This is a genomic window from Pseudodesulfovibrio cashew, assembly GCF_009762795.1.
GTDB lineage: Bacteria > Desulfobacterota > Desulfovibrionia > Desulfovibrionales > Desulfovibrionaceae > Pseudodesulfovibrio > Pseudodesulfovibrio cashew.
Genome location: NZ_CP046400.1, coordinates 1,566,691 through 1,623,675 on the forward strand (window position 1 = coordinate 1,566,691; position 56,985 = coordinate 1,623,675).

At 60.6% G+C, this 56,985-nt stretch carries 51 protein-coding genes (2 of these 51 cut by a window edge); 31 read left to right on the forward strand and 20 right to left on the reverse strand.

Annotated elements, in window-relative coordinates; translation table 11 throughout:
• Positions 1-1,307 carry the 3' portion of a TRAP transporter large permease gene (locus GM415_RS06990; protein WP_158947104.1) on the forward strand. Its footprint begins 16 nt before the window's first position, so the window shows 1,307 of its 1,323 coding nt (coding positions 17-1,323); the start codon falls outside the window, past its left edge; its stop codon occupies positions 1,305-1,307.
• A 72-nt stretch (positions 1,308-1,379) separates the two neighbouring features.
• Here GM415_RS06990 and GM415_RS06995 read toward each other — a convergent pair whose 3' ends face one another.
• Both GM415_RS06995 and GM415_RS07000 read right to left on the reverse strand, forming a co-directional pair.
• Entirely contained in the window at positions 1,380-1,943 is a 564-nt protein-coding gene (locus GM415_RS06995; protein ID WP_158947105.1) for an EF-hand domain-containing protein, read from the reverse strand.
• A 313-nt stretch (positions 1,944-2,256) separates the two neighbouring features.
• Entirely contained in the window at positions 2,257-3,384 is a 1,128-nt protein-coding gene (locus tag GM415_RS07000; protein ID WP_158947106.1) for a TRAP transporter substrate-binding protein, read from the reverse strand.
• Between the two features lie 279 nt (positions 3,385-3,663).
• Between GM415_RS07000 and GM415_RS07005 the strand changes: the two genes are divergently transcribed.
• Positions 3,664-4,077, forward strand: a complete 414-nt coding sequence (locus GM415_RS07005; protein WP_158950807.1) for a LexA family protein — start codon at positions 3,664-3,666, stop codon at positions 4,075-4,077.
• Positions 4,078-4,146: 69 nt separating this feature from the next.
• Positions 4,147-5,424, forward strand: coding sequence for a Y-family DNA polymerase (locus tag GM415_RS07010; protein WP_158947107.1), 1,278 nt, complete (start codon positions 4,147-4,149; stop codon positions 5,422-5,424).
• Positions 5,425-5,568: 144 nt separating this feature from the next.
• Here GM415_RS07010 and GM415_RS07015 read toward each other — a convergent pair whose 3' ends face one another.
• The gene (locus GM415_RS07015) at positions 5,569-6,324 is read right to left on the reverse strand and encodes an SDR family oxidoreductase (RefSeq protein WP_158947108.1); all 756 of its coding nucleotides are present in this window, start codon (positions 6,322-6,324) and stop codon (positions 5,569-5,571) included.
• Between the two features lie 427 nt (positions 6,325-6,751).
• On the opposite strand from GM415_RS07015, the gene GM415_RS07020 reads away from it, so the two are divergent.
• The 5 genes from GM415_RS07020 to GM415_RS07040 all read left to right on the forward strand — a co-directional run bounded on the left by GM415_RS07020 (position 6,752) and on the right by GM415_RS07040 (position 11,780).
• Positions 6,752-7,507, forward strand: coding sequence for an ABC transporter ATP-binding protein (locus GM415_RS07020; RefSeq protein ID WP_158947109.1), 756 nt, complete (start codon positions 6,752-6,754; stop codon positions 7,505-7,507).
• A 37-nt stretch (positions 7,508-7,544) separates the two neighbouring features.
• Positions 7,545-8,669 carry a branched-chain amino acid ABC transporter substrate-binding protein gene (locus GM415_RS07025; protein ID WP_158947110.1) on the forward strand — a complete coding sequence of 375 codons (1,125 nt, stop codon included), beginning with the start codon at positions 7,545-7,547 and terminating at the stop codon, positions 8,667-8,669.
• Between the two features lie 60 nt (positions 8,670-8,729).
• On the forward strand, positions 8,730-9,632 hold the full coding sequence (locus tag GM415_RS07030; RefSeq protein WP_158947111.1) for a branched-chain amino acid ABC transporter permease: 903 nt from the start codon (positions 8,730-8,732) through the stop codon (positions 9,630-9,632).
• A complete protein-coding gene (gene livM / locus GM415_RS07035; protein ID WP_158947112.1) occupies positions 9,613-10,836 on the forward strand; it encodes a high-affinity branched-chain amino acid ABC transporter permease LivM in 1,224 nt (407 codons plus the stop codon). Before GM415_RS07030 ends, livM begins: the two co-directional genes overlap by 20 nt.
• Before the next feature lie 221 nt (positions 10,837-11,057).
• Positions 11,058-11,780 (forward strand): ABC transporter ATP-binding protein, encoded by a 723-nt coding sequence (locus tag GM415_RS07040; protein WP_158947113.1) that lies wholly within the window; start codon positions 11,058-11,060, stop codon positions 11,778-11,780.
• Between the two features lie 71 nt (positions 11,781-11,851).
• On the opposite strand, the gene GM415_RS07045 is transcribed toward GM415_RS07040, so the two are convergent.
• The 8 genes from GM415_RS07045 to sat all read right to left on the reverse strand — a co-directional run bounded on the left by GM415_RS07045 (position 11,852) and on the right by sat (position 22,977).
• Complete coding sequence (locus GM415_RS07045) at positions 11,852-13,072, reverse strand: acyltransferase family protein (RefSeq protein ID WP_158947114.1); 1,221 nt, start codon at positions 13,070-13,072, stop codon at positions 11,852-11,854.
• A complete protein-coding gene (locus GM415_RS07050; protein WP_158947115.1) occupies positions 13,054-13,755 on the reverse strand; it encodes a TetR/AcrR family transcriptional regulator in 702 nt (233 codons plus the stop codon). Before GM415_RS07050 ends, GM415_RS07045 begins: the two co-directional genes overlap by 19 nt.
• Positions 13,756-14,055: 300 nt before the next feature.
• Positions 14,056-15,942: a SurA N-terminal domain-containing protein gene (locus GM415_RS07055; protein ID WP_158947116.1), complete on the reverse strand. Its 1,887-nt coding sequence runs from the start codon at positions 15,940-15,942 to the stop codon at positions 14,056-14,058.
• A 67-nt stretch (positions 15,943-16,009) separates the two neighbouring features.
• Positions 16,010-17,932 carry an aconitate hydratase gene (locus GM415_RS07060; RefSeq protein ID WP_158947117.1) on the reverse strand — a complete coding sequence of 641 codons (1,923 nt, stop codon included), beginning with the start codon at positions 17,930-17,932 and terminating at the stop codon, positions 16,010-16,012.
• A gap of 548 nt (positions 17,933-18,480) precedes the next feature.
• Positions 18,481-18,792 (reverse strand): hypothetical protein, encoded by a 312-nt coding sequence (locus tag GM415_RS07065; protein WP_158947118.1) that lies wholly within the window; start codon positions 18,790-18,792, stop codon positions 18,481-18,483.
• Positions 18,761-20,479 (reverse strand): chorismate mutase, encoded by a 1,719-nt coding sequence (locus GM415_RS07070; RefSeq protein WP_158947119.1) that lies wholly within the window; start codon positions 20,477-20,479, stop codon positions 18,761-18,763. The genes GM415_RS07065 and GM415_RS07070 overlap by 32 nt, the downstream gene beginning before the upstream one ends.
• A gap of 143 nt (positions 20,480-20,622) precedes the next feature.
• A complete protein-coding gene (locus GM415_RS07075; protein ID WP_158947120.1) occupies positions 20,623-21,474 on the reverse strand; it encodes a DMT family transporter in 852 nt (283 codons plus the stop codon).
• Positions 21,475-21,690: 216 nt separating this feature from the next.
• A complete protein-coding gene (sat, locus tag GM415_RS07080) occupies positions 21,691-22,977 on the reverse strand; it encodes a sulfate adenylyltransferase (RefSeq protein ID WP_158947121.1) in 1,287 nt (428 codons plus the stop codon).
• A 612-nt stretch (positions 22,978-23,589) separates the two neighbouring features.
• Here sat and aprB point away from each other — a divergent pair.
• The 7 genes from aprB (at position 23,590) to GM415_RS07115 (ending at position 33,153) form a co-directional block, all read left to right on the forward strand.
• Entirely contained in the window at positions 23,590-24,090 is a 501-nt protein-coding gene (gene aprB, locus GM415_RS07085) for an adenylyl-sulfate reductase subunit beta (RefSeq protein WP_158947122.1), read from the forward strand.
• A 68-nt stretch (positions 24,091-24,158) separates the two neighbouring features.
• On the forward strand, positions 24,159-26,156 hold the full coding sequence (gene aprA, locus GM415_RS07090) for an adenylyl-sulfate reductase subunit alpha (RefSeq protein ID WP_158947123.1): 1,998 nt from the start codon (positions 24,159-24,161) through the stop codon (positions 26,154-26,156).
• Positions 26,157-26,320: 164 nt separating this feature from the next.
• On the forward strand, positions 26,321-27,565 hold the full coding sequence (locus GM415_RS07095; protein ID WP_277872932.1) for a CoB--CoM heterodisulfide reductase iron-sulfur subunit A family protein: 1,245 nt from the start codon (positions 26,321-26,323) through the stop codon (positions 27,563-27,565).
• A 3-nt stretch (positions 27,566-27,568) separates the two neighbouring features.
• On the forward strand, positions 27,569-29,851 hold the full coding sequence (locus GM415_RS07100; RefSeq protein ID WP_158947125.1) for a hydrogenase iron-sulfur subunit: 2,283 nt from the start codon (positions 27,569-27,571) through the stop codon (positions 29,849-29,851).
• Between the two features lie 10 nt (positions 29,852-29,861).
• Positions 29,862-31,133 carry a quinone-interacting membrane-bound oxidoreductase complex subunit QmoC gene (gene qmoC / locus GM415_RS07105; protein WP_158947126.1) on the forward strand — a complete coding sequence of 424 codons (1,272 nt, stop codon included), beginning with the start codon at positions 29,862-29,864 and terminating at the stop codon, positions 31,131-31,133.
• Between the two features lie 52 nt (positions 31,134-31,185).
• A complete protein-coding gene (locus GM415_RS07110) occupies positions 31,186-31,842 on the forward strand; it encodes a hypothetical protein (protein WP_158947127.1) in 657 nt (218 codons plus the stop codon).
• Positions 31,843-32,460: 618 nt separating this feature from the next.
• The gene (locus tag GM415_RS07115; protein WP_158947128.1) at positions 32,461-33,153 is read left to right on the forward strand and encodes a queuosine precursor transporter; all 693 of its coding nucleotides are present in this window, start codon (positions 32,461-32,463) and stop codon (positions 33,151-33,153) included.
• Between the two features lie 273 nt (positions 33,154-33,426).
• Here GM415_RS07115 and GM415_RS07120 read toward each other — a convergent pair whose 3' ends face one another.
• From GM415_RS07120 to GM415_RS07145, 6 genes are all read right to left on the reverse strand, one after another.
• Positions 33,427-34,983, reverse strand: coding sequence for a methyl-accepting chemotaxis protein (locus GM415_RS07120; protein ID WP_158947129.1), 1,557 nt, complete (start codon positions 34,981-34,983; stop codon positions 33,427-33,429).
• Between the two features lie 76 nt (positions 34,984-35,059).
• Positions 35,060-35,761, reverse strand: coding sequence for an SPOR domain-containing protein (locus GM415_RS07125; protein ID WP_158947130.1), 702 nt, complete (start codon positions 35,759-35,761; stop codon positions 35,060-35,062).
• A gap of 9 nt (positions 35,762-35,770) precedes the next feature.
• Positions 35,771-37,414, reverse strand: coding sequence for an arginine--tRNA ligase (gene argS / locus GM415_RS07130; RefSeq protein WP_158947131.1), 1,644 nt, complete (start codon positions 37,412-37,414; stop codon positions 35,771-35,773).
• Positions 37,415-37,563: 149 nt separating this feature from the next.
• The gene (gene cmk / locus GM415_RS07135) at positions 37,564-38,226 is read right to left on the reverse strand and encodes a (d)CMP kinase (RefSeq protein ID WP_158947132.1); all 663 of its coding nucleotides are present in this window, start codon (positions 38,224-38,226) and stop codon (positions 37,564-37,566) included.
• Positions 38,219-39,337: a histidinol-phosphate transaminase gene (gene hisC / locus GM415_RS07140; RefSeq protein WP_422393765.1), complete on the reverse strand. Its 1,119-nt coding sequence runs from the start codon at positions 39,335-39,337 to the stop codon at positions 38,219-38,221. The genes cmk and hisC overlap by 8 nt, the downstream gene beginning before the upstream one ends.
• Before the next feature lie 237 nt (positions 39,338-39,574).
• Positions 39,575-40,015 carry a universal stress protein gene (locus GM415_RS07145; RefSeq protein ID WP_158947134.1) on the reverse strand — a complete coding sequence of 147 codons (441 nt, stop codon included), beginning with the start codon at positions 40,013-40,015 and terminating at the stop codon, positions 39,575-39,577.
• 307 nt (positions 40,016-40,322) lie between these two features.
• Between GM415_RS07145 and GM415_RS07150 the strand changes: the two genes are divergently transcribed.
• The 12 genes from GM415_RS07150 to GM415_RS07200 all read left to right on the forward strand — a co-directional run bounded on the left by GM415_RS07150 (position 40,323) and on the right by GM415_RS07200 (position 51,362).
• Complete coding sequence (locus tag GM415_RS07150) at positions 40,323-40,772, forward strand: flagellar assembly protein FliX (RefSeq protein WP_158947135.1); 450 nt, start codon at positions 40,323-40,325, stop codon at positions 40,770-40,772.
• Between the two features lie 220 nt (positions 40,773-40,992).
• Positions 40,993-41,715, forward strand: a complete 723-nt coding sequence (locus GM415_RS07155) for a glycosyltransferase (RefSeq protein WP_338419796.1) — start codon at positions 40,993-40,995, stop codon at positions 41,713-41,715.
• 208 nt (positions 41,716-41,923) lie between these two features.
• Positions 41,924-42,679 carry a GGDEF domain-containing protein gene (locus GM415_RS07160; RefSeq protein ID WP_158947136.1) on the forward strand — a complete coding sequence of 252 codons (756 nt, stop codon included), beginning with the start codon at positions 41,924-41,926 and terminating at the stop codon, positions 42,677-42,679.
• A 222-nt stretch (positions 42,680-42,901) separates the two neighbouring features.
• Positions 42,902-44,116, forward strand: coding sequence for a bifunctional 3,4-dihydroxy-2-butanone-4-phosphate synthase/GTP cyclohydrolase II (locus tag GM415_RS07165; protein ID WP_158947137.1), 1,215 nt, complete (start codon positions 42,902-42,904; stop codon positions 44,114-44,116).
• A 51-nt stretch (positions 44,117-44,167) separates the two neighbouring features.
• On the forward strand, positions 44,168-44,635 hold the full coding sequence (gene ribH / locus GM415_RS07170; RefSeq protein WP_158947138.1) for a 6,7-dimethyl-8-ribityllumazine synthase: 468 nt from the start codon (positions 44,168-44,170) through the stop codon (positions 44,633-44,635).
• Positions 44,636-44,638: 3 nt separating this feature from the next.
• A complete protein-coding gene (gene nusB, locus GM415_RS07175) occupies positions 44,639-45,085 on the forward strand; it encodes a transcription antitermination factor NusB (RefSeq protein WP_158947139.1) in 447 nt (148 codons plus the stop codon).
• A 28-nt stretch (positions 45,086-45,113) separates the two neighbouring features.
• Positions 45,114-47,615 carry a leucine--tRNA ligase gene (gene leuS / locus GM415_RS07180; protein WP_158947140.1) on the forward strand — a complete coding sequence of 834 codons (2,502 nt, stop codon included), beginning with the start codon at positions 45,114-45,116 and terminating at the stop codon, positions 47,613-47,615.
• A 410-nt stretch (positions 47,616-48,025) separates the two neighbouring features.
• Entirely contained in the window at positions 48,026-48,565 is a 540-nt protein-coding gene (locus GM415_RS07185; protein ID WP_158947141.1) for a 3'-5' exonuclease, read from the forward strand.
• Positions 48,566-49,327 (forward strand): precorrin-4 C(11)-methyltransferase, encoded by a 762-nt coding sequence (cobM, locus tag GM415_RS07190; RefSeq protein ID WP_158947142.1) that lies wholly within the window; start codon positions 48,566-48,568, stop codon positions 49,325-49,327.
• 8 nt (positions 49,328-49,335) lie between these two features.
• Positions 49,336-49,470 (forward strand): hypothetical protein, encoded by a 135-nt coding sequence (locus tag GM415_RS18185; RefSeq protein ID WP_277872933.1) that lies wholly within the window; start codon positions 49,336-49,338, stop codon positions 49,468-49,470.
• Between the two features lie 35 nt (positions 49,471-49,505).
• Positions 49,506-50,891, forward strand: coding sequence for a methyltransferase domain-containing protein (locus GM415_RS07195; protein ID WP_158947143.1), 1,386 nt, complete (start codon positions 49,506-49,508; stop codon positions 50,889-50,891).
• A gap of 75 nt (positions 50,892-50,966) precedes the next feature.
• Positions 50,967-51,362 (forward strand): secondary thiamine-phosphate synthase enzyme YjbQ, encoded by a 396-nt coding sequence (locus GM415_RS07200; protein WP_158947144.1) that lies wholly within the window; start codon positions 50,967-50,969, stop codon positions 51,360-51,362.
• Positions 51,363-51,366: 4 nt separating this feature from the next.
• Here the strand turns inward: GM415_RS07200 and GM415_RS07205 are convergent, their stop codons facing one another.
• Both GM415_RS07205 and GM415_RS07210 read right to left on the reverse strand, forming a co-directional pair.
• Complete coding sequence (locus GM415_RS07205; RefSeq protein WP_158947145.1) at positions 51,367-51,807, reverse strand: hypothetical protein; 441 nt, start codon at positions 51,805-51,807, stop codon at positions 51,367-51,369.
• Between the two features lie 326 nt (positions 51,808-52,133).
• Positions 52,134-52,943, reverse strand: a complete 810-nt coding sequence (locus GM415_RS07210; RefSeq protein ID WP_158947146.1) for a ZIP family metal transporter — start codon at positions 52,941-52,943, stop codon at positions 52,134-52,136.
• 215 nt (positions 52,944-53,158) lie between these two features.
• Between GM415_RS07210 and GM415_RS07215 the strand changes: the two genes are divergently transcribed.
• The 3 genes from GM415_RS07215 (at position 53,159) to GM415_RS07225 (ending at position 55,498) form a co-directional block, all read left to right on the forward strand.
• Complete coding sequence (locus tag GM415_RS07215; RefSeq protein ID WP_158947147.1) at positions 53,159-53,776, forward strand: LysE family translocator; 618 nt, start codon at positions 53,159-53,161, stop codon at positions 53,774-53,776.
• A gap of 312 nt (positions 53,777-54,088) precedes the next feature.
• On the forward strand, positions 54,089-54,883 hold the full coding sequence (locus tag GM415_RS07220) for a type 2 periplasmic-binding domain-containing protein (protein ID WP_199244339.1): 795 nt from the start codon (positions 54,089-54,091) through the stop codon (positions 54,881-54,883).
• Between the two features lie 102 nt (positions 54,884-54,985).
• Positions 54,986-55,498, forward strand: a complete 513-nt coding sequence (locus GM415_RS07225) for a cache domain-containing protein (protein WP_158947148.1) — start codon at positions 54,986-54,988, stop codon at positions 55,496-55,498.
• Here the strand turns inward: GM415_RS07225 and GM415_RS07230 are convergent.
• Positions 55,482-56,393 carry a mechanosensitive ion channel family protein gene (locus tag GM415_RS07230; RefSeq protein WP_158947149.1) on the reverse strand — a complete coding sequence of 304 codons (912 nt, stop codon included), beginning with the start codon at positions 56,391-56,393 and terminating at the stop codon, positions 55,482-55,484. The genes GM415_RS07225 and GM415_RS07230 overlap by 17 nt on opposite strands.
• A gap of 304 nt (positions 56,394-56,697) precedes the next feature.
• Between GM415_RS07230 and GM415_RS07235 the strand changes: the two genes are divergently transcribed.
• Positions 56,698-56,985, forward strand: partial view of a PEP-CTERM sorting domain-containing protein gene (locus GM415_RS07235; protein ID WP_158947150.1) — the start only. Its footprint extends 498 nt past the window's final position; the window shows 288 of its 786 coding nt (coding positions 1-288); its start codon is at positions 56,698-56,700; its stop codon lies off the right edge, out of view.

The following is a 56,985-nucleotide window of genomic DNA, read 5'->3' on the forward strand; positions in this document are numbered from 1 at the left end:
CCCTGATCATGTTCGCGGTGCTGACCATCCTGCTGATGTTCGGCTTTCCCGTGGCATTCACCCTGCTCGGCACCTCCCTGACCTTCGGCCTGATCGGCTTCGGCTGGGATTTCTTCAATCTGCTGCCCCTGCGCATCTGGGGCACCATGAACAACTTCACGCTCATCGCGGTGCCGCTCTTCGTATTCATGGGCGTCATGCTGGAGCGATCCGGGCTGGCCGAAGACCTGCTTGAGACCATGGCCCTGCTCTTCGGGCGCATGTGCGGCGGCCTGGCCGTATCCGTGGTTATCGTGGGCATGCTGCTCGGCGCGTCCACCGGCATCGTCGGCGCCACTGTGGTGACCATGGGCCTCATCTCCCTGCCGACCATGATTCGTCGCGGCTACCAGACCGAGTTGGCCACGGGCGTGATCTCGGCCTCGGGCACCCTGGGGCAGATCATCCCGCCGTCAATCGTGCTCGTGCTGCTGGGCGACATCATCGGCGTGTCCGTGGGCGACCTGTTCATGGGCGCTGTCATCCCCGGCATGCTCCTGGTGGGCCTGTACTGCGTCTACATCATCGTCTACTCGCACTTCAACAAGACCTGCGCCCCGACCATTCCCGACGAGGAGTGGGCGGAGATCAAGGCCGCCGGATTGTGGACCCGCGTGGTCAAGGCACTGGTGCCGCCCCTGCTGCTCATGACCTGCGTGCTCGGCTCCATCTTCGCGGGCATCGCCTCGCCCACCGAGGCCGCCGCCGTGGGCGCTTTCGGCGCCATCGTGCTCTCGATCCTCAACGGGCGCTTCACCTTTCAGAAGCTCAAGGAAACCATGCGCAGCACCATGGTGCTGACCTGCATGGTCTTCATCATCCTGGTGGGCGCGGGCGCGTTCGGCCTGGTCTTCCGCGGCCTGGGCGGCGACCACGTCATCCGCAGCTACATCACCCATCTGGCCTTCGACAAATGGACGGTCATGTTCATCGTCATGGGCATCATCTTCGTCATCGGCTTCTTCCTGGACTTCATCGAGATCACCTTCATCCACATTCCGGTGCTGGCTCCGATCATGAAGGACTTCGGGTTCGATCCGCTCTGGTTCGCCATCCTGTTCGCGGTGAACCTCCAGACCTCGTTCATGACACCGCCCTTTGGCTTCTCGCTCTTCTTCCTCAAGGGCGTGGCTCCGCCGGACGTGAGGACCGGGCAGATATACAAGGGCATCATTCCCTTCGTGTTCCTGCAGCTCCTCGGTCTGGGGCTGGTGGTCGCCTTCCCGGAGATAGCCACCTGGCTCCCCCGGGTGGTCTTCAGCAACTAGCCGGACCACAGATAACAACAAACGCCCCGCCGAGTATCCTCGACGGGGCGTTTCTCTTGTCTTTTGAGGCGGTTATTCGCCGTTCTTCTTTTTCCAGTCTTCCCACTCCTTCTGGGTGAGCTTGCCGTCGTTGTTACGGTCGGCTTCCTTGATGATGCGCTCGGCGTTGAGGGGATAGTGATGGGTGATCTCGGCGCGCATGAGCACCTTGTCGCCGTCCTTGTCGATCTCCACGAACCCGGTGGTGAAGTGGATGCGATTCAGGGCGCAGAACTGGACCCGGGCGTCGGCGCTGTGGTCCACGTAGATCAGCTCCATGGACTGCTTGCCGGTCAGTCGGCCGGAGGCGGACTCGTTCTTGTTCTCCGCGATGATGATTCGTCCGTTGTCGTAGATGCCCACCAGCTTCTCGCGGGTCAGGACCTTCTTCTTGAAGTAGAGCTTGTAGCCGGTGAAGGTGTTGCCGTTCTGCACGTCGATGACGATGGCGCATTCGCTTTCGATGACGCGGTCCAGGGTCTGGATTTTGGTTTCGCCTTTCCAGGTGCCCCGAAGTTCCGGGACCTGCTGGGCATAGGCGGTTGCGGCCAGGAGGAGCAGGGCGGCCAGGACGGTGGTGAAAATGGTGCGCTTCATCAGTGAACTCCTTGAATGAGGGTGTGATTTGGCGAACCGTAACACGGACCCGACGGTTCGCGTCAATAATAAATGCCCCGGGAACACCTCGCCCGACTGCTGACGGGCTGCCTGAATTCTGTATGTTCTCCCCGCGAAGCGGCCCCAAAGAGTTTAGGAAAAGGAGGGGATGGGGGTCCGGGGGAAGGGGAGGAAAGAACCCTTTGCAAAGGGTTTTTCCTCCCCTTCCTCCGGTCGCCGGAGGCAATCCACGAAAAAAAGGCGCGGGGAATATTCCCCGCGCCTTTGCTTATTCAGTTGCGTGCCTGGGGCGCTATGCGTAGCGCTCGGCGATGGTGTCGAAGTAGGTGCGCGACGAGACGTCGGCCCAGGCGCCCCACTGTTCCTGGAACTTGTTGAAGGACGCGGCAACCTTGGTGGCCATGGGCGACTTGGTCGCCTCTTCGGCCACGACCTCGCGGGCCATGACCCGCAGGTCGGCCAGGACCTGCTCCGGGAGGCGCTTGACCTGGACATTGTGCTTGGTGATGAGCTCTTCCAGAGCTGCGCCGTTGCGGGCTTCGAACTCGCACAGGCCTTCCATGTTGGTCTGGGCCGCGGCGGCCTCGAGGATGGCCTGGAGGTCCTTGGGCAGGGCCATGAACTTGTCCTTGTTGAACATGACGTCCAGGCAGCTGCCGCCTTCGTGCCAGCCCGGGGTGTAGTAGTACTTGGCGGCCTGGTAGAAGCCCATGCGCAGGTCATGCAGGGGGCCGACCCATTCGGTGGCGTCGATGACGCCGCGCTCCAGGGAGGTGAAGATTTCGCCGCCTGCCAGCAGGACCACGGTGCCGCCGGCGCGGGCAACAACCTTGCCGCCGAGGCCGGGGATGCGCATTTTCAGGCCTTTGAAGTCATCGATGGTGTTGATTTCCTTGTTGAACCAGCCGGCCATCTGAACGCCGGTGTTACCCATGGGGCGGCCGATCAGGTTGAACTGGCCGTAGACCTCGTCCCACAGGTCGAGGCCGCCGCCGGAGTAGAACCAGGTGTTCAGACCCTGGGCGTTGAGGCCGAAGGGCACGGCAGAGAACCACTGGCACGCCGGGTCCTTGCCCGCCCAGTAGTAGGGGGAGCCGGAGCCGCACTCGGCGGTGCCGGAGGAGACGGCGTCGAACACGCCGAGGCCGGGAACCAGCTCGTTGGCGGCGTAGACGTCGATGACCATCTTGCCGCCGCTCATCTCCTCGACCTTCTTGGCCAGGGACTCGGCACCGGTCTGCAGGATGGGGAACTTGGGCGGCCAGGTGGTGACCATCCGCCACTTGACGACCTTGTTGACCTGGGCCGGGGCGGCGGCCTGGTTGGCGGGTTTGTCTTCACCCTGGCAACCGGCGAGCAGCGCGGTGCCGCCGGCCAGGCCTGCGATGGCGGCCTTGCTCAGAAAATCACGACGTTTCATCCTAACCTCCACGGTATAGACTGCGTTATCGGCCTTCTTGGGCCGGATTCTGTACTGTTGGTGAATACGTGCACCAATTGGCGGGGAATGGCAAGCGATCAGGGCGTTTCTGCGATTTCGTGCGGATGTTGAGAGGGTGGATTGTTTTATTTAGGTTGACGTTTTGTGTGCGTGTGGATAAAAATGTTTTACTAAAATTGACTATCGAGGTGAAACATGATTCCGAGCAGGCAGAAGGGAGAGGGATTTCCGGCCCTTGAGGAAACCGCGCCGTGGGCGATGGCCGTGGGGGCGTTGGCCTGTGCGCGGCACCGCCTGCCTCTGGCCGGGGAGGCCGTGCCCGCCGGGTTTCCGTCGCCTGCCGAGGAGTATCTGGAGCGGCCCCTGGACCTGAACGAGTACGTGGCGCCGCGCCCGGAGGCGACCTTCTTCGTCCGGGTGTCAGGGGACTCCATGATCGGGGCTGGCATCCATCATGGCGACCTCCTGGTGGTGGACCGCTCCCAGGAGCCGAGGCCCGGCAATGTGGTCATCGCCCTGGTCGATGGCGAGTTCACGGTCAAGCGATTGGTGCGGGAGGGCGAAGGGCTGGTGCTGGCCCCGGAGAACGAGGCCTACGCGCCTATTGCGCTCACGCCCGAGACCGAATTCTCGGTATGGGGTGTGGTCCGTCACGTGGTGCACCGGGTTTAGCGGGTGCCATGACGGGATTCTCGTGGCGAGACCATCCCGTTTCACCCGGGACCGGCGAGAGGCCAATTCATGCCCGCTGCCTACGCGCTCATCGACTGCAACAATTTCTACGCGTCCTGCGAGCGGGTCTTTCGGCCTGAGCTGCGAGGTCGTCCCGTGGTCGTGCTCTCCAACAACGACGGGTGCGTCATCGCCCGGTCCGCCGAGGCCAAGGAGCTGGGCGTGGGTATGGGGACCCCGTATTTCAAGTGCCGGACCATGCTGGAGCGACAAGGCGTGGCCGTGTTCTCCTCCAACTATGCCCTGTACGGCGACCTGTCAGCCCGGGTCATGCGCGTGCTGGGCCGCTTTTGTCCCAGCGTGGAAATCTACTCCATCGACGAGGCCTTTGCCGACCTTTCGGGCGTGCCCGGCGGGGCGGCTGCGTTCTCCCGCCGGTTGCGGGCCACGGTGGAGGCGTGGACCGGCATCCCGGTCTCCATCGGCCTCGGGCCGACCAAGACCCTGGCCAAGCTGGCCAACCGGTTTGCCAAGAAGCAGCCACGCTGCCGGGGCGTGTTCGACCTGGCAGCCAGTCCGGACCCGGACCGGGTGTTGCGCTGGACCGACGTGGGCGAAGTCTGGGGCATCGGGCCACGCCACGCCAAGCGGCTTCGCAAGCTCGGGGTGCGTACCGCCCTGGACTTCCGGGAACTGAAGCGGGAGTGGGTGCGGCGGAAGATGACCGTGACCGGCCTGCACACCCTGCTGGAGCTGCGCGGGTTGCCCTGTCTGGACTTCGCCTCGGGGCCGCCGTCCAAAAAGACCATCGTGTCCTCACGTTCCTTCGGCCACCCGGTTACCCGCCTGGAGGATCTCATGGAGGCTACGGCCCAGTATGCCACTCGCGCTGCGGAGAAGCTTCGTCGGCAGCGCTCGGTGGCGGGGCATGTGCTCGTTCATCTGGAGACCAATCGGTTTCGCCTGGGAGAGCCCCAGTACAATAACGCCGCGCCCGTGCCCCTGGCCGTGGCCACGGCGCACACCCCGGACCTGATCCGCGCTGCCCAGGCCGGGCTCAAGCGCATCTTTCGCGATGGTTACGCCTACAAGAAGTGCGGGGTCATGCTTTCCGGGCTGGAATCCGAGGATGGGCGCTGGCTCAGCCTGCTGGATCTGCCGCCGGACGCCCATGGCCGTCACGCGCCGCTCATGCGGGCCGTGGACGCGTGCAACTCCCGCTGGGGGCGGGACACGGTCAAGTTTGCGGCCTCTGGTCTGAACGGGACCTGGCGCATGCGCCGCGAGCTGTGTTCTCCGCGCTACACCACGGCGTGGGAGGAGCTGCTTACGGTCAAGGCCGGGTAGGGGGCATGCGTGGACGTATGTCGCTGTACAGTAAAAAATCTAGATTTGAAGCCGCCATAAGGCGGCCTCTGCTTCTGGTTCTCACAAAAGCAGAGGCCGTATTTTAGTCTGACCGGTGCCCGGCGCTTTCCGAACGTTGCCGGATCATTTCTCCCGGTGCACCGCGAAGGGCGAGAAGGCCTGCGCCACGGGCATTACTTCCAGGGAGTTGATGTTCACGTGGGCGGGCAGGGTGGTGGCCCAGTATACGATCTCGGCGATGTCCTCGCCCACGATGGGCTGCATGCCCTCGTAGACCTTGTCGGCCTGGATCTTGTCCCCGCCGAAGCGGATGACGGAGAATTCGGTCTCGCACAGGCCCGGCTCCACATTGGTCACGCGGATTTTGGTGCCCAGGAGGTCGGAGCGCAGGTTTTTTGAGAAGTGGTTCACGAAGGCCTTAGTGCCGCCGTAGCAGTTGCCGCCGGGGTAGGGGTAGGTCCCTGCCACGGAGCCGAGGTTGACGATGTGCCCCCGGTCACGTTCGACCATGCCGGGCAGCAGGGCGCGGGTCATGTACATGAGGCCCTTGATGTTGGTGTCGATCATGGTCTCCCACTGGTCCAGGTCACACTCCTGGGCGGGCTCCATGCCTAGGGCCAGGCCCGCGTTGTTGACCAGCACGTCCACCTCGGCGAATTCGCCGGGCAGTCCGGCAACGGCGTCAAAGGCTGCCTGGCGGTCGCGAACGTCGTAGCAGAGGGTGTGCACCTGAGCCGGAGCCAAGGCCTCCTTGATCTGGGCCAGGCGTTCCTCGCGTCGTCCGGTGATGATTATTTTCCAGCCTTCGGCGGCGTAGCGCTCGGCCATGGCCTTTCCGAATCCGGCTGTTGCGCCGGTAATGAGTACGGTTTTGGGCATTTCCCACTCCTGTTTTGCGGTTCGGAGGCGAAAGTATCGTATTCGGCATGGCATGGGAAGGCGGTTTTGGGGCCTCCGGGTTCTCTCTGCTGAAAGTAGGAAATTCGTTCTTTCTTTTTGTGCGGACAGAACAAAATACAGTCACTGACAGGTGTCCGCCCGGAGGAATGCGGTTTGGTTCATGATAACGCTCGAGATATTTTGAAAAGTGCCTATAATAAGAATTAAATTCAATTTAACAAATATCAGTAAAAACAATGTTCAGGAGATCATCATTCTTGGCGCTGATTAGACATTTTTCGACAAATAGGTTAATACGGATCGTCCTTCCCTAAAATTATCACAAAGTTCAGAGAATTGAGAGTGCGCGTCGTGCGCCTGCGGGAGAGAAGGGCCTTATGGTTTATTTTCAGTTTATCGGGTAATTATGGCGAATCTAGTTCTTGACGATATCTGTGTCCGCTTCGGGGGGTTGCAGGCCCTGACCGATGTTTCCTTCTCCCTTTCCGAAGGCGAGGTGATCGGGCTGATCGGTCCCAACGGGGCGGGAAAGACCACGGTTTTCAACGTCATCACCGGAGTCTATACGGCTTCTTCCGGCAAGGTCTCCTACGACGGGAAGACCATCACCGGGCTGCGTCCCTACCAGGTCCTGTCCATGGGCGTCGCTCGCACTTTCCAGAATATTCGGCTTTTCCAGAACATGACCGCCCTGGAGAACTGTATGGTCGCCCAGCATGCCCGCTCCAAAAAGGGTGTCATCGGAGCCATTCTGCGCTCGCCCTCCCAGCGTCGGGAGGAGGCGCGCATCCAGGAGAAGTCCCAGCAGGCCCTTGAGTTCATGGGGCTTGGCAGTATGGCCGACGAGGTGGCATCCAACCTGCCGTACGGCCATCAGCGCAGGCTGGAGATAGCCCGCGCCCTGGCCAGCGAGCCGCATACCATCCTGCTGGACGAGCCCGCCGCCGGTCTGAACCCCTCCGAGTCCATGGAGCTGATGAAGGCCATCGGACGGATCACCGACCTGGGGATCAACGTGCTCATGGTGGAGCACGACATGAAGGTGGTCATGGGCATCTGCAACCGCATCGTCGTTCTCGACCATGGTGTAATGATCGCGCAGGGGCTGCCTGAGGAAATTCAGCAGAACCCCGACGTGATCGAGGCATATTTGGGCCAGTAGAGAGGCTGGCTTAACCGAACAACAAAAGGGAGAGAGTATGAAACGCATTTTGTTCATGGCCTGCATTCTGATGCTGGCCGCATCCACCGCATTCGCGGGCGAGACCCTGAAGATGGGCTCCATGAGCCCCCTGACCGGCCCCTACGCCGCTGACGGCAACGACATCGCCAACGGCGCACGCACCGCCATCGAAGTCATCAAGGCCGACGGCGGCATCCCCGGCTTCGACGACATCACCCTGTCCGCCCAGGACACCGCCTGCGATCCCCGCCAGGCCGTGGCCGCAGCCAACAAGCTGATCAACGAGGAAGTCACCGGCGTTGTCGGCGCCTACTGCTCCAGCGCGACCCTGCCCGCCTCCGAGACTTTGGATGAGGAAGACATTGTCATGCTCACCCCCGCCTCCACCAACGAAAAGGTGACCGAGCGCGGCCTGAAGAATATTTTCCGCACCTGCGGCCGTGATGACGACCAGTCCAAGGCCGCCATCCGCTTCATGACGGATTACCTCAAGGCCAAGAGCATCTACCTGGTGGACGACAAGACCGCCTACTCCCAGGGCCTGGCCGACAACGTGGAGAAGGGTAGCCCCGCCGCAGGCATCAAGGTGCTCGGACACGACCACGTCAACCAGGGCGACAAGGACTTCTCCGCCGTGCTGACCAAGGTCAAGGCCGCCAACCCCGATGTCTTCTACGTGTCCCTGCAGAACTCCGCCACCGGCGCGCTGCTGATCATCCAGGCCAAGCGCATGGGCATCGACGCCGTGTACCTGGCTCAGGACGCCGTGTACCATCCCCAGCTCATCGAGATCGCCAAGAAGGACGCCAACGGCATGTACCTGACCTTCGGCTATGTTGATACCGACGCTCCTTCTTACCAGAAGTTCATCAAGGCCTACGAGCCCAAGTACGGCAAGCCCGGCGCCTACTCCGCCTATGCTTACGACTCCGCCATGGCCTACCTGCTGGCAGTGAAGAAGGCCGGTTCCACCGACCTGGCAAAGGTCCGCGAAGCCCTGCTGTCCATGGAATTCGACGGTGCCTCCAAGAAGTTCAAGTACATGGAGAACGGTGATTCCGGCTCCAACTACATTATTCGCCAGATCAAGGACGGCGAATACATCAACTTCTGGAATGCCCAGACCGGTGAGAAGTACTAAACTCGCTTGATACGCGGGGCCCCGCACGGGGCCCCGCCAACATTTTTTCCCCAATACTCCATGGAATATTTTCTGCAACAACTCATCAACGGTATTACCCTCGGGGGCGTATACGCGTTGATCGCCCTGGGCTACACCATGGTCTACGGCATCATCCAGCTGATCAACTTCGCCCACGGCGAGTTCTTTGCCGCGGGCGGCTACATGGGGGTCATCCTCATCAGCTACCTGGCGGGGCAGGGTGCGAGCCCCGTGCTGTGCATCGGCCTCGGTCTCGCCCTGACCATGGTCTACTGCGCCCTGCTGGCCATGGCCGTGGAAAAGGTTGCCTACAAACCCCTGCGCACCAGCTCCCGTCTTTCGGTGCTGCTTTCGGCCCTGGGCATGTCCATCTTCCTGCAGAACGGCCTGATGCTCACCCAGGGCGTCTACGACAAGGCCTACCCCACGGAGATGACCGCTGGCGGGTTCGAGTGGGGCAACGTGGTCCTGTCCTACATGCAGATCTACATTTTTCTGATCACCGGTGCGCTGCTCATCGGGCTGAACCTGCTGGTGTTCAAGACGCGCATCGGCAAGGCCATGCGCGCCACGGCCCAGGACAAGGTCATGTCCGCGCTGGTGGGCATCAATTCCAGCAAGATCATTTCCCTGACCTTCGCCATCGGTGCGGGCCTGGCTGCGGCCGCGGGCATCATGGTCGGCTTCTACTACGGCTCGGTGAACTACTCCATGGGGTTCGTGCCCGGCATCAAGGCCTTTGCGGCGGCGGTGCTCGGCGGCATCGGCAACATCACCGGCGCCATGGTCGGCGGCCTGATCATCGGCATGGTCGAAATTTTCGCCGCCGGCTATCTGTCGAGCGAATACAAGGACGTGTTCGCCTTCATCATTCTGATCGCGGTCCTCTATTTCAGACCCACCGGCATCATGGGAGAGAACGTTGACGACACAAGAGTTTAAGAAACGCTGGACCTCATTCGGCATCGGGCTCATCTGGCTGTTCATTCTCCTGTGGCCGCTGCTGGGCATCAAGCCGGACGGGCTGGAGTTCATCCCGTCCCTGACACTGTGGCTGAAGCTGGCCGTAGCCGCCCTGTGCGTCATGATCGTCTACGAGCTGAACCAGCGCGGTCTCTTCGAAGGCCTCAAGAGCGCGGGGGCCTCGCTCAAGGGCTCCACGGAAAAACTGTACGCGGCCACGCCCAACTGGTTGCTTGTCTGCATCGGCCTGGGCCTGGCCATCGCCTTCCCTGCCATGACCGGGCGCTACGGCCATGACGTGGCCTGCAACGTGCTCATCTACGTCTGCCTCGGGCTGGGCCTGAACATCGTGGTCGGCCTGGCCGGGCTGCTCGACCTCGGCTACATCGCCTTTTACGGAGTGGGGGCCTACACCTACGCGCTGCTCTCCATCCACTACGGCCTCGCCTTCTGGCTCTGCCTGCCCATCTCCGCCCTGCTGGCCGGCATCGCGGGTTGCATTATCGGCTACCCGACCCTGCGCATGCGCGGCGACTACTTGGCCATCGTCACCCTCGGCTTCGGCGAGATCGTCCGCCTCATCCTGAACAACTGGATGGACCTGACCAATGGTCCCAACGGGCTGTCGGACGTGAGTCGCCCGACGGTGTACTGGCCGGACTTCAGCAACGGTTTTTCCTTTGAGCTCATTATGGTCAAGAAGGTCTGGATGTTCTATTACGTCATCCTGGCCATCGCCATCGTCACCATCATCTGCGTCTACCGGCTCAACTATTCGCGCATCGGGCGCGCCTGGGAGGCCATCCGCGAGGACGAGACCGCGGCCGAGCTCATGGGCGTGAACACCTTCCTGCTCAAGCTGCTGGCCTATGCCATGGGTGCTGCCTTTGCCGGATTCGCCGGAACCTTTTTCGCGGCCCGCATGCGATTCGTCAGTCCCGAGTCCTTCACCTTCCTGGAGTCGGCCATGGTTCTTGCCATGGTAGTGCTGGGCGGCATGGGCTCCATCCCCGGCGTCATGCTCGGGGCCCTGGCGCTTATCGCGCTTCCCGAGGCCTTCCGCGACTTCGAACTCTACCGGATGCTGGTCTTCGGCGGCGTCATGACCACCATGATGCTCGTCCGGCCCAAGGGGCTGTGGCCCGCCAAGCGGGTAGGACGCCGCTCGGAGGAGATGGATTAATAACAACTCCAGATACGTCGGGAGAAAATGGCCGCGATCCCCGCATCGACCCCAGATTTAGACCCAACAGACCAATTATCTCCTTACTCCCCCGCGAAGCGGCTCCAAAAAGTTTAGGAAGGGAGAGAGGGGATGGGGGTCTGGGGGAAGGGGAGAGAGGGACAACCCTTCTCAAAGGGTTTCCCTCTCTCCCCTTCCCCCAGCCGCCGGAGGCAATACGGATGACTCAACAACAGCCCATACTCGAATTGAAGAACGTGGTCTCGGCCTATGGTCGGATCAAGGCCCTGAAGGGCATCTCGCTCAAGGTGTTCCCCGGTGAGATCGTCACCATCATCGGCGCCAACGGTGCCGGCAAGTCCACCACGCTGATGACCATCTGCAACGTGGTCCACGCGGTGGAGGGGGACATTTACTACGAGGGCAAACGCATCAACGACGTGGCCTCGGACCTGTTGCCTCCCATGGGGTTGTGCCAGGTTCCCGAAGGCCGCCGCATCTTCCCGCGCCTGTCGGTCATGGAGAACCTCGACATGGGGGCCTTCTTCCGCACGGACGCGAGCGGCATCAAGGACGACATCGAGCGGGTCTTCGAACTCTTCCCCAAGCTCAAGGAGCGGCGCAAGCAGCTCGGCGGCACCCTGTCCGGCGGCGAGCAGCAGATGCTGGCCATGGGCCGCGCTCTGATGAGCCGTCCCAAGGTCCTGCTTCTGGACGAGCCCTCCATGGGGCTGGCACCGCTGTTGGTGCAGCAGATCTTCGACATCGTCAAGATGATCAACGAGCAGGGCGTGACCGTGGTCCTGGTCGAACAGAACGCCAACCTCGCCCTGCAGTGCGCCCGGCGTGGATACGTCCTGGAGACTGGCTCCGTGGTCATGGAGGACGAAGCCTCCAAGCTGCTCACCAACCCGGACATCCGCAAGGCGTATCTCGGCGAGTAGGCGCAAGACATATGGTACAGGCAAAGCCCCTTCGGAGCATTCCGAAGGGGCTTTTTCTTGTGTGTCCGGCGTTATGCAGCGGCGCAGAGTGCGAGGAAATAGGCACCGAGCGCACTCAGGGCAATGGCGGGGTGCGGTCCGACGAGGCGCCTGCTCAATTGCCAGCAGACCAGTATGGCGGCCACGGAGACGAAGAGAAATTTGACGAACAGCCCCACCGGCCAGGTCACAACCAGGAGTTGCAGGCCGACGACAATGGGCAGGTGGAGCAGGTAGATATCATAGGAGCTCCTGCTCAGGCTGCTTTTCAGCGGTCCTGGCGAATTTCCCCAGCGCAGTGCGGCCTTAATCAGTACGCCTGTCCAGGCCATGGCGGCGAAGGCCCGCAGGGTGGCGTGCAGCAATCCCAGGGACAAGGGCGCGGGGCCGGTCAACTGGATGAACGTCCTGCTCCAGGCGAGGAAGGCCACGTCCAGAGCCAGTGCGGCCATCAGCCAAAGCCAGAGCGGGTTGGGGATGGCTGTGCTGCGAAACCAGCCTGTGTGGTTGGCCACGACACCGAGCAGAAAGAAGGTCAGATACAATCCAAGGCGGGTTGGCTGGAACATCAGGTATCCGCCGATCTTCGCCCAGGCCCAGTCCGGGACAGCCAGGTTGATGGCCGCATCCGACAGGGCGGATATCGCACAGGCCAGGAACATGTACAGGAGAATGCGTCCGGGACCGGTTTCGAGCTTATCCAGGGAGCGGAACAGACCGGGGAGGGCGTTTCGCAGTGCGGCGTAGAGGAGAAAGAAGATGAGCAGCAGGGAAATGAACCACAGGTGCCATTGCGAAAAATCGAAGGCGTGAGGAATGGCTGTTTTTGCGGAATCCAGCAGCAGCAATATCGGCTTCCAGGCGGTAGTAAGCTGGAAGATCCAGAAATGAAGGAAGCCCTGCTCCGAATGCGTTTGCCCGATAAAGCCGATATAACTGATCACTGGCACGAACAGCAGAGCCAGCAATAGGAAAGGAATGCCTAAGCGGCGGAATTTGGCCTTGATGAATCCCATGGTGCCATGGCGGCGCATGGACTCCGGGGCGAAATAGCCCGCCAAGAGGAACAGTGCAGGCATGCAGAAAAGATCGAAGAAAAGGATGATGAGTGTGTAGGCGGGTTCCTTGGGAAATTCCTGCACGGACCACCAGGGGATGATCTCGGCATAGGAACAGGCCGCATGCAGGATGACGACGAAGAGGACGACCACAGTGCGGACGACGTCGAGAAAAATCACTCGTTCCGTTTGCATAATGTTCTCCTTGGGTTCCAATTTGGGGCGATGAGCGCGTTCGCCTCGAAGGCGTGCTTCATCTCGCGGAGTCCAGCCAGGGAAAACCGGCACACGTGCTCCGCCAGGTGTTGGTGATACGCTTCCATGCCGGGATGGTCCGGATGAACCCGTCTGTATACGACCCAGGTCGAGGAGTAGTAGATGATTTGGCTGAACACACTGACCGCACTGTCCTGTAGCAGCCAGCGCGGGGCGTCCTTGCCAATCAATTCCCCCACCAGGTCCAGGATGGCTTCGTTTTGCCCGACCATATGCTTATCGATGAGTTCGTTCAGAAATTCGGAAGGCTGAGCCATTTCGTTGTTGAAGATGGCCAGGATCTCGCTGCCGACCTCTCCCCCGGCAAAGAGCATGGCGCAGTAGCTGCGCACCAGATCGCACAACCGCTCTTCCGGGGTTTTGTTGTTTTCCGAACTGCCAAGTAGCCGCATCCTGTTTCCCAGCTCGGCGAACATCAGCTCGAGAATGGCCTGGTAGAGTTTTTCCTTGCCGCCGAAATAGTAATTGATGGCGTTCATGTTGCTGCTGTCGGCCCGTTTGCAGATTTCCCGCACTCGGGCTCCGGCGTATCCGTATTGCGCAAACACGCTGATTCCTGCCAGAAAAAGTTTGTCTCGTGTCGTGGTCGCTTCCAAGCCCATGAATGTGCAGCCTCCGATTTAATGCGTTTGTATTAATTCAATTGCATTAAATCGGCAGACTGTCAACGGGCCTCGGGGAAAATATATTGCGGATCGGTGGCGTGCTTAGGTCGACAGTGAGGGAGGATAAGCCTGTCGGAGCATTTCACCCGGGTGAGGGAAGAAGAGGGGGTGTAAATCAGGAATTGACCATAGAACCACCAGATTCATCAGCCACAGGGGCCTGCCGACGGACTGAAAGCAAAAGCCCCTGCGCCGATATTCGGCGCAGGGGCTTTGATGGTATCGTTTCGCCGGTTGCTAGTTGAGCAGATCCGGGCGGGTGATCTCGATGGATGCCTTTTCGCGCAGGCCGGTCATGAACCCGTTGAGGGTTTCGTTCTCGTAGTTGCGCGAAGCCTGGGCGATCCAGGCCTGCTTCTGCTGTTCCCAGACGGCGTTAGAGGCGGGGATGCGCTTGCCGAGGCGGGCGACAACGATGCCTGCCGGGGTGACGAAGGGCTCGGCAAGCCAGTTGTTGTCCTTTGCGCCGAAGGCGGCGTTGGCAAGGTCAGGGCTCTGTCCGAGGTCGGGTACGTTGCCGTTGCGGGCGAAGGGATCGGAGGCCTTGATGCGGGCTTCGAGGCCGTCGGTCTCGCCAGCCTTGAGCTTGGCCAGGATGTCCTCGGCGGCCTTCTGGGCCAGGACCGTGGCTTTCTCCTGCTTGAGGTTGTTGGTGATCAGCACTTCGACCTGCTCAAGCGGCATGGGCGCGGCAGGAATGTCCTTGGCCTTTTCCACAAGCATATATCCGCCGTCCACGGCGATGGGAGTCTGGTGGGCCTCGCCCTCGGGGATGGCCATGATCACCTTGGCGGCCTCGGGGGTCATGCCGAAGGCCTGGGGCAGGAACTTCTCGGGCATGGGTCGGGAGGTCACGGCGAGCATGCCGAGCTCATCGCCGATGGCGTCGAGCTTCATGCCGGAGACCATGCGGTCCATGGCCTGGTCAAGCAGGTCTGTGACCTTCTCCGAGGCCTTTTCCTCGGCGAGGATCTGACGGATGTCTTCCTTGACCTCGTCCAGGGTCTTGACCTGGGCTTCCTTCTTGTCCTCGACCTGAATGATATGCCAGCCGAACTGGGTCTTGACCGGCTCGGAGATGCCACCCTTGGGGGTGGCGAAGGCGGCCTCTTCGAACTCGGGCACCATGGCCCCGCGCGCGAACCAGCCGAGCTCGCCGCCGTTGGGGGCCGAGGGGCCTTCGGAATACTTCTTGGCCAGGGCCGCGAAATCCTTGCCCGATTTGGCCAGGGCGTAGATGTTGTCTATCTTGGCTTTGGCATCCTTCTGTTCGGTCTCGGTGTCGGAGTCCTTGACCATGATCAGGATGTGACGGGCCTTGACCTGCTCCTGCTGGACCATGGAGTCCTTGTGGGCCGCGAAGTAGTCGGCGATTTCCTCGTCGGACACTTTCTGGTAGGTGGCCAGGTCCTTGGGAGTGAAGGTCAGGTAACGGACCTGAACCTGCTCGGGAACCATGAACTTGTCTTCGTTCTCGTTGTAGAATTTCTTGACCTCGTCCTCGGTCACCTCGGTCTGGGCGAGGAATTGGGCCGGGGAGGACAGGATGTAGTCGATGGTGATCTTCTCGTTGACCCAGTCATAGATCTGCCGTGCCTGGGCCGGGGTGACCTGGCTGGTGGCGCGGATCATGTCCTGGACCTTGCCCGAGATATATTCGTTCTTGAAGTTGGCTTCGAACTGGGCGGGAGTCATGCGGACGCCGCGCAGTGCCTGCTGGTAGAGGTTTCGGTCGAACTGGCCCTGCTGGTTCCAGAAGACGGACAGGCGGGTGATGGCCGCGAAGACCTCTTCGTCCGAGGCGGAGATGCCGAGCTTGGCCGCCTCGCCCAGGAGGAGCCGGGAGTTGATCAACTCACCCAGGATCATCTGTTTGAACTGGGGGGACTGCAGCTGGGCGGAAGTCACGTTCGGATTGGACTTGCGCAAACCCTCTGCGGCGCGCTGGAAAGCGTCCTCGAATTCAGCCCGGGTAATGACCTGGTCGTTGACGGTGGCCATGACCGGGTCGTTGCCGGTGTCAAGACCGCTCATGCCGAACGCGAAGACAAAGACGACGATGATGACGGCGAAAAGGATCTTGATGATCCAACCCGAAGCGTTCTCACGCATTGCTTCAAGCATTGGTACTCCAAAAATGCTTTTCCCGGTCGTCCGGCATGTTGCCGGACGACCGGATTTCTATGTCAGATTACGATTGGTTCTGTCGGACTGCGTTGAGCAGGCCACCTGCCTGGATAATCTCCAGTTCCTTTTTGGTCAAATCATTTGTGACCGCGACGGTCTCTCCGGAGGCCGTGGTGATCTCGATGGTGCCGCCGGGAGTCATTTCGCTGGCCGGGATTGTCAGCTCGTCGCCCTGGGTGAGCTTGTCGTAGTCCGCCGGGTTCACCAGCAGCAGCGGCAGGATGCCGAAGTTGACCAGGTTGGCGCGGTGGATGCGGGCCAGGGACTTGACAATGACCGCCTTGACGCCCAGATGGCGCGGGCCGAGGGCCGCGTGCTCGCGGCTGGAGCCCTGGCCGTAGTTCTCGCCGCCCAGGATGACGCCGGTGCCGTGCTCTTTCATGCGGGCCACGAAGTCGGCGTCCACGCGCGAGAAGATGTACTCGCTGATGGCCGGGATATTGGAGCGCAGGGCCGTGATCTGGGCTCCGGCGGGCAGGATGTGGTCGGTGGTGATGTTGTCCTCGACCTTGAGCAGGACCTTGGCAGTAACTGTGCTCGGCAGTTCCTCGAAGTCCTCCAGGGCCACGATGTTGGGGCCGCGCAGGATCTCAACTGCGGCCTTGTCCTCGGGCGGGAAGACGAACAGGTCGCGGATGGAGGGCACGTCCTCGGGCAGGGTGACCCGCTCGGGAGCCGGTCCCCAGGTTGCGGGATCGGTGAACTCGCCGTCCAGGGCGAGGCGCGCGGCGGTCTGGGCGCTGGCCAGGTAGACCTGACCGTCCAGGGTGCCGGAGCGGCCCTCGAAGTTGCGGTTGAAGGTGCGCACGGAAACGCCGGCGGTGGTCGGCGAGCCGCCCATGCCGATGCAAGGACCGCAGGAACATTCCAGCAAGCGCGCGCCGGCATCCAGCAGCGGCTCGATCAGTCCCTCGCGGGAAAGCATCTTCATCACCTGCTTGGAGCCGGGGGAGATAAGCAGGTCGGTCTCGGCCGGGGTCTGCTTGCCGGACAGAATCTGGGCCGTGTTCTTCAGGTCGGAATAGGAAGAGTTGGTGCAGGAGCCGATGGCCACCTGGTCGATCTTCTTGCCTGCGAGGTCGGCGACCTTGCAGACCTGGTCGGGCATGTGCGGCTGGGCCACCAGGGGCTCCAGCTCGGAAAGGTTGATCTCGATGACTTCGTCGTACTCGGCGTCCTCGTCGGCAACCAGCTCGATCCAGTCTCCGCCGCGTCCCATCTTTTCCAGGAAGTCCTTGGTCTTGTCGTCGGACGGGAAGATGGAGGTGGTGGCGCCCAGTTCGGCGCCCATGTTGGTGATGGTCGCGCGGTCAGGCACGGACAGGGCGGCCACGCCGGGACCGGCGTACTCGAAGACCTTGCCCACGCCGCCCTTGACGGTCAGGCGGCGGAGCAGCTCGAGGATGACGTCCTTGCCTGCGGCCCAGCCGGTCAGCTCGCCGGTCAGCTGGACCTTGACCACCTTGGGCATGGGAATGAAATAGGCTTCTCCGGCCATGGCCAGAGCAACGGAAAGACCGCCCGCTCCCATGGCCATGGAGCCGATGCCGCCCGCAGTGGGGGTGTGGGAGTCGGAGCCGATCAGGGTAGCGCCGGGTTTGGCGAAGTTCTCCAGGTGGAGCTGGTGGCAGATGCCGGTGCCTGCCGGGGAAAAGACCGCGCCGGACTTGGCGGCCACGGTGCGCAGGTAGCGGTGGTCGTCGGGGTTGCGGAAACCCATCTGCAAGGTGTTGTGGTCCACGTAGGACACGGACAGGTCGGTGCGGACCTCGCCGATGCCGATGGCCTCGAACTGGAGCCAAGCCATAGTGCCGGTGGCGTCCTGGGTCAGGGTCTGGTCGATGCGCAGCCCGACTTCCTTGCCGGGCACCATCTCGCCGGACACGAGATGCTTTTCAATGATCTTGTGGGTGATGGACTTGCCCATATCTTCTCCTGCAAATGCTAAATGTTATCGGAATACTCTCTCCAAAACCGCTCAAGGCGCTTCGTGGGTGGCCGACGCGATCCTCTCAAAACCGCGCCCGCTCGCCATGGCGGTATACTATCTGTCCTTTGAACCCTTCGGGCCTACCGGCGGTCGTCTCGCCGGCGGGGCGTCTCCGACGGCTTAAGGAACCCTTTGAAAAGGGTTCCTTAAGAATCCTCCTAAACTTTTTATGTTCGCTTAGCTCAGAGCCGTGCAAACATAATGGTCGTGCCTTTCTTGTGAAGGAGGAGTTGCGCCCATTTCGTTGCAGTTTGGCTTCGGCTTACGCCGAAGGGGTATACTGTAAAAGATCAAAATTTCATGTGCCGCCATGCCCTTTCCGACAGATTCATATGGGAATGAGCTTGCCCCTGAGACCCTCCCCGCGAAGCGGCGCCAAAAAGTTTGGAAAGGGAGAGGGGATGGGGGTCCGGGGGAAGGGGAGAGGGACAACCCTTCTCAAAGGATTTCCCTCTCCCCTTCCCCCGGCCGCCGGAGGCATCTTCCTAAAACAAGAAGCCGCCCTTGACGCCTTGACTGACGCCGGCTTCTTCCATGCCCAAGTTGATGCGATTGATCTTGTTGGTGCGGAACTTGATTTCCACGTCCAGGCGCAGTTTGTCCTGCTGCAGGGTGAAGATCTCCTCGTGGTGGAAGATCTTGTTGGCCGGGTCTTCGGCCTCCCTCAGTTCGCGGATGGTCTTCATGACCCTTTCCCGCTCCAGGGTCAGTTGGGCCACCTCGCCCTCCAGAACCTGGATGTCGTCGCTAAGCCGGGCTTCGCCGCTAGCGGATTTTGATTCTTCTGCGTGTGTCATCTTTCTTCTCTTTAACCGGCTTGGGCTTCATCTTGCCGGTGGGCAGCGAGTTGTAGAAGTTCCAGAACTCAGGCCAGGTGGCGGTGACTTCGAAATGGTTTTCCAGCTTGATGCCGGGCACGGCGTAAGCGGCCAGGGCGCAGCCCATGGACCAGACCGGGTCCGGGGAGAACCAGGTGCCGTCCCAGGAACGTTCACCGGGCTTGAGCTCGATGCCGTCTTCGGTTTCCTCGTAGGCCACGCCCATGCGGTCGAGGAGCTCCATCAGCGTGTCGTCCGCCTGACCCGAGAGGGTGGCTTCGGCAGGCTTGAGTGCCAGAGCCAGTGCCAGGGGCCGCAGCTCGGGCGTCTCCGCCAGGGAGATGGTCGCCTTGGTCGGCAGTTCTCCGTCCATGGTGGCGATGATGTTTTCGGTGGCCACGTCCAGGCGCAGGCCGAGAGCGCGGAGCTGTTCGAGCACGCGGTTCGCCTTGTCGGACTTGGGCCAGGCTCCTTCCACATTGATGGAGCCACCGGCCATGACCGGCAGGGCCAGGAGCATGGAGCCCAGGGACACGGACAGGGGCAGGCTGGGCTGGGCGTCCACGGCGGGGATGCCGTCGGACACGGTGACCGCGTCCTTGTCCAGGGTAGCCTTGATGCCGCAGGTGTTGAGAACCCCTACAGCCTCGGCAACGCGCTCTCGCGCGGCCTGGTTCAGGCCGCGAATGGTCAGGCCGCCGGGATAGGACCAGGCGGCAAGGGTCAGAGCCGCTGCGAAATCGGGATCAATACCGCCGGGCAGGGTGATCTCCTCGTCCATGGCGCCGCCGCACTCAAGGCGGGCGGGCAGGCCGGGGTTGTTCGGGTTCATGGCCACCAGGCGTGCGCCGAGCTTGGGCAGGACCTTGTTCAGGGTGCCGATGTCCATGAGCTGCAGGCCGGGCTTGCCGGTGAACTTGCAGCGGCCCGCATGTGCCAGGGCCAAGCAGAGCAGCATGTAGAAGTTGAAGCTGTCCTCGCCGACGAAGATCATGTTGCCTTCGAAGCCCAGAGTCTTGTCTCCGTCGTTGCGGATGAAGTCATCATCCCAGGAGATGGGCGCGCCCGCCTGCTTGAGGGCCTTGGCCAGGTCCTTGTTGGGGGCATTCATGGTTACGGGGGCGAGCTTGACTGCGGCTCCGGCGCTGGCGGCCAGGGCGAGCAGCATGCGGGTGTGGCGGAAGGAACGCGGGCCGCTAATGCCAGCCTGGATGGGCTCCACGCGCGGGGCAAGCTTGTAGCCTTCGCCTGTGAATTTCTGGCGCGCGTCGGCCAGGGAGAACTGGTTGAGCAGGGTGAAGAGCTGCTTGGAGAGTTTGGCATCCAGACCGAGTTCTCCGGAGCGATTGTCAAAGGCGCCGCGCAGCAGTTTCTCGAGTTTGGGGTCGACCAAAGATTTCTGCCGGGACTTGCGCCATGCTCCCTCCTTGCGGATAAGGTACGCGCGCTTTTCCAGCAGGTTCAGAATCTGGTTGTCGATGTCGGAAATGTCGTCAAAGCGGTGGTTCGCTATGACCTCGGATTTGTCCAGGTCGTTGTCGGAACCGCCCTTGTTCATGGGGCGGTGCGAACCGCCTTTGTTGAATTTGCGAGGACCCCGGGAGGGATCACGTCGCGGGCGGTCGTCGGAGGGACCACCCCAGTCGTCTTTACGGATTTTGATCATGCGTCTTACCGTCTTCCTTATAATGATATGGTTCCCCACCAAGGGGGAAAGGCTTCTCTATCGTGAAAGTGGAATTGATGCAAGCGCGATGAAAAGGGGGTTTCCGGTGGCCTCGGAAGGCCGATTACAGCGGGATGGGCACCTTATGGGGTGGGCCGTAGCCGCTTGTTGCTGGAGGCGGATCGCAGGCCCCGCAGGGTAACCGCGCCGATCACGATCGTGCCTCCGGCTATGGCCCAGATTCCGGGGAGTTCGCCATAACCAAGTGCAACCCAGACCGGGTTGAAGATGGGCTCCAGCATCATGATCAGGATGGCTTCCAGAGCCCCGAGCCGCTTTATGGCCCAGACGTAGAACGCCAGGGATACTCCCTGCTGGATTATGCCAAGGTAGGCAATGCCCAGCCATCCTGCAGGATCGGGCGTTGCGTGCAACAGGAAGGGCAGGCCGCAGAGAAAAGTCAGGGCATGGCCGAGGATGACCGACTCCACGGGCGAAGCGTCCTTCTGAGCACGCATGCACAGGGTGAAGACGGCGTAGGAGAGGCCGGTGCCGATGGCAATGAGATTGCCCCACAATCCTGTTGGCGTGAGCTTGTCCAGGAAGAAGAGTGCCATGCCGCCGATGGTTACGGCGATGAACAGCCAGTCCCCATGCCGTGTTTTTTCCCTGAGCAACCAGGGAGCGAGCAGGGCCACGTAGACCGGCGCCGTGTAGGCCAGAAGAATTGCGTTGGCCGAAGTGGTCAGCTTGGTGGCGACTACGTTGGTGATCAGCAGCCCTGCGTACCCCAATGCAGCGCCGAGTCGGACGGGGGAAAAGCGGAAGGAAAGCCTCTTCCTGAAGAGCACGAGCAGGGTCAGGGCGGCGAGTCCGCTGCGCAGTCCGGTGATGGCCATTGGATTGAGCTCAGCCAGCTTGATCGCCAGCCCGCCGGAGCTCCAGATAAGCGCTGTGAACGCCATGAGCAGGATGGCCCTGTTTTTGTCAGACAAGGTCGAAGCCTCGCTTGTGAAAAATGGTATTTGCTTTGAAGGCAGTAGGTTAACGCCAATCGCTCGTCAAGAGGAATGGCCCTGAATAAAGGGGGTTTGTGGTTTGTGAAAAATAGGGTTTACCAACCCGGCGGGACCTTCGGCTGTTGGACGCAAAAAGGGGAGGCTGCATAGGCAACCTCCCCTTGAATGGTCTGCTGAAAGCGACCGGTGGACTTATTTCATGTCCTGACCGGAAGCGGCCTTCTGCATCTTGACCTCGACCTTTTCGGTCAGGCCAGCGTAGTAGTCGCGCAGGATGTCGAGGACTTCGTCACGACCGAAGTGGTCGACAACTTCAGCGCCTTCGGACAGAGCCTTACGCAGCTTGGTGCCGGACAGGATGACGCGGTCTTCCTTGGTGTGCGGGCAGGTGCGCATGGAGGCCATGCCGTCGCACTTGTAGCAGTAGAAGGTCCAGTCGATGTTCATCGGCTGGCAGAGCAGGGCCTTGCCCGGTTCGGGGCAGGCTTCGTTGACGTAAGGAATCCTCTTGAAGATATCCTGAGCCTCGAACAGGCCGTAGAAGTCGCCGACGCCGGCGTGGTCACGACCGATGAGCATGTTGTTGATGCCGTAGTTCTGGCGGAAGGTGGCGTGGATCAGGCCTTCGCGGGGACCGGCGTAGCGCATGTCCAGGGGGTAACCGGCGTTGATGACGTTCTCGGGAACGAAGTAGCCGTCGATCAGGGTCTGGATGCACTTGATGCGGACGTCACCCGGGATGTCGCCCGGCTTCAGGTTACCGATCAGGGAGTGGATGACACAACCGTCACACACTTCGATGGCGATCTTGGCCAGGAATTCGTGGGAGCGGTGCATGGGGTTACGCAGCTGCAGAGCGGCAACCTTGGACCAGCCGCGCTTTTCCATTTCGGCGCGGATCTGCTTGGGGGTCAGGTACACGCCGGGGAAACGCTCAGCGTAGTCGCCCTCGGAGAGGACTTTGACGGGACCGGCCAGGTTGTACTTGCCCTGAGCCATGACCATCTGGACGCCCGGGTGGTCTTCCATGGCGACTTCCCAGAACTTGTCGTCAGCGGAGTCTTCGCCCTCGCCCTTGTAGACGAGTTCGCATTCCCACTTCTTGTCGGCTTCGGTCATCTCGTACTTTTCTTCGATCTTCATGGTGGCGTAGATGGTGCCATCGGCAGCCTTCAGGGCCACTTCGTCGCCGACCTTGACGTCTTCATCATCGGTATCCAGGGTGATGGGGATGGGCCAGAAGGTGCCATCAGCCATCAGGAACTTTTCACAGACGCCGGCCCAGTCGGCCTTGGTCATGAAGCCGTTCAGCGGAGAGAAACCGCCGATACCCATCATGATCAGGTCGCCCTTGGCGCGATCGGAGATATCGAGGGTCTTCAGGCCTTCGGCCTTCTTGATTTCAGCATCGAGCTCAGCGCCTTCGAGCAGGCAGCAGACGAGACCTTTTCCACCGTGAGGTGCTACGAGGTTGGACATTTAAGCCTCCTAAAAAATATAATTTTAAATGAAACCTTAGCCTTAATACATGGTGTGCGAACCCTTACCGCCCGATACCATGATCATTTCCCACGAACAGGGTCAGCCTTTAATGTCTGTTTGTGAAAGTCGTGTCAAGCGCTTTTTTCCGGAAGAAGTGTCTCTTCTAATAATTGTAATACGGCAGACCAGACAGGTAGAGAAACTCGTAAAAAAGTCTAGAAAAATCGTCCGATGTAGGCTTTTTTTAACGTTATATTTCAGACTGTTGGCGTAGGATAGTGATATCCACCTGCGAAAGAGAAAAAAGTCTTGCTAACAGTAGTTTTTTTACTCTAAAACCGTGGTGGTTTTATATGGAAACGGCTCTGTTGTGCGGCTTTTCACGTCCGACCGGTGTTAAAGGCCAAATGTGCACTGCCGGGCCTTCGAAAACCATTGACATAGGTAATTCGGCCACCGCTTGTTCAAAAATTCACTTTCGCATTGACAAGGGGTGTCTGTCTTGCTAATTCCCAACTTCCGCACTCTTTAAACTGAGCGCAGATTTTTTTGTTTAGGTAGAGGACGTCGGTTTAGTATGAATAATAAAACCCTTTAGGAGGAGAAGTTATGCCGACTTTTGTTAACCCGGAAAAATGTGACGGCTGCAAAGGTGGCGAAAAGACCGCCTGCATGTACATTTGCCCGAACGATCTTATGATCCTGGATCCTGACGAAATGCGGGCTTACAACCAGGAACCTTCCGCTTGCTGGGAGTGCTACTCCTGCGTCAAGATTTGCCCCCAGGGCGCTATCGAAGCTCGTCCCTACGCTGACTTCGCCCCCATGGGTGGTACCTCCATCCCGATGCGTTCTGCTGAAGACATCATGTGGACCATCAAGTTCCGTAACGGTTCCGTGAAGCGCTTCAAGTTCCCCATCCGCACCACCCCTGAAGGTTCCATCAAGCCTTACGAGGGCAAGCCCGAACCCGGCGATCTGGACTCCGAGCTCCTGTTCACCGAAACCGAGCTGAAGAGCCCCATTGCTTCCATCGCCGAAGAGGCTCCCGTCACCGACGCCGACCTCAAGAAAGAATGGAAGATGGAAGACTACGCCAACCTGGTCTAGTACCGAGTTGTTTGTTTGCTTGTCTGAATTAGACTATTTGAACCAAGTATAAGACTAGGAGAAATATTATGCCTCTGCTTCCCATGAAAGAAGCTTCCAAGGGTGTTGCTCTCGCCGAGCCGGAAATCGTCGAAAAATCCGTTGATATCCTGCTTGTCGGCGGTGGCATGGGTAACTGTGGTGTCGCTTTTGAAGCTTGCCGCTGGATCGAAAAGGTCGACCCCTCCATCAGCATCGAACTCTGCGACAAGGCCGCTCTCGAGCGCTCCGGCGCCATCGCCCAGGGCCTGTCCGCCATCAACACCTACTGCGGTGAGAACGACCCGGACGATTACGTCCGCATGGTCCGCACCGACCTCATGGGCCTGGTCCGCGAAGACCTGATCTTCGACCTCGGCCGTCACGTTGATGATTCCGTCCACCTCTTCGAAGAATGGGGCCTCCCCGTTTGGGTCAAGAAAGACGGCAAGAACCTCGACGGTGCCAAGGCCAAGGCCGAAGGCCTCGCCATCCGCAACGGCGCCGACCCGGTCCGTTCCGGTCGCTGGCAGATCATGATCAACGGTGAGTCCTACAAGTGCATCGTTGCTGAAGCCGCCAAGAACGCTCTGGGCGAAGACCGCTACGTCGAGCGCGTGTTCATCGTTAAGATGCTCCTGGACGCCAACGAGCCCAACCGCATCGCCGGTGCCGTCGGTTTCTCCACTCGCGAAAACAAGATCTACATCTACAAGTGCAACGCTGCCGTTGTCGCTTGTGGTGGTGCCGTTAACGTGTACCGTCCCCGCTCCACTGGTGAGGGTATGGGCCGCGCTTGGTACCCCGTCTGGAACGCTGGTTCCACCTACACCATGGTTGCCCAGGTTGGCGGCGAAATGACCATGATGGAAAACCGCTTCGTCCCCGCCCGTTTCAAAGACGGTTACGGCCCGGTCGGCGCCTGGTTCCTCCTGTTCAAGGCCAAAGCCACCAACTACAAGGGTGAGGACTACTGTGAGACCAACCGCGCCATGCTGAAGCCTTACGAGGATCGCGGCTACGCCAAGGGTCACATCATCCCCACCTGCCTGCGTAACCACATGATGCTCCGTGAAATGCGTGAAGGCCGCGGCCCGATCTTCATGGACACCAAGTCCGCTCTGCTGAAGACCGTCAACGGCGATCTCTCCGGCCCCGAGTGGAAGCACCTCGAGTCCGAAGCCTGGGAAGACTTCCTCGACATGTGCGTCGGTCAGGCCAACCTGTGGGCCGCCACCAACTGCGCTCCCGAGGATCGCGGTTCCGAGATCATGCCCACCGAGCCTTACCTCCTGGGTTCCCACTCCGGTTGCTGCGGCATCTGGGTTTCCGGTCCGGACGAGCCCTGGGTCCCCGAGTCCTACAAGGTCAAAGCCGACAACGGCAAGGTCTACAACCGTATGACCACCGTCAACGGCCTGTTCACCTGCGCTGATGGTGTTGGCGCCTCCGGCCACAAGTTCTCCTCCGGTTCCCACGCTGAAGGCCGTATCGTCGGTAAGCAGCTGGTGCGCTGGGTCGTGGATCACAAAGACTTCACCCCCACCATCAAGGAAACCGCTGACGAGATGAAGCAGGAGCTCTACCAGCCCTGGTACACCTACGAAGAGAACAAGGGCGGTTCCACCGATCCAGTCATCAACCCCGCTTACATCACTCCCCACAACTTCATGATGCGCCTCATCAAGTGCACCGATGAATACGGTGGTGGTGTCGGTACCCTGTACATGACCTCCAAGGCTCTGCTGAACACCGGCTTCTGGCTGCTCGGCATGATGGAAGAAGATTCCAAGAAGCTCGCCGCTCGTGACCTGCACGAACTGATGCGCTGCTGGGAACAGTTCCACCGCCTCTGGACCGTCCGCCTGCACATGCAGCACATCGAGTTCCGCGAAGAATCCCGTTACCCCGGCTTCTACTACCGCGGCGACTTCATGGGCCTGGACGACTCCAAGTGGAAGTGCTTCGTCAACTCCACTTACGATCCCGCCACTGGCGTGACCACTGTCTTCAAGAAGCCCTACGTCAAGATCATCCCTGACGCCTAAGCAATTAGGTAAATGATCATCCCGTGACCGCGGGCCCCCCCGGGCCCGCGGTCACTTTCCCAAAATGCCGGGGAAAAATGGTCTGAATCCGGGCCGGGATGAGCATGCCCCCGGCCCGGGTTTAGGCCATTTTTTTGGCTTATCCTCAACTTTATTCGGGAGGAGTGAAGAGAATGTCGAATAACAGTATTCTCGTTGTAGGCGGAGGGTTCGCAGGAATCACCGCCGCCCTCGAAGCTGCCGAACTGGGCTACGAGGTGTACATCGTTGAGACGAATCCCTACCTCGGTGGCAGGGTCGCACAGCTGAATCAGTATTTCCCCAAGCTGTGTCCCCCGTCCTGTGGTCTGGAGATTCAGTTCCAGCGCATAAAAAACAACCCCAACGTCAAGGTCATCACCATGGCCAGCGTCGATTCCGTTTCCGGCTCTGTCGGCAACTACGACGTGAAGATCACGCAGCGCCCCCGCTTCGTGAACGAAAAGTGTACCGCCTGCGGCGAGTGTGAGAAGGCAACCTCCAGCAAGATCTCTTCCGAATTTGATTTCGGTACCGGGACCCGCGGACTGGCCTACAAGACCCATCCTTTCATGTTCCCCATGCGCTATGTGGTGGACGCGGAGAACGCATCCGAGGGCGAACTGACCGCCATCAAGAATGCGTGTCCCTACGACGCCGTGGACCTGGACGACGCACCCAAGACCATCGATCTGGCCGTGGGCGCCATCGTCGTCGCCACCGGTTGGAAGCCGTACGACGTCTCCAACCTGACCAACCTGGGCGGCGGCAAGCTCAAGAACGTCGTCACCAACATGCAGTTCGAGCGGCTGGCGGCCCCCAACGGCCCCACCGGCGGCAAGGTCGTGCGTCCTTCCGACGGCGCCGAGCCCCAGAAGATCGCTTTTGTTCAGTGTGCCGGTTCCCGTGACCAGAACCACCTGAACTATTGCTCCTACATCTGCTGCATGGCGTCCCTGAAGCATGTCCGCTATGTGCGCGAGCGCTCCGATGCCAATGTGACCGTTTTCTACATCGACCTGCGTACCCCCGGCCGCTACGACAAATTCAAGTCCATCACCGAGGCTGACGACAAGCTCAACCTGGTCAAGGGCAAGGTCGCCGGCATCGTCGAAGACGCCGCAGGCAACCCGATTGTCACCGTCGAGAACGCCATCACCGGCATCAAGTCCGACGAGAAGTTCGACATGGTCGTCCTCGCGACCGGCATGGAGCCCAGCCTTGCTGGACTGTCCGTCCCGGCCGGAAGCGCCGATGCCGACGGTTTCGTCATCGACGGCGAAGGCATCATCGCCGCCGGTTGCGCCAAGCAGCCGCTTGACGTCATGAAGACCGCCCAGTCCGGCACCGCCGCCGCGATGAAGGCGATTCAAACCGTGGTAGGGAGGTAACCGATGGCTGAAAAGCTTGGAGTATATATCTGTGGAGGTTGCGACATCGGTGACAACATCGACGTCGCTGCGTTGGCCGAATTCGCTGCCAACGGCAAACACTCCTCCTGCGTGACCGTGGCCAAGTCTACCCCGGTGCTGTGCAGCCCCGAGGGCAAGGCCATGATCGAGGCCGACATCAAGGAACAAGGACTCGACGGCGTGGTCTGCTGCGCCTGTACCCCGCGCTCCAAGTGGGATGTGTTCAAGTTCGGCGATGCCATCCAGGTGGAACGCGTCTCCCTGCGCGAGCAGTGCGTGTGGTCCTACCAGGAAGATCCCAAATTCCCTGGCCAGATGGAAATCATCGCCAAGGATTATGTCAATATGGGAATCACCAAGCTGTTCAACAGCCGGATTCCCCAGCCGGAACTGCCGGACGCTTTCAAGACCGTACTGGTCATGGGCGGCGGCTTCACCGGCATGAAGGCGGCCCTGAATGCCGCAGCCCTGGGCTACGAAGTGGTCCTGGTCGAAAAGGACGAGACTCTGGGCGGCAAGGCCGCGACCATGTACAAGTCCTTCCCCTTGGGCGCCCCCTTCAGCGACCGTGAACAGGAAATCGGCATCGACGCCCTGATCAAGGAAGTCGAAGCCAACGACAAGATCAAGATCATCACCGGCGCCACCCTGGATTCCCTGGCCGGCGCTCCCGCCAAGTACAAGGCCACTATCGGTGGAACCGAGTACGAGATCGGCGCGGTTGTCATGGCCACCGGCTGGGTGCCCGGCAAGGGCAAGTTCCTGGCCCCGCTCGGCTACGGCGAGATCAAGAACGTTGTCACCACCGCCGAGTTCGAGAAGATGGCTGCCAACGGCGGCATCAAGATGGCCAACGGCCAGGCTCCCGACTCCGTGGCCTTCATCGTCGACACCTCCCTGCTCACCAAGAACGTCTCCTACGACGCCTGCGGCGAAGCCTGCGAGGCCCCCGAGGACATGCCCTGCAAGGAAGGCGACGAAAGCGAAAGCGCTGAAGAGTGCGAAGTCTTCGATTACGCCGACAAGGAGTCCGCAAAGCACCTGGCCTACAGCTCGGAGCTGACCTCCCTGATCGCCCTGAAGCAGGCCAATTACGTCCGCGAGCTCGCTCCCGAGGCCGTTGCCTACGTTGTCTACGACCACATGATGGTCCCGGGCATCAACGAGAAATACTACCAGGCGGCCCAGGACGATCCGGGCGTCATGCTGACCAAGGGCACCGTCACCGGTGTCAAGGAAGCCGGCGCCAAGATCCTGATCTCCGCCAAGGATACTCTGCTTGGCGCCGAGGTGGAACTGGCCGCTGACATGGTTGTCCTTCCGACCGCCATCGTGCCCACCACTGCCGCTAATCCGACCATGAACTTCGTCTACCGCCAGGGCCCGGCCTTCCCGGATCTGGAGCTGTTCGACGGGTTCGCCGATTCCAACTACATCTGCTTCCCCTACGAAACCCGCCGCACGGGCGTCTACGCCGCCGGTTGCGTGCGCCAGCCCATGGGCCTGGGTCTCGCTGCGGAAGACGCTGCCGGTGCCGCCCTCAAGGCGATCCAGTGCATCGAGTCCGCCAACCGCGGCGTGTCCGTGCACCCGCGCTCCGGCGACCTGAGCTTCCCCGAGTTCAACTTCATGCGCTGTACTCAGTGTAAGCGCTGTACCGAAGAGTGCCCGTTCGGCGCCCTGGACGACGACGAGAAGGGTACGCCGCTTCCGAACCCCACGCGCTGCCGCCGCTGCGGTACCTGCATGGGCGCCTGTCCGGAACGCGTCATCAGCTTCGCCAACTACGGCATCAGCCAGATCGGCCAGGCCATCAAGGAAGTCAAGGTTCCCGACACCCTGGACGAGGGCGGTCCCCGCATCATCGTCCTGGCTTGCGAGAACGACGCCTACCCGGCCCTGGATATGGCTGCCATGCGCGGCAAGTCCTGGTCTCCCTACGTCCGTTTCCTGCCGGTCCGTTGTCTCGGTTCGGTCAACGCCATTTGGGTGGCTGACGCCATGTCCAAGGGTGTTGACGGCGTGATGATGCTCGGCTGCAAGTACGGCGACGACTACCAGTGCCACTTCGTCAAGGGTTCCGAGCTGTGTAACCGCCGTAAGGAGAACATCGCGGAGTCCCTGGGACGCCTCGGTGTGGAACCCGAGCGCGTCGAGCAGTACGAGGTCTCCATCGACATGTACGACAAGGTTCCGGCCCTGATCGACGAGTTCGTGGAGAACATCACCACAAACTTCGGCCCCAACCCGTTCAAGGGCTACTAGGAGGTACGGCATGTCAAATACCGTCAAGGTACAACCGGACCTTAAGTTCGTTAAAGAGTTGCAGGCCGTAGGCGGCGACTCCCTGAAGAAATGCTACCAGTGCGCCACCTGCTCGGTGGTCTGTCCGCTGTCTCCCGCTGACAGCCCGTATCCCCGCAAGGAGATGGTCTGGGCCCAGTGGGGACTCAAGGACCGCCTGGTCAATGATATCGACATCTGGCTCTGCCACAACTGCGGCACCTGTTCCGACATGTGCCCGCGCGGTGCCAAGCCGGGCGACCTGCTGTCCGCCCTGCGCAACATGGCTTACCGCAACCTGGCTCCGCTGCCGATCATCGGCAAGCTGATGTCCTCCAGCTCGGGCATGCTGCCCCTGGCAGCCGTCCCGGCGATCATCTACGCCATCATCTGGGTGATCATGGCCGGCAAGACCGGCTCCTTCCTGCCCACCTTCGAGTGGGATCACGCTGCCCATGCCTGGAAAGCGGTTCAGGACGGCGCCATCGTGTTCGGCGGCCTGTTCCCCGGCGACTACACCATCGACCCCATCTTCATGCTGGTCTTCCTGTTCATGCTCTGGGGTTTCTATGCCGGTGTGCGCAACATGCTCAAGGCTTTCGACTCGCAGCCCAAGACCTTCATCGTGGGCCGCAAGGATGAGCCTTGCTTCTGCTCCTGCCTGATCGATACGCTCAAGTACGAGATCCTGCAGCACACCCAGTTCAACGATTGCAACGACGAAGAGTCCGATGAACTCGACGTGAAGCGCGCCGGTGGGCACAAGATGCTCATGTTCGGTTTTGTCGCGCTGATGGTCGTCACCGGCGTCGTGGCTTCCGGCCACTGGGGCGGCTGGCTCATGCGGACCATCGGTCTCGAGAGCCTGGGCAACATCCTTGGCGCCATCGGCCACACTCCGATGCCCATTTACAGCCCGGTCAAGCTCCTCGCCTTCGTCGGCGCCGGCCTTGGCATCTACGGCCTCATCGCCCTGACCAAGCGTCGCGTGAACCTGGACCAGTCCAAGCAGTCCTCCAACTGGTATGACTGGTATCTGCTGACCCTGATCTGGACCATCTTCCTGACCGGTCTCGGTGCCTTTGTCTTCCGTACCCTGGGCGTGGCCCTGCTGGCCTACCCCATCTACTACGTGCACCTGATCGGAGTGTTCATGCTGCTGGCATACCTCCCCTGGTCCAAGCTGGGGCACCTGGTTTACCGTACTGTGGCATTGTCCTACGCCAAGAAGATTGGCCGCATTCCCATGGGCGCCGACAAATAGTCGCCTGGGTGAACATAAAAAAACGAAGCTTACTTAGTTAAGGAGGCATCAAATGGCTGAAGCTAAGGTATTCCCGATGAACGCTTTCGTGTCTGTGCTCCGCGGCGAAGCCGCCGACCAGACCCAGCTCGATATGCTGGCTTACATCACCCAGGCTGAAACTCTGGACGCCGACGTCGCTCCCGTGGCGCAGGCCCTGTCCAAAGCCTGGATCTACGAACAGGAACCCGGTCTGACCAAGTACGCCGAAGGCGACATCGCCAAGCTCGGCAACCAGGTCAAGATCGAAGCCCTGCCCGAAGGCGAGGCTGCCCGTGCCCAGGCCGTCCTGGACATCATGGCCGCCCTGAAGGCTGAGAACGCCGCTCTGAAGGCCGAAGTGGAAAAGCTGACCGCCGAGAAGAAAGATCTGGCCGCCAAGCTGGATCCGCTGGCCGCCAAGGTCAAGACCATCGACGCTGCCAACGCCGCCGGCGAGCAGCAGGTCTCCGTGGCCACCACCAAGCTGAACGAAATGACCGCCAAGCTCAACGAACTCATGGAGGAAGTTGACAAGGTCAAGAAGCAGGGCGTTGTGGTCGCCGGTGTTGCCGGTGACGGTGCTGCCGCTGCCGACGGTGCCGCGCCCATGGCTGACGGCCCCGAGGTCGGTGGCGAGCCCGAGGCCGATTTCGGTCTCGGTGGCGACGCTTTCGGCGGCGACTGGTAAGCCGCGAGTCGACAAAAGAACGCAAGGGGCTGTGCCATTGGCACAGCCCCTTTTTTGCGTTCTTTTGTCGGCTCGCGGACCCGGCAAGCGATAGCGGCGCATCCACGTCGTTGTCGAGGTTGAGCCTGTCCTTGCCGTATTAAGATACGGCGGCGGGCGGCTCGAACCTCTCCGCCTAGCGGCTGCACCACTCTCGCAAGCCTCCCTCGGTGCTCGGGCTCGCATCGCTTTGCTCTGCATGCGCGGGAGGGCGGGCTGAGGTGGAGCCTTGTGGGTGTTGGTTGGAAAGCGTTGACGATCGAACCAGACTAATTAGTGGGAGGGATCAGGATGTTTGGTAAATGTATGCAAGGGCATGCTCCTCTTATGTAATGTATTAGACAACAGCTTTTCATGCTTGCTGACCCTTCTTTGGAATGACCTGCTGATAACTTGCGGTTTTCGTATCCGCCGAAGGCGCGCCAAAAAGTTTAGGAGGGGAGAAGGGGATAGGGGGTCTGGGGGAAAGGGGAAGAGGGGAAGCCCTTTTCGAAAGGGTGCCCCTCTTCCCCTTTCCCCCAGCCGCCGGAGGCATTCTTTCTCTTGACCTTGACGCGCCTGGGGGCTAGGGCAGAGCCCATGAACGAAACATTATGGATTCTTTTCGCGTTGGTGGATCTGTGCATGGTCCTGGCCGTGTACCGCTTTTTCGGCAAGGTGGGGCTGTTCGGTCTGATGGTCTTCAACCTGCTGTTGTGCAACATTCAGGTGCTGAAAACCGTGGAACTGTTCGGTCTGACCACCACGCTCGGGAACGTGCTGTATGCCAGCGTGTTTCTGGCCACGGACCTGCTCAGTGAATTTTACGGGAAGAAGGAGGCGCAGAAGGGCGTACTGCTCGGCTTCGTCTCGCTGCTGATGATGGTCGGATACATGCAGATCGCGCTCTACTTCCAGCCTGCCTCGGACGACTTCGCCCAGCCGCATCTCATGGCCTTATTCGGGTTCATGCCGCGCATCGCCATGGCCAGCATGGCCGCCTACCTGGTCTCCCAGATGCACGACGTTTGGGCCTTCCACGCCATCCGCGAGCGTACCGGCGGCAAATGGTTGTGGCTCCGAAACAATGCCTCTACCATGGTCAGCCAGTTCCTGGATTCCGCCATCTTCTGCACCATCGCCTTCTGGGGCATGTTCCCGATCAACGTGTTCTGGGAGATTCTGCTCTCCACCTACATCATCAAGGTGGTCGTGGCAGCACTGGACACGCCGTTCATCTACCTTGCCAAGCGCATCTTCCAGAAGGAAGGGGACGCCTTGGAACACGCATAGCGTTTTACCCGAAGAGAATCTCAAGAGGCTCCCGCATCGGCGGGGGCCTTTTTTTTGCGGACATCCGGGGAGGGCTCTCAGGCCTAACTGTATGGCTTGCCTTGGGAGCGAGTCATTCAACGAAAAGAGTCACCCGGGGTTCCCTTAAACTGGGTGTTTAAAAGCGTCCCCTGAAAGAGCGTCGGCTTGTGGCGGGGCTGACACGCAAAAGAGGCGGCCCAATGCATGGGCCGCCTCTTTGCTTGTGTGATTCGAGAGGGTGAAACGGCGAAACTAGCTACGCATGCCGTTCATCACTTTGTGCAGCTCGCCGGCCAGGCGGGCGAGGTCGGCGACGGCTTCGGCCGACTCATGCATGGCGCGCGAGGTTTCGTCCGCCGCCACGTTGATCTCACTGGTTGATCTGGAGATTTCCTCACTGGCGGCAGACTGCTGTTCCGCGGCTGCCGCGATGGAGCGGACGTTGTCCGAGGTCTGGCCGGAGAGGTCTACAATGGTCGCCAGCGCCTGCCCGGCCTTGCCCACCGTTTCCACTGTGGTCGCGACCACGCCGACGGTATCCTTCGTGGAGGCCACGTTGGCCTCGGCCGAGAGTTGGATGGCGCGGATGTTGTCCTCCACGTTCTTAGTGGCGTCCATGGTTTTTTCAGCGAGTTTGCGCACCTCGTCGGCTACAACGGCAAACCCTCGCCCCGCATCGCCCGCCCGAGCGGCCTCGATGGCGGCGTTGAGAGCCAGCAGGTTGGTCTGGTCCGCGATGTCGGAGATGACGTGCATGATGCCGCCGATGGAGTCGGCCTGCTTGCCCAGTGCGTCCATGTCCTCGGCCAGCTTGGCTGCCTGGCTCTCCAGGAAGGAGATTCCCTTCACTGCTTCGTCCACGATCCGGGCCCCTTCTTCGGCCTCCTGCTTGGCCTGGGCGGAGATGTCGGAGGCGACAGAGGCGTTTCGCGCGACTTCAATGACGGTGGCGTTCATCTCTTCAACGCTCACGGCCACTCCGGCTGTCAGCTGGCTGCTTTTCTCGCTTGCCTGTGAGGAGTGCTCCACCTGTGATGAAATCTGTTCGGAAGCGGACGCTAGCTGATTCGAAATGGCGTCGGCCTGATTCACCGCCTCGGATATGGCCGTGTTCTGTGTCTGGAGGGCCTCTTCCTTCTCCTTGAGGGCGGTCATGTCCAGATAGAGGCAGAAGCCGCCCAGACACTCCCCGTGATCGTTTCTGAGGGCGTAGACGTTGGCGAGGACATGGTGGGTCCCGCCCTTGTGCCCCTGGATGGTGACCTCCAGGTTGCGGAAGGTTTGGCCCTGATGCATGGCCTTGCCCACTGCGGTTTCACGGCTGGGGTCATTGTAGAAGATTTCCGCGAGGGTCCGGCCCAGCTGTTTCTCCACCGGGCCGTCCACTTCAACCATATCCAGGGTCGCCTGGTTGGTGAAGAGGGTGCGCTCCTCGGGATCGACGAGCAGGAAGGGCATGGGCAGTCCTTCGATGATTCCTTCCGCCAAACCTTTGTACCGATCCAGCCCGCCTGCGAGTTGGCGCAGAGCTGCGGCGGTCGCCGGGTCTCCGGTTGCCGTGGAAAAATCCACAATTTCGCCTTTGGCGGCGTTATCGATGAGGGTTGCGAGCCGGGATTCGCCTCCCGTTTCGCCTTGGCGGATCAGGAGCAGGCAGAGCAGGGCGACCAGAGCCGTGGCCGCTCCTGCCGCCCAGATGGCAGCCGGAGATTCCGGGCCGAGAGCCTGACCTGCCGCGCTGGCGGCAATCGCAGTAATAATAACGGCAAACGCCGACGCAATGATACGCGTTGTGATGGACCTGTGCATACGCACCTCGTCTGATATTGCTGAGATGAAAGAGGTTGGAGCGATTCGAGCGCGCCTTTCAGAAAGCGCACCCGGCCTAGCTTGCGGGCGTCTTCTTCTTGAGCAGGGGCTTGCCCAGGCCGAATCGGGTCAGGGTAGCCTTCATGTCTGCGGTGGAGGCCGGCGTGCCTCGGTGCAGGACTCGGACGCGGTGCCAGGTGCTTCCGTTGGCCTCACCGGAGTTAATATTCGTTCGCAGTCCTGCGCCGCTCAGCTTGGCAGCAAGGGATTCCGCCATGTCGAGCTTGCGGAAGGAGGCCACCTGGTAGATGTAGTCGAAGGTCGCCTCTCCGGGCTGAGCGGTCGGCGCAGGAGCCGGTGCGGGCGCAGTTTCGGCCTTGGACTCAGCCTTGAGCTTTGCCGGTGCCTTTGGTTTATTGGCATCCGCTTCGGCCTTGGCTTCGGCGGCGGCGTTGGCCATGACCTGCTTGGGCGACTCCTTGAGGCGCTCGGGGTAATCGAGCTCCTCAGGCTTGAGGATCTCGTTCTTGAGCGGCGCTTCGCCCACCTGGCCATGCTGTTTGTCCGGCATGAGCTCGCTGAGCTGGGGGACGTCCGCCTCGGGGCGGTAACCCCGCCCGATGAGGATGCCCATGACAAAGAAGAAGGTGAGCGCGAGCACGCCCGCACCCACGGCAGTGATCATGCCCGGCAGGGAGAGCGAGAAGTCATAGGTCTTCTTGGTCACCTGCAACTTGGGCATCTTGACGCTGTAATCCGAGTCCTTGTTCTTTGCCATTCCGTTTCCCTACATGCTCTCGGGAGCGCTCACGCCGAGCAGGTCGAGCCCGCCTGCAATCACCTGGGCCACGCAGCCCAGGAGCATGAGTCTGGCTGCGGCCATCTCCGGTTCGGCGGAGAGCACATGGCAATTGGTGTAATATCTGTGCAGCGTCGAGGCAAGCTCCTGGAGGTAGGTGGAGATAAGGTGCGGGGACTGGGTCCTCGCCGCGGCCTCCACGCAGTCCGGGAACTGGTCCAACAGGCGGAGCATCTCCAGGTCGTACTCGGTGGAGAGCAGGGACAGGGACGCCGCCGAGATTCCGGCAGGAGCGACCCCGGCCTCGTCCGCCTTCTTGTTCAGGGAACAGATGCGGGCGTGCGCGTACTGCACGTAGTAGACCGGGTTGTCCATGGACTTCTGCTTGACCAGCTCCAGGTCGAAGTCGAGCTTGGAGTCGGACTTGCGCGAGAGGAACATGAAGCGGGAGGCGTCTGCTCCGACCTCGTCGACCACGTCCTTGAGGGTCTCGAACTGGCCTGCCCGGGTGGACATGGCGATAGGCTCGCCGTCGCGCAGCAGGTTCACCAGGTTGACCAGAATGACGTGCAGGCCGCCTTTCTTGCCGAGCGCTTCGCACGCGGCCATCATACGCGGCACGTAGCCGTGATGGTCCGCGCCCCAGATGTCGACCACGAGGTTGAATCCGCGCTTGAACTTGTTGTCGTGGTAGGCGATGTCCGAGGCGAAGTAGGTGGTGTCGCCGTTGGACTTGCGCAGGACGCGGTCCTTGTCGTCGCCCAGCTCGGTGGAGCGGAACCAGAACGCGCCGTCGGCCTCGTAGCCCATGTTGGAGGCGGTCAGGTCGGCGAAAGTCTCGTCCACCTTGCCGTCCTTGACCAGGGACTTCTCCGAGAACCAGACATCATGGTGCACGCCGAAGGCCTTGAGGTCCTCCTTGATGCCGTCCAGGATCTGGTCTTTGCCGTACTCGGTGCAGATGGCCGTGGCCTCGGCCTCGTCCATGTCGGCCAGCCCGGGATGCTTCTCCCGCAGTTCCGCGGCGATGTCCTTGATGTAGTCGCCCTTGTAGTAGTCCTCGGGCTCGGCAACATCCTGCCCGGCGAGCTGCTTGGCGCGGTAGAGGATGGAACCGCCCAGGATGAGCATCTGGCGGCCGGCGTCGTTGATGTAGTATTCGGCCTCCACATCGTATCCGGCCTTTTTCATGATCCGGGTCAGGGAGTCGCCCAGGGCCGCGCCGCGTCCGTGACCGATGTGCAGCGGGCCGGTGGGGTTGGCGGAGACGTACTCCACCTGGACCTTGGTGCCGTTGCCCATGGTGGACGTGCCGTAGTCGCGCCCCTGTTCGGCGATGACCGCAGCGGTCTCATGCCAGAAAGAGGGGGCGAGGGTGAAATTCAGGAAGCCGGGTCCGGCGATGTCCACGGACTCGATCAGGGCGTCGCCCTCCAGGGCGGCGGCGATGTCCTCGGCAATGGCGCGTGGGGCCTTCTTGGCCTGCTTGGCCAGCATCATGGCCACGTTGGCGGACATGTCGCCGAACTTTTTGTCCTTGGGCGGTTCGATGACGGCCTTTTCGGGCCAGTCCCATCCCTTGTCGGTCAGGACCGCCTTCAGCACGTTTTCCAAGTGTATTTTGGCTCTCATGGATTATCTATCTCCTTAATCATAGCTCGTGGTCGGGGCTGTAGCATGTTTGCCCCGGAACTCCAAGCAGGGAAAAGTCGCAGTTCCCGACCGGTTCGCCGATGTCCCGCAAGCGGGTTCGGGCGGGTCGTCGGGGAGGGGAAGACGGGTTATCGCTCTCCGGCGTGTTCGGCCAACAGGGCGAAAACCCGGTCCTTGTCCAGTTCGGTGGTATCAATGGTCACGGCGTCGTCCGCCGGTCGCAAGGGGGCCACGGCGCGGTTCCGGTCCTGGTGATCGCGCCGGGCGATCTGCTCCTTGAGTTCCTCAAGGTCGGCGGGTTTGCCCAGCCCCTCCAACTGATGGAAGCGCCTGTTGGCACGCTCTTCGACCGAGGCGTCCAGGAAGAATTTGTGCGGGGCATCCGGGAAAATGACCGTGCCCATGTCGCGGCCTTCGGCCACCAGGGAGAAACGCGCTCCCAGAGACTGCTGGGCCGTCTTGAGGTAGGCGCGGACCACGGGCAGGGTGGCCACGTTGGACGCCCACATGCCCACCTGCTCGGTGCGGATCTCATTGCCGATGGGCGTGCCGTTCAGGGAGAGGACCGAGTCCTCGCCCACGCCGGAGAGGGTGAAGTCGAAGCCCGCCAGTTCATCTTTGAGCCGTGTCTCGTCCCAGTCCCATGAGCCTTCGCCCAGCTTCCAGGCCACGGCCCGGAACATGGCACCGGTGTCCAGGTAGGGGATTCCCAGCTCGCGGGCCAGTCTTTTGGCCATGGTAGACTTGCCGACTCCGGCAGGTCCGTCGATGGTGACGATTAATTTAGCCACGCAGCAACTCCCCGATAACCTTGATGAACGTTTCGTTTTCCTGTTTTGTCCCGACGTTGACTCGAATGCAGTCGGGCAGGCCGAAGCTCTTCAGGGGGCGGACGATGATGCCTCGCTCCAGAAGCGCCTGGAAAACGTCCATGGCGTTCTTGGGGGGCTGGAACATGACGAAGTTGGCCTGGGTGGGCCAGACCCGGCAGCCGAGCCGCTTCAGTTCGTCGGCGAAGTACTCCCGGCCGCTCATGACCAGTTGCAGGGTCTCGTTGTAGAAGGTCTCGTCGCGCAGGGCGGCAATGGCGGCCTCCTCGGCCAGCAGGTTGACCGTGAACGGGATGCGGGCGTTCTTCAGCCGCGCCATGAGGGCCGGGGGCAGGATGCCGTAGCCCACGCGCAGTCCTGCCAGGCCGTAGGCCTTGGAAAAGGTGCGCAGCACGACCAGGTTCTCGAATTTGTCCCAGGCCTGGACCGGAGTATAGGACTCGGGCGGCCAGGTGAAATCCACATAGGCCTCGTCCACCACCAGCAGGCAGTCCTTGGGCAGGACCCCGGCCAGCACGGCCAGGTCCTCCACGTGGGCCACCTGGCCCGTGGGGTTGTCCGGGCTGGTGACGATGACCATGGCGGTGTTCTCGTCGGCGGCCTCGGCCATCTTGTCCAGGGGCAGGGCGAAGTCCTTGCCGCGCGGCACCTCGCGGTATTCGACGCCCGCCAGCTTGGCGCACATGCGGTACATGGAGAAGCAGTGTTCGTAGCAGACTACGTTATCCCGGCCAGGGTGTGCCTTCATGCGGAAAAGCATGTCGATGATCTCGTCCGAGCCGTTGCCCACCAGCACGCACTCCTCGGGCACGCCGACCTGGCGGCTGATCTCCTCCACCAGGCGCGGGGTGTGGTTCTCGGGATAGCGGAAGGCGCGGGCGGCGTTGCGCTCGATGGTCTTCTGCACCACGGGCGAGGTGCCCAGCGGATTTTCGTTGCTGGCCAGCTTGATGACGGTCTCCAGGCCGTATTCCGCCTGGATCTGCTCGATGGTCAGGCCCGGTTTGTAGGGATCGAACTCCATGATCTCCGGGCGGACGCTGAATTCTCTCATGACTGCGTGTCCTTGAATGAAATTGTCGGCCGGTGAAACCGGCGGGCCGTTCGCCGTTGCTTGCACGGGAGGGGAAAAGGCCCCATCAAGGCTAGTGCCTGATGTCTCCCGCCGCGCCATTGATGCGAAAAAGGTCGTTCCAGCCCGTGGCCGGGCGTGTGGAGCAGCCGGAGCGGCTCCAAAAAAAAGAACGGCCGAAGCCGTTCTTTGTATAGTCTTTGGTTGCGCTCGTAAAGAGGCGCGGGCATTCACCCCTTACTTGGGGCGAATGGTCAGCACCGGGGCGGCGGACGACTTGACGACCTTTTCGGCCACGGAGCCGAACAGGATGCGGTCGATGCCCTTGCGGCCGTGGGTGCCCATGACGATCATGTCCGCCTTTTCAGCCTCGGCGATGGACAGGATCTCCTCGGCCGGGTAACCCGTGACGACCTTGCCGTTGACGTTGATGTCCTTGAAGTTGTCCTTGATGAACTCGCTCATGGTGTCCTCGGCTCCGGTGACGATCTCGCCCACAAAGGACTCAATTGAACTGGGCGGTACGTGGAAGCCCACGTACTGGCTCAGGGAGGGGGCCACGTAGAGGACGAGGATCTCCGCTTCCATGCAGTCGCCTATCTGCCGCGCGTACTCGGCCACCATGGGGCTGTAGTCGGAAAAGTCCACGGCGCAAAGAATCTTCTTGATGTCAGCCATAACGGTCCTCCTTGGTTGCAATTGCCGTTGTATCGAGTAGCCTTCCGGATCGGAAAAGCCCGCCGGAAGGGCTCGGAATATCCAATAATCCTCTATTAATTACATGCCATTTCCGCAGGCCGTAGACAACCCTTTTCTTCTGCCGTACCATTCCTGATAGAAGTAGAGGGTGCTGTTACGCCCGGCGGCATTTTTTGCCGGGTGCTTTTGATATAAAAGTGATGAATTTCAAATTCTTGTCGCAAGAATGTTATTGGCAAGCTCTTTGCAGCAGACAAGGGCAAACCACAGGATAGGAGAGAGAACCATGAAGATCCGTCCTGATCAGATCGAGGGCGTTTCGCCGGAGCAATTGCAGCGGCGGAACAAGGCTAATCAGCCGGGGCAAGCCTTCGGGGACATTCTCAACCAGGAAGTGGCCAAGGGAGAGACTCCTGCCGCCGTTTCCGTGGCGCCTCCGCCGGTTGTGAATCCTCTGATCGCCGCCGGGAACGTGGCTGCCGTGTCTTCGGACGCCAGCGCCACGGCGGCGGGACAAGTGGAATCCATCCTCGACAAGTGGGACGACTATGCCGCCAATCTTGCCGACCCGGAGGCCGGACTCAAGTCCGCCTACGGCACCTTGGACGAGATTGCGGAGGATGTGGCCGCCCTCAAGGAAAATGACCTTGATCCCGGCCTGAAGTCCATTGTCGATGACCTGGAAACCCTTGCCGCAGCCGAGCGTTTCAAGTTCAACCGCGGCGACTACGTCTAGCCCCGGATCGATTTCCCGCCCGGGCCGTCCATCGGAAGGCCCGGGCGTCCCCCTCTTTTTTCGTCTTTTTCCCGACTTTTGCTACATTCCCCTAAAGAAGACGTTTCGTTGCGTCGATATGATCCGTGAGCTGCCTTAGCGGCGGCCTCTGAAGAGCATAACGGGGAGCGGGGAGAGCCCCCCACAATTCCGCATGGATGGCGGAAAAGGGAGAAAAGCGATGGCCATGGACGGCATCCTCTTTTCGATCATCATACCTTCCACCGGTCGGCGTCCCAAGGCGTTGCAAAAAGCCGTCGATTCCGTCGGCGAGGCGGCACGGTTCGCCGGGCTGGAGATGGATCAGGTGGAGATTCTTGTCGGTTTTGACGGCGTGAAACGTGCGGCTCCGGCCTGCGCCTATCCGGTGCGTTCCTTCTGTCTTCCCAAGGACGGCGACTGGGGCAACGGCATCCGTCAGACCCTACTCAAAGTGGCCTCGGGCGAACGGCTGATCTTTCTGGACGACGACAACGTCCTCAAGCGCCAGGCACTGAGGACCTATCTCAAGTACCTGGACACGGAGATGGTCATCGGGCGCATCGACACCCAGCTGGCCTTTGACAAGCCTTTTCTCCCGGAGGAGGACAACGGCTCTCTGGTCCGACCCGGCAACATAGACCCGCTGTGCCTCTGCCTGTCGCGCAGGCTGGTGGTCACCCGCTGCGGCGGCTGGCTCCATCGGGGGCGGTACGAGGCCGACTACCTCAACATCCTGGCCTGGTTCAGACGCGCTCGCACCGTGACCGTCATCGAGGAGGTCGTGGGCGTGTACGACGCCGGACGGAGCTTGGACAACAACGCCCTGTCAAGGCGGCAGATGAACCTGCTGGACCGCCTGGCCAACGAGCGAAGCGAGCCCGCGAAGGCGGTGTCCGGACATTTGGAGATAGCGCCCGTCTGATTCCGGTCCCCAGGTTTTGCCTTTACTCTGTTTAAAGAGGGCACGAGGGCATACCGCGAGTTTATCATTCCAACTTTGCGTCTTTCACGCTATATAGTTCTTCAGGACCGCAACGGGGTTACGCGGTCCCTGTTGTGCACTTTCGCGTGGGAGAAGATGGATGAGGAGAACTGGCAGGGGCCGTGCTCTTTGGGACTGGCCTGTACTCATGTTGCTGCTGGGCCTGGGCATTGTCCTGTTCGGCTCCGGCCTCGGTCTGGGTGTTTTCGTGCACGAGCGGGAGCTCGTCCGTGAACTTCCGGCCGATGTTCCCCTGTTTGTCATGGGGTTGGTGCTTCCTGCGGTGATTCTCTCCGCCGCTCTCTTCTTTACCTGCACGGTACGATTACGCCGGGAGCTGGGCAATGCCCGCAAGAGCGTGGCGGATCTCGCTACCCTGGATGAGCTCACCGGCGTCCCCAATCGTCGCCATTTTTTTGAGCGTTTTGACGAAGAGGTCGATCGTGCCCTGCGCTACGGGACACGGCTTTCACTGATCATGGTCGACATCGATCACTTCAGCCGAACCAATGCTGAGCTCGGACACCCGGCGGGGGATCTTGCCCTGGCCGAAGTGGCCAGGCTTCTTGCCGCCAACATCCGGACCTCGGACATAATCGGCCGCTACGGGGGAGAGGAGTTCGCCATTCTGGTCCCGGCCCAGGGGCTGCATACGGCCGCCCAGGTGGCCGAGAAGCTGCGCGTGGTCATCGAGATCAACGATCTGGCCATGGAAGGGCCGCGCCTCAAGGTTACGGTCAGCGCCGGGGTGGCGGAGTTCCAGAAGGGCGAGGGATCACCCGAGGAGCTCCGGGACCGGCTCATTCGGGACGCGGACACGGCTTTGGCGCGGGCCAAGGCCGGCGGCAGGAACCGCGTCGCCACCCATGGCGGGAACGGCCAGCGCCAGCTTCGGCTCATTTGACCTGAGCAGGGCTCGAACGGCCCGTCTTCTGCATCGCGGTCCGGCGTCTATCCTGATTGGCAGTGCGCATCTTGCTGATTTCCCATTGGATTTTTCCGATAAAAATTCCCCTTTCCCCTCACGGTCGTTTGCGATAAGTAATTTGGTTCCCTGCGGAGGGGCGTAGGCCTGCCGCCACGCCGGTTTTCGCGGGGCAATCATCCCAGCACGAGGTTTATGAATATGGCACTGTGCACTATCGAAGAAGCCATTGAGGATATCCGCCAAGGTAAAATGGTCATCATGGTTGATGACGAGGACCGCGAGAACGAAGGCGATCTCGTCTGCGCCGCCGAGGCAATCACACCGCAGCTCATCAATTTCATGGCAACCCACGGGCGCGGCCTGATCTGTCTGCCCATGAGCAATGAAATGGCCGACAATCTGGGCCTGGAGCTCATGGCCCAGAAGAACGAGTCCGGGTTCGGCACCAACTTCACCGTATCCATCGAGGCGCGCCATGGCGTGACCACCGGCATCTCCGCCGCGGACCGCGCCACCACGGTGCTGGCCGCCGTGGCTGACGACGCCTCCCGCGAGTCCATCGTCACTCCGGGCCACATCTTTCCCCTGCGTGCCAAGGACGGCGGCGTTCTGGTTCGCGCAGGACAGACCGAGGGCGGAAGCGACATCGCCCGCCTGGCCGGGTTCAAGCCCGCTGCGGTCATCTGCGAGATCATGAACGAAGACGGGACCATGGCCCGCATGCCCGACCTGGAGATCTACGCCAAGAAGCACGATCTCAAGATCTGCTCCGTGGCCGACCTCATCGCCTACCGCATGAAGTTCGACGGCAAGTCCGTGGAAAAGGTGGCCGAGGCCGACCTGCCCACCCGCTGGGGCCATTTCAAGTCCGCCGCCTTCCACTCCGAGGCCGACGGCAAGACCCACATCGCCCTGTACATGGGCGACATTCATCCCGACGAGCCCACCCTGGTCCGCGTGCACTCCGAGTGCCTGACCGGCGACGTGTTCGGCTCCCTGCGCTGTGACTGCGGCCCGCAGCTGGCAGACGCCATGTGCATGATCCACAACGAGGGCAAGGGCGTGCTGGTCTACATGCGCCAAGAGGGCCGAGGCATCGGCCTGGGCAACAAGATCAAGGCCTACCACCTCCAGGACATGGGTTACGACACCGTCGAGGCCAACGTGAAGCTCGGTTTTCCGCCGGACCTGCGTGAATACGGCACCGGGGCGCAGATCCTGGTAGCCCTTGGCGTCTCCAATATGCGGCTCATGACCAACAACCCCAAGAAGATGGTCGGCCTGGAAGGCTACGGCCTGAAGGTCGTGGAGCGCGTGCCCATCGAGGTCGGCGCCTGCGAGATCAACAAGAAGTACCTTCAGACCAAGCGCGACAAGATGGACCATCTGCTCAAGGTTGACGCAGACGGTTAAGCAAACCTATAGTACATCGTTACATTTTCATATAAAGAGGGAGATCGACCCATGCCCCTGACCAAAATCGAAGGCCAGCTCAACGCCCAAGGTTTGAAATTCGCCATCGTGGCCGCCCGTTTCAACGATTTCATCGTTGACCGACTCATCTCCGGCGCCATCGATTACCTCGTCCGCCACGGCGGCAGCGAGGACGACTTGACCCTGGTCCGACTACCCGGTGCCTTCGAACTGCCCATCGCCGCCCAGAAGCTGGCCAAGTCCGGCAAGTACGACGGCGTGGTCGTCCTGGGTGCGGTCATCCGCGGCGCCACCCCCCATTTTGACTACGTGTGCAACGAGTGCGCCAAGGGCGTGGCCCAGGCCTCCATGGAGAGCGGCGTGCCCATGGGCTTCGGCCTGCTTACCTGCGATTCCCTGGACCAGGCCATCGAACGCGCCGGGTCCAAGGCGGGCAACAAGGGCGTGGAAGCCGCGTCCGCACTGCTCGAAACCGTGCGTGTACTGGAACAGCTCTAGAATATGGCAGGCAAGAAAAAGGGCAATCGGCCCGGCATTCGCAGGGTGGGACGTACCCTGGCGTTTCAGGTGCTCTACTCCACGCACTTCGTGGACAAGAACAATCCCGTGGATCTCCAGGTGCGGTTCGACCAGAACCCTCTGGTCTTGGAGCAGGAATCCGAGACCGCGCGCGACTTCGCCTACGCCCTGGTCAAGGGGGTTGAGGAGAACCTCGACGCCGTGGACAAGGCCATCCAGGCCAACTCCCAGAACTGGAAGATCGAGCGCATCGCCATGGTGGAGCTGTCGATCCTGCGGCTTTCCCTGTACGAGATGATGTTCACGGACATCCCGGTCAAGGCCGCCATCAACGAGGCCATCGAGCTGTCCAAGACGTTCGGCGACGAAAAGTCCCGCTCCTTCGTCAACGGCATCCTCGACGGCGCGGCCAAGACCATCAAGAAATAAGCATTTCATTCCCAGCAAGGATTTTCATATGCCTTTAGGAAAATACGATCCGGAAGCGATCGAGAAGAAATGGCAGCTTGCCTGGAATGAGGCCGGCTGCTTTGAAGTGGAAGTCGACGCGGACAAACCCAAGTACTATGTGCTGGAAATGTTCCCCTATCCCTCGGGCAAGATCCACATGGGCCACGTGCGTAACTACTCCATCGGCGATGTGGTGGCGCGCTTCAAGTCCATGCAGGGCTTCAACGTGCTCCATCCCATGGGTTGGGACGCCTTCGGCCTGCCCGCCGAGAACGCGGCCATCAAGAACGAGACCCATCCCGCCGAGTGGACCTACCAGAACATCTCCGAGATGCGCGAGCAGCTTCAGCGCCTAGGCTACTCCTATGACTGGCGGCGCGAGATCGCGTCCTGTCGCCCCGAGTACTACAAGTGGGAGCAGAAATTCTTCCTCAAGTTCCTGGAAAAGGGCCTGGCCTATCGCAAGGATTCCCCCCAAAACTGGTGTCCGAGCTGCAACACCGTGCTCGCCAACGAGCAAGTGGAGGAGGGCCTCTGCTGGCGCTGCGACACCGAGGTCGAGCAGAAGGACATGGAGCAGTGGTTCCTGCGTATCACCGACTATGCGGACGAGCTGCTCAAGGACCTGGAGACGCTGGAAGGCGGCTGGCCCGAGCGCGTGCTGACCATGCAGCGCAACTGGATCGGCAAATCCTACGGCGCGGAGCTGACCTTCCAGGTCAAGGATATGGAAGAGACCATCACGGTCTTCACAACCCGTCCGGACACCCTCTACGGCGCGACCTTCATGTCCGTGGCCGCCGAGCATCCCATGGTGGAGAAGCTTATCGCCGACGCCCCGAACAAGGCCGAGGTCGAGGCCTTCGTCACCAACATCCGGAACATGGACCGCATCAAGCGCGGAGCCGACGATCTGGAGAAGGAAGGCGTCTTCACCGGCAAGTACTGCATCAACCCGGTCACCGGACGCGAACTGCCCATCTACGTGGCCAACTTCGTGCTCATGGGCTACGGCACCGGAGCGGTCATGGCCGTTCCCGCCCACGACCAGCGTGACTACGAGTTCGCTACCAAGTACGAGCTGCCCATGCAGGTGGTCATCAATCCGCCCGAGCTGGCGGCCAAGGGCGAGGTCCTGAAGCTCGAGGACATGACCGAGGCCTACACCGCGCCCGGCATCCTGGTGAACTCCGGCGAATTCGACGGCACCGAGAACGAGCCCGCCAAGAAGGCCATCGTCCAGCACCTGGACAAGTCCGGCCTGGGCAAGATGGCCGTCAACTACCGCCTGCGCGACTGGAACGTCTCCCGCCAGCGCTTCTGGGGCGCGCCCATCCCGGTCATCTACTGCGAGGACTGCGGCGCTGTGCCCGTGCCCGAGGACCAGCTCCCGGTGCTCCTGCCCGAGAACGCCCAGGTGCGCAAGGACGGCAAGTCCCCGCTCCCGGCGATGGAGGAGTTCGTCAACTGCGCCTGTCCGACCTGCGGCAAGCCTGCCCGGCGCGAGACCGACACCTTCGACACCTTTTTCGAGTCCTCCTGGTATTACATGCGCTACTGCGACCCGCGCAACGAGGAGGAGGCCCTGGACAAGACCAAGGTCGGCTACTGGATGAACGTCGATCAGTACATCGGCGGCATCGAGCACGCCATCCTGCACCTGCTCTACTCCCGCTTCTTCACCAAGGCGCTGCGCGACACCGGGTTCATCGAGTGCGACGAGCCCTTCGCCAACCTGCTCACCCAGGGCATGGTGCTCAAGGACGGCGGCAAGATGTCCAAGTCCAAGGGCAACGTGGTCGATCCCAACGCCATGATCAACCAGTACGGCGCGGACGCCACCCGGCTGTTCATTCTCTTCGCCTCACCGCCGGTCAAGGAACTCGAGTGGTCCGATCAGGGCATTGAGGGCGCTTTCCGCTTCCTCAGCCGTCTTTGGCGGCTGGTGGAGGAACTGGAAGGCGTGCTGGAACCGGTCCTGCCCGTGTCCGCAGGCGAGCCTGGGTCCGACGCGGCCAAGGCACTCCGCTTCAAGGAGCACGACACCATCCGCCGTGCCACCCACGACATCGAGAACGAGTTCCAGTTCAATACGGTCATCGCCGCCATCATGGAGCTGGTCAACGAGATGTACCAGGTCAAGGACGAGCTCAAGGAGAGCGATCCCAAGGCCCTGTCCTCGGCCGTCGCCACTGCCGTGACCCTGCTCTCGCCCGTGGCCCCGCATATCTGCGAGGAGCTCTGGCAGGCCATGGGTCACCAGTCCGGCCTCACCGGCCAGCCCTGGCCCACCTATGACGAGAAAGCCCTGGTCAAGGACGAGGTCACCCTCGTGGTCCAGGTCAACGGCAAGGTACGCGGCAAGTTCGAGGCCCCCAACAACGCCCCCAAGGACGAGGTCGAAGCCATCGCCCTGGGCCTGGAAAACGTGGTCAAGTTCATCGAGGGCAAGACCGTCCGCAAGGTCATCGTCATCCCCAACAAGCTCGTCAACATCGTCGCCAACTAGCGGCACCTGATTTAGCCATAAACGCAAAAGGGCCGTCCTTCGGGACGGCCCTTTTGCGTTGTGGGGGGGCTCCGCCCCCCATCCCATCCCCTAAACTTTTGGGTGCGCTTGCCGCGAGGGCAGAGGTATACGGAGGAGATGGCTTCTAAAAACACTTGGTTGCGTTGAGCCGCAGCTTCTCCCTCAAATACAAATGACTAGCCTCAGCTACCGAACGCACTCTAGCGAAGCGAGCTATGGGATGCCATAGGGCCTCGGCCTTTGGCAGGTCCAGGGCAGCGCCCTGGTCTCTCCGAAGGAGACCGCCGGTAGGCCCTGCGGAGCATAACCGGCAGGGAGGGAGCGTGCTTGGCTCGTGTGCGGGAATGGTGTATTCAGATCGGCACACCCCCCCAAGCATGAGGAATCGCATGTCGCCGACAGTAGAGAACACCCGTTTCGTGGCCATTGATTTCGAGACCGCAGACCCCAAGCGCGACTCGGCCTGCGCCGTGGGCATCGTGGTGGTGGACAAGGGCGAGATCGTGGCCCGCGACTACCGCCTGATCCGTCCGCCGCGCAAGAAGTTCAACCCCTACTGCGTGCGCGTGCACGGCATCCACTGGGAGGACGTGTGCGACGAGCCTTCCTTCGGCGATCTTTGGCCCGAGCTCGAGCCACTGTTCGAGGGCGCGGATTTTCTGGTCGCCCACAACGCCTCCTTTGACAAGTCAGTGCTACACACCTGTTGCCGCGAGTCGGGCTGGCTCGCGCCGGAGCAGCCGTTTCTGTGCACGGTCCAGCTTTCGCGCAAGACCTGGTGCCTGGAGTCCAACAAGCTGCCGAGCGTCTGCGACCACCTGGGCATTTCCCTCAAGCACCACCACGCGGCCTCGGACGCCGAGGCGTGCGCCCTGATCGCAGTCAACGGCCTGCGCGAGAATCCCGGCTTCCTGGGCAAGGTGCTGTAGATGGTTCAAGTTCACTTCATCGGCGCAGGGCCGGGCGATCCCGAACTGGTCACAGTCAAGGGCCAGCGTTTGATTCGGGAGGCCGACCTGGTGCTCTATGCCGGTTCGCTGGTGCCTGCGGAGGTCGTGGCCTGTGCGCGTGATGACGCCAAGGTGGCGGACTCCGCGCCGCTGAATCTGGAGGAGACCCACGCGCTGATCATGGAGACCGTGCGCGCGGGCGGCACCGTGGCCCGGGTGCATACGGGCGATCCGTCACTCTACGGGGCCATCCGGGAGCAGATGGCTCTTTTGGACGGCGAGGGCGTCGAATACGTCGTGGTGCCGGGCGTTACCGCCGGATTCGCGGCGGCGGCCTCGGCCTGCCGCTCCTTCACCGTGCCCGAGGTCACCCAGACCCTGATTTTCACCCGCCTGGCCGGGCGCACCCCGGTGCCCGAGGCCGAGGCGCTGCGCAAGCTGGCGGCCCACGGTACGGCCCTGTGCGTCTATCTCTCTGCGGGCGACCCCGAGGGCATCCAGCGCGAGCTTGAAGCGGGCGGCCTGGCCGCGTCCACATTGGTGGTCATGGCCTACCGCGTGGGCTGGCCCGAGGAGAAGATCGTGGAGACCGAACTTGCCGAACTGGCAGCCACGGCGCGGGAGCACGAGTTCACCCGCCAGACCGTGTTCCTGGTCCTGCCGGGCCAGGGCAGGGAGGACGCAGGAGAGGCTAGGTCCCTGCTCTACGACGAGAATTTCAAGCACATGTACCGCAAGTAGGGGGAACCATGGAACGGATCGAAATCCGCACCCACGCCCGCGAGGAAATGGTCGGCCGTACGCCGCTGCGTCAACGGGAACGGCTGGTCCTACGGTGCGCTCCTGCGTTACTGCCCGCACACCACCGGGCCGTCATGGTTTAGGTGGACAACTAGCAATACTTAAAGGGAGATCGACCATGAAACAACCTCTAACAGGAGGGGAGCTGGTAGCCTCGCAAAAGCAGGTGAGGACGTTGGGTGTCATACGCGCGAGTCTGCACAATGGTCGTGAATCAGACGTGTTGCACCTTGAAAGAATCGCCGAAACGCTGAGTAAGGCGAAAAGCGTAGAAGCTGTTGTCCTGGCTATGCCCGACGATGACTACCATGCCTCACTTTCTCGCGAACTGACGTTTTGTGAAATCTTCCTGGGCGACGTCGAAAATATGAACAATCGTCTCCTTGAGGCAGCAAGAAGTCAGGGTGCGTCTTGTCTTGTCGATTGTTCCTTGTTGACCCAGTGTTTGGACCCGCATCTTTATGACGAGTTGGTCGATTATCACAACGCCTCGCCCGGCAGCATGACGAGGCCCAGTTTATGGTATCCGGAATATTTGCCCAACGTGGTGGATGTCGACACTCTGTCCACGATTACAGAAGAGTACAGCTGGCCCTATTACTCTCATGTGTCTGAGGCGCATATTAATTACTATACACCCAATTTGGACAAAATTACTCATTTGTTCAGTCATCTCAACCCGATTTGCCAAGAGCTGGTCATCCATAAGGGCAGACAGCTTCGAAATTCCATGAATCTGGCCGTTCATCCCTATGACCCTGTCAATTGGGCCTCCCGATGTGCTTCCCTTTTGCCAAAGATAGAGAATTTGTTTCACAAACGGTCCGTCTCCGTGCTTGAGGTTGGGTGCGGCAGACGTTTTGGCTTGGGAATCCTGTTGCGGATGGCTGGAATTGCCCAATATTCCGGGATTGATCTCAACCTTCCCCCCCTCTCCGACGAGCAACTCGAATTTTTTGAAGAGTGGTTGTCTTTCAATCAACAAGCAGCCCCCATTTCCGGAATGTCCATGGAGCCGATAGTCAGAGATGAATGCAGCCAGGGTGGGTATTCCTTTTTCGAAGGCTCAGTGCAGCTGCGAGCTATGGACGCATGCGCTCTTGAATTTGAAGACAATTCATTTGATTTGATTTTCTCCGATGCTGTGCTTGAGCACATCGCCCCCTGCAAGTCGGCGATCAAAGAGATGTACAGAGTTCTAAAGCCCGGAGGTTTTGCCGTTCATGGGATCGATTTCAAGGATCATATGACAAAAGATGGCGATAGCCATCTCTATGTCTCCAAAAAGGAGTGGCATGAGAAGCATCGATCGCGACTCATTAATTTGTCACGGCCGGCTGAGATGTATTCGTGGTTTTCAGAGGTCGGTTTCCATTTCCTGTCTATCTCCGAGGATAAATTTACCGAAGCCGACAGTTCTCAAATTCATGCTGACCACCTGGCTTTTGGCGTGTCAGATGCGCTGACGCATGCTTCGCATGTGGTCATGCAAAAAGCCGGGTAAGCGCAGAATCCCTTAATTGAAGCCTGGAATCGAGAACGCTCCGGTTTCTTGCGGATGAATACAGGAGGGGCAACAATGGAACACCTGCAAATAAGCACCCACGCTCGCGAGGAAATGGTCGACATCACCACCGCCGTGCGTCGCCTCATCAACGAGAACGGCTGGTCCGACGGCGCACTGCTGCTCTACTGCCCGCACACTACCGGGGCCGTGACCATCAACGAAGGAGCCGACCCGGACGTGGTCCGCGACATCACGATGAACATGAACAAGCTGGTCCCGCACCGGGGCGACTACCGCCACGCCGAGGGCAACTCCGACGCGCACATCAAATCCAGCATGTTCGGCTGCGACCAGATGGTCATCGTCGAGGGCGGCAATATCCAGCTCGGCACCTGGCAGAAAATCTACTTCTGCGAGTTCGACGGTCCGCGCACCCGCAAGCTGTGGGTAAAGTGGCTGGGAGCGTAGCTTCCTACTTATCTAAATCAGCCCACTTGTCACTGAAGCTGATGTTTAATGCAGTCCAATTTTGATCGGGTTTGCAGTATAAGAACGTGAAGAAGAGTGGTGTCTTCTCGGCGAAGACGATGTACGTCAACTTGACCACGGACTTCCCGTACTCTTTCCGGGCAGCTAATTCATACCGGATGCACTTCCCGACCATAGGCATCTGGGTTACGTACTGCCGCTTGGCAAGTTCAAGCTTGTCTGGGTCCATCTGACTGGAGTCAAAGTCATCGAACCAAGTTTCAGCCATTTTGATGTACTCGCCTTTCAGCATGAGGTCGAAGCCAGCCTCTGCCATGCTTTCAGGAGTTGCCTCCGTCCAGTTTGCCGGAGTTCCGCTGTTTGCCGCTATAGCCGCGCTTGAGGCCATGAGAATGAAAGCCGTAATCGTCAGAATCCATTTCATGTCAATATCCTTGGTGAAGTTGTTTTGGGCTTGGAGAATTCAATTCCTCGTAGATTGATCACGTCGTCTATCAAATCAAGCAGTAATAATCCACACCGTCAAAGAAGTCGGAAGAAATCGGTACGGGATGGAAGAAAGACACGCGGAGGCGACAGTATAGGTGGTTATCTGGTGCCTGTTGATTGAAAAAAGAGGGGAGGAGGAAGGAGGACAATTATGGTATCGGTCCTCCTACGAAGGCGAGAGGTGTCCCTACTTCCCAATACTCGCGGACTGGAGTCTCAAACCATGTAGTATCAACGGCTCCTGCCGGAGACTGACCCAGCCTAGCCCAGGGCCACGTCCAGCGTCATCATGAGGGTGAAGCCGAAGATCACGCCCATGGTGGCGAGGTCGCCGTTGCCCGATGACTGGGATTCGGGGATGACCTCTTCCACCACCACGAAGATCATGGCCCCGGCGGCAAAGGCCAGGGCGTAGGGGAGCAGGGGTTGGACCACGAGGACGGCCGCTGCGCCCAGGACTGCGGCGATGGGTTCCACCAGGCCCGAGGCCTGCCCGTAGAGGAAAGCCTTAGTGCGGGACATGCCCTCGCGGCGCAGGGGGACCGACACCGCCGTGCCTTCCGGGAAATTCTGAATGCCGATACCCATGGCAAGGGCCACTGCTCCGGCAAAGGTCGCGGAGTTCAGCCCCGCGGCCACTGCGCCGAAGGCGACGCCCACGGCCAGGCCTTCCGGGATGTTGTGCAGGGTGATGGCGGTGACCAGCAGGGTGCTGCGCTGCCAGCTCGTCTTCACGCCCTCGGCCTCGGACATGGGCGCATTGAGGTGCAGGTGCGGCAGGAACATGTCCACCAGGCGCAGAAATATCGCGCCCATCACGAAGCCCACTGCAGCGGGAACGAACGACCACGTTCCGAGATCACTGCTCATTTCGATGGCCGGAGCAAGCAGCGACCAGTAGCTTGCGGCGATCATGACGCCGCCGGCAAAGCCGAGCATCACGTCGAGGGTCTTTTTAGAGATATCCTTGGCCGTGAAAACCAACGCCGCGCCGAGGGCCGTGACGCTCCATGTGAAGAGGCCTGCCATCAGAGCCTGCAATACGGGACTTTGTGCCATGAACCAATTCATGCGGAATTCTCCTTCTCAAGTGCATGAATAGATACATGCATTTCGGTGTCGATGTCCATGCCCCAGGAGGTGAAGCACATTGCGCGGCCGGTACGGGCGAGTCTCTCCCCTCGTCGCTGCGATTCATGGTCCGCCAATGGTGCCGGAAAGCGTTTTGCCGCATGTCAGACAGTACTACTTGCTTTCTCATGGAAGATGAAGGAGCATGCGCCATAATGAATTTCGCTACCTGGTTGACCTATGCCCTGCTTATGACGGCCATCGCCTACACGCCCGGGCCCATGACGCTTTTTTCCATGTCGTCGAGCCTGCGAAACGGCTTTGCCCGCACCGTGCCCGCCCTTGCCGGCGGCTCCACAGCCTATATGGTCCAGATGGCCGTGGTCTACTTCGGTCTCGGCGTGGTGGTGCAGAACTCCCTGGTGGTCTTCAACGCCATCAAGTGGGCCGGGGTGGTCTACCTGATCGTGCTCGGGGTGAAGAACTGGCGCGCGGCCGTACGTACGCTTCAGGAAGACGACAGCGCCCGGGCCGCCTCCCGCCGCAGGCAGTTCAGCCTCGGCTTTTTGACCGGTATGTCCAACCCCAAATCCGTTTTGGTGTTTACCGTCCTTTTCCCGCAGTTCATCGACCCGGCTCGCTACACTTCGGACTTCCTGACGCTGGCCGTCACCTTTGCCGTGCTCCAGCTCAGCAGCGCCGTGTCCTACGCTCTGTTCGGGGCACGCGTCTTCACTTGGCTGCATCGCCGGGGATTGGCCCATGTGCAAAACCGGATCACCGCCGTGGTGCTTTTCCTGGCCGGAGGAATGCTGGCGGTGAGTGAGCGGTAGCCTCGAATCCCGATTGTCCGCTTTGTCATAGCATCCGGTGTCCACCTGAGACTTCGCTGTCTCCAGGTGGTGTTGTCGCCTTTTTGCCGCAGGGATGAAATTCGAAAATAATAATCGCTCCACAGCACTTCGGGGGTATGCTGGATTTGCCCGCCGCAAAGCGTAGGCCTTGTCGCGGGACGGTATGACGGATTCTTCCGGAGTGGGATTATGCAAGGTTGTGTGAGTTCCTTCCTGGGTCGGCTTTTGTTGTTGTGCGCGGCCTGCGTGTTTGCTTTTCCGTTCTCGGCTGGAGCGGCGGAGCGCATAGTCATGCCGCATGTCATGCCGGACGACCCCCGCCACACTTATGTCATTTCCTTGCTTCGGCTGGCTCTGGACAAGACCGTGCCGGAGTACGGGGATTATGATCTGGTCCACCATCCCATTCCTACTGAGCAGTCGCGGAGCCTGGAGCTTGTTGCCGAAGGCGGAGGAATAGATGTGGTCTGGACCATGACCTCCATCGAACGGGAGCGCGACCTTCTCCCCGTTCGGATCCCGCTGCAGAAGGGGCTGCTGGGGTACCGGATATTCCTCATCAGAAAAGGCCGTGCCGATGTCTTTCGGCGGGTTCGCTCCCTTGACGAGTTGCGGAGATTTGTCGCCGGGCAGGGGCACGACTGGCCCGATACGCGGATCTTGCGGCACAACGGGCTGAGGGTGAGAACCTGCCCACGCTACAGCCTCTGTTTTGGCATGCTCGCGGAGAGGCGCTTCGATTTCTTCCCTCGCGGGGTGAACGAACCGTGGGGAGAGATGCGGGAGCATCCGGGCATGCCGTTTTGCGTGGAGAAGACGATCCTGCTTCGCTATCCGGCTCCTTTGTACTTCTTTGTGAATCGAGGCAATCCCGGACTCGCCAAGCGTATTGACACGGGGTTGCGGATGGCCCTGGCAGACGGCTCCTTTGACGAACTGTTTTACAACCATCCGCAGATGCGTCAGGTCTTTCAGAAGGTCGGCTTCAAGGAGCGTAGAATCTTCGATCTGGAAAATCCGTTTTTGCCGCCCGAGACGCCTCTCGACGACGCCTCCATGTGGATAGATCTGGACAAACTGCCGTAGCTGTTCGGGTATTTTCCCGTGTGCAAAAAAATATGGGATAACGGCTTCCGTTGAAGTATGCTGGACACGCATAGGGAGCAACGTCTTGTCTCGGGAGACTGCATGAAGCGCATCACAGTATTAATCGCCGGGTTAGTCGCCGCGATTCTTCTTATTGCCTCACCCGCGTGGGCCGAAGCCCAGACCAGGAAACGGGCCATCCGTCCAGACGCCAAGCTTGCGGTGGACGTTGTGGCCGACGGTCTTGGCGGCCTGCTGTCTGGTGTTGAAGATAGGGAGGAGCAAATTCGGCTCGTGCGCGCCTTCATCACTCCCGTCCGTTTTTTCCCTGACGGTTCCGGCTACTATTTCGTCTACGACTATTCCGGCGTGTGCATTGCCCATGGCACCCAGCCCGAGCTGGTGGGCATGGATCTCCTCGACATGAGGGACAAGGCGGGCATCCCCGTGATCCGTAAGATCATCGGAACGGCGAGAGCTGGCGGCGGATTCATCGAGTATTACTGGGAAGAGCCCGGCCTGGTCGGGACGCATGAAAAGATCAGTTACGTCAAGCCCATCCGGGGCACCGATTTCATTATCGGTACCGGCATCTACTTCATAAACCTGCGCTAGGCGCCGCTGCCGGTCCTCCCCTGAGGTTGACGTTGGCCGCGTGGGTGGGAATGCCTTTTTCCCGGAACACCCGGACCAGCCGGGTGGCGATGTCGCTCTTGAGGTTCCACGCCTCGCCGGGGGTCTCGGCCCAGGCCGCTATCCAGCAGACCACGCTCTCCCTGTCCATGCGCATGACCCAGAACTGGGGTTCCTCCTGATCATTGTGGTGTTCGCTTTCGGCGGCCACCTTGCGGGCGATGCGGCTGACCTCGTCAAGGTCGGCTTCGTAGGAAACCGAGAATTCAAGGTAGGCCCAGAGCAAAGAATCGTTGAGGGTCAGGTTGACGAATTCCTTGTTCAGCATCCGGCTGTTGGGGATGACGTAGCGCTTCCAGTCCCAGGTTTTGATCTTGGTGTGCGTGATGGAGATGTCCTCCACCGTACCGTATTGTCCGTCCATCATCAGCGTGTCGCCAACGCGGAGCTGGCGGGAGAAGCTGATGACGATGCCTGAGATGAGGTTTTCCACCAGCGGTCGGGCCGCGATACCGATGACGGCGGTGGAGATGGCGACCATGACCGAGATCATGGTGCTGGGCAGCTTGCCCAGGAAGGGCAGGGTCAGGGCTAGGGCCCAGACCACCACCACACAGGCGACCAGCGTCCTGCGGATTACCGAGAAACGGGTTTTGACGCCTCTGACCATGTCCCGCCGTTCCTGCTTCTCCTCCTTGTCGGTCAGGACGTCCGTCGGCATGGCGGCGGTGGTTTCCGGCTCCTTGACCAGTTTCCGTATCCGGTCCACGCGGCGGTTCTTGAAAGACGTGACCCGGTAGTGGAGCCAGGCGTAGGCGATGGCGGAGAGGGCGGAGACCCCGGCGACGTACAGGGCTGGGTTCAACTCGGCTAACATGACGCTCCTTGTGCTTTTTTTCTCTTGAATTGCAAGCATAGGCATTTGGCGCCGTTTTGAAAAGGATGCGCCGCTTTCCGCAGTTTTGCGCGCCCCTCCAGGGCGGATCAGCCTGTCCGGAGTTGTCGGACTTGTTTACATAACTTACGTTTTCTTTACACATTGACCTGAAAAAACGCGGTTTTCCCCCTGATTTCAGCCTGTGTAGGGCGGAATACTTCTTGCATTTTTACATGGCGTCGAATGCTGACGTGATCGGATGCCCTACAACGCAATCCCCCTATGGGGTTTCTTGGAGTCGGAGATGAAAAAGACCTGTTCCGCATTGTTGCTGTCCTTGTTCCTGCTGCTGGGCGCGGCCTCGATCGCCTTCGCCGCTACGGGGACGGTGGGAATAACGCAGTACGACATCCTCAACACCGTGGAGGATCGCACTGGAGACAACGATGGACACAGCGCGGCCTATACCGGCTCGGTTACCAATAACCCCACCACCGGACGCTGGTTCTACCGGGGCGGTGTCGGGTCGCTGAATAACGGGGATACCTATGAAGGGGTCAATGAAGGGCAACAGCTTTTCCAAGGCGGCATC

What these genes read in the sequence shown, in the direction of transcription:
- GM415_RS07010 (WP_158947107.1), top strand. Translation starts at nt 4,147, where the DNA reads ATGCCCGCTGCCTACGCGCTCATCGACTGCAACAATTTCTACGCGTCC.
- cobM (WP_158947142.1), top strand. Translation starts at nt 48,566, where the DNA reads ATGGTTCAAGTTCACTTCATCGGCGCAGGGCCGGGCGATCCCGAACTG.
- GM415_RS07045 (WP_158947114.1), bottom strand. Translation starts at nt 13,072, where the DNA reads ATGCAAACGGAACGAGTGATTTTTCTCGACGTCGTCCGCACTGTGGTC.
- GM415_RS07015 (WP_158947108.1), bottom strand. Translation starts at nt 6,324, where the DNA reads ATGCCCAAAACCGTACTCATTACCGGCGCAACAGCCGGATTCGGAAAG.
- GM415_RS07165 (WP_158947137.1), top strand. Translation starts at nt 42,902, where the DNA reads ATGGCACTGTGCACTATCGAAGAAGCCATTGAGGATATCCGCCAAGGT.
- GM415_RS07055 (WP_158947116.1), bottom strand. Translation starts at nt 15,942, where the DNA reads ATGCTTGAAGCAATGCGTGAGAACGCTTCGGGTTGGATCATCAAGATC.
- aprB (WP_158947122.1), top strand. Translation starts at nt 23,590, where the DNA reads ATGCCGACTTTTGTTAACCCGGAAAAATGTGACGGCTGCAAAGGTGGC.
- GM415_RS07120 (WP_158947129.1), bottom strand. Translation starts at nt 34,983, where the DNA reads ATGCACAGGTCCATCACAACGCGTATCATTGCGTCGGCGTTTGCCGTT.
- GM415_RS07000 (WP_158947106.1), bottom strand. Translation starts at nt 3,384, where the DNA reads ATGAAACGTCGTGATTTTCTGAGCAAGGCCGCCATCGCAGGCCTGGCC.
- GM415_RS07040 (WP_158947113.1), top strand. Translation starts at nt 11,058, where the DNA reads ATGACTCAACAACAGCCCATACTCGAATTGAAGAACGTGGTCTCGGCC.
- aprA (WP_158947123.1), top strand. Translation starts at nt 24,159, where the DNA reads ATGCCTCTGCTTCCCATGAAAGAAGCTTCCAAGGGTGTTGCTCTCGCC.
- leuS (WP_158947140.1), top strand. Translation starts at nt 45,114, where the DNA reads ATGCCTTTAGGAAAATACGATCCGGAAGCGATCGAGAAGAAATGGCAG.
- GM415_RS07150 (WP_158947135.1), top strand. Translation starts at nt 40,323, where the DNA reads ATGAAGATCCGTCCTGATCAGATCGAGGGCGTTTCGCCGGAGCAATTG.
- argS (WP_158947131.1), bottom strand. Translation starts at nt 37,414, where the DNA reads ATGAGAGCCAAAATACACTTGGAAAACGTGCTGAAGGCGGTCCTGACC.
- GM415_RS07215 (WP_158947147.1), top strand. Translation starts at nt 53,159, where the DNA reads ATGAATTTCGCTACCTGGTTGACCTATGCCCTGCTTATGACGGCCATC.
- GM415_RS07210 (WP_158947146.1), bottom strand. Translation starts at nt 52,943, where the DNA reads ATGAATTGGTTCATGGCACAAAGTCCCGTATTGCAGGCTCTGATGGCA.
- GM415_RS07060 (WP_158947117.1), bottom strand. Translation starts at nt 17,932, where the DNA reads ATGGGCAAGTCCATCACCCACAAGATCATTGAAAAGCATCTCGTGTCC.
- sat (WP_158947121.1), bottom strand. Translation starts at nt 22,977, where the DNA reads ATGTCCAACCTCGTAGCACCTCACGGTGGAAAAGGTCTCGTCTGCTGC.
- GM415_RS07100 (WP_158947125.1), top strand. Translation starts at nt 27,569, where the DNA reads ATGGCTGAAAAGCTTGGAGTATATATCTGTGGAGGTTGCGACATCGGT.
- GM415_RS07225 (WP_158947148.1), top strand. Translation starts at nt 54,986, where the DNA reads ATGAAGCGCATCACAGTATTAATCGCCGGGTTAGTCGCCGCGATTCTT.
- GM415_RS07070 (WP_158947119.1), bottom strand. Translation starts at nt 20,479, where the DNA reads ATGATCAAAATCCGTAAAGACGACTGGGGTGGTCCCTCCGACGACCGC.
- GM415_RS07220 (WP_199244339.1), top strand. Translation starts at nt 54,089, where the DNA reads ATGCCGCATGTCATGCCGGACGACCCCCGCCACACTTATGTCATTTCC.
- GM415_RS07230 (WP_158947149.1), bottom strand. Translation starts at nt 56,393, where the DNA reads ATGTTAGCCGAGTTGAACCCAGCCCTGTACGTCGCCGGGGTCTCCGCC.
- GM415_RS07020 (WP_158947109.1), top strand. Translation starts at nt 6,752, where the DNA reads ATGGCGAATCTAGTTCTTGACGATATCTGTGTCCGCTTCGGGGGGTTG.
- GM415_RS07145 (WP_158947134.1), bottom strand. Translation starts at nt 40,015, where the DNA reads ATGGCTGACATCAAGAAGATTCTTTGCGCCGTGGACTTTTCCGACTAC.
- GM415_RS07110 (WP_158947127.1), top strand. Translation starts at nt 31,186, where the DNA reads ATGGCTGAAGCTAAGGTATTCCCGATGAACGCTTTCGTGTCTGTGCTC.
- GM415_RS07205 (WP_158947145.1), bottom strand. Translation starts at nt 51,807, where the DNA reads ATGAAATGGATTCTGACGATTACGGCTTTCATTCTCATGGCCTCAAGC.
- GM415_RS07050 (WP_158947115.1), bottom strand. Translation starts at nt 13,755, where the DNA reads ATGGGCTTGGAAGCGACCACGACACGAGACAAACTTTTTCTGGCAGGA.
- GM415_RS07065 (WP_158947118.1), bottom strand. Translation starts at nt 18,792, where the DNA reads ATGACACACGCAGAAGAATCAAAATCCGCTAGCGGCGAAGCCCGGCTT.
- GM415_RS07125 (WP_158947130.1), bottom strand. Translation starts at nt 35,761, where the DNA reads ATGGCAAAGAACAAGGACTCGGATTACAGCGTCAAGATGCCCAAGTTG.
- GM415_RS07115 (WP_158947128.1), top strand. Translation starts at nt 32,461, where the DNA reads ATGAACGAAACATTATGGATTCTTTTCGCGTTGGTGGATCTGTGCATG.
- ribH (WP_158947138.1), top strand. Translation starts at nt 44,168, where the DNA reads ATGCCCCTGACCAAAATCGAAGGCCAGCTCAACGCCCAAGGTTTGAAA.
- GM415_RS07025 (WP_158947110.1), top strand. Translation starts at nt 7,545, where the DNA reads ATGAAACGCATTTTGTTCATGGCCTGCATTCTGATGCTGGCCGCATCC.
- GM415_RS18185 (WP_277872933.1), top strand. Translation starts at nt 49,336, where the DNA reads ATGGAACGGATCGAAATCCGCACCCACGCCCGCGAGGAAATGGTCGGC.
- nusB (WP_158947139.1), top strand. Translation starts at nt 44,639, where the DNA reads ATGGCAGGCAAGAAAAAGGGCAATCGGCCCGGCATTCGCAGGGTGGGA.
- GM415_RS07155 (WP_338419796.1), top strand. Translation starts at nt 40,993, where the DNA reads ATGGCCATGGACGGCATCCTCTTTTCGATCATCATACCTTCCACCGGT.
- GM415_RS06995 (WP_158947105.1), bottom strand. Translation starts at nt 1,943, where the DNA reads ATGAAGCGCACCATTTTCACCACCGTCCTGGCCGCCCTGCTCCTCCTG.
- GM415_RS07195 (WP_158947143.1), top strand. Translation starts at nt 49,506, where the DNA reads ATGAAACAACCTCTAACAGGAGGGGAGCTGGTAGCCTCGCAAAAGCAG.
- qmoC (WP_158947126.1), top strand. Translation starts at nt 29,862, where the DNA reads ATGTCAAATACCGTCAAGGTACAACCGGACCTTAAGTTCGTTAAAGAG.
- GM415_RS07030 (WP_158947111.1), top strand. Translation starts at nt 8,730, where the DNA reads ATGGAATATTTTCTGCAACAACTCATCAACGGTATTACCCTCGGGGGC.
- GM415_RS07200 (WP_158947144.1), top strand. Translation starts at nt 50,967, where the DNA reads ATGGAACACCTGCAAATAAGCACCCACGCTCGCGAGGAAATGGTCGAC.
- GM415_RS07005 (WP_158950807.1), top strand. Translation starts at nt 3,664, where the DNA reads ATGGCCGTGGGGGCGTTGGCCTGTGCGCGGCACCGCCTGCCTCTGGCC.
- GM415_RS07185 (WP_158947141.1), top strand. Translation starts at nt 48,026, where the DNA reads ATGTCGCCGACAGTAGAGAACACCCGTTTCGTGGCCATTGATTTCGAG.
- GM415_RS07160 (WP_158947136.1), top strand. Translation starts at nt 41,924, where the DNA reads ATGTTGCTGCTGGGCCTGGGCATTGTCCTGTTCGGCTCCGGCCTCGGT.